Genomic DNA, 56283 nt, shown 5'->3' on the forward strand with positions numbered 1-56283 from the left:
GTGGCGGTGTGCTGACCAGCCTGCTGACGCTGTACGTCGTCGCCCGGATCTGGACGAAGGCATTCTGGCGGGCCCGCGCCGACGCACCCGAGGGCGACCTCGCCGACATCGGTCCGTCGGCCCTGATCGACGAATCCACCACCGACATCTCCTTCGAGGACCGCCCCGACGTCGGTCGGATGCCGGCCGCGATGCTCGTCCCCACGATCGGGCTCGTCGCGATCGGCGTGTCGTTGACGATCTTCGCCGGTCCGCTGCTCGACATCAGCAACCGTGCCGCCGAGAACCTGCGCGACCGCTCGGTGTACATCGAGGCCGTACTGGGGGGTGAGCAGGAATGATGAAACGCGCCAATGTCCTGCGGCTGTTCGTTCTGGGATGGACGACCCTGGTCTGGGTGCTGCTGTGGGGCACCTTCAGCATCGCCAACGTCCTCGGTGGCATGGTCGTCTCGCTCGTCGTCATGTTCGTGCTGCCGCTGCCGCGCGTGCCCGTCGAAGGTCGTGTGCACGTGGGGGCCGCCCTGCGCCTCGGTGCGGTGATCTTCGTGGAGACGATCCGCTCGACGATCAACGTGGCGTGGCTCGCGATCCGGCCCGCACCGCCGCCGGTCACCGGTGTGCTGCGCTGCCGGCTCATCATCAAGTCCGACCTCGTGCTGACCTTGTGGACGGACATCATGAACAACATCCCGGGCACCATGGTGCTCGAGATCGACCAGGTACGGCGGATCATGTACGTGCACGTCCTCGACGTGAGTACCGACAAGGCCGTGACCGACTTCTACCGTTCCGCCCGGTTGATCGAACACCTGCTCATCCGGACGTTCGAACGCGAGTCGGAGTGGCAGGCCAGCCCCTGGCGCAGCGGAACGGAGGAGCTGACATGACCGTGGCACTCGTGATCGCCGGGGCGCTGTTGTTCGTCTCCGCGCTCCTGATCACCTACCGCGTCATCGCAGGTCCCAACTCTCTCGACCGGCTCGTCGGCCTCGATGCGCTGCTCGCCCTGGGGATCTGCGGGATCGCGATCTGGGCGGTGTACACGCGTGACACCACGGTGCTGCCGGCGACGGTGGCGCTGTCGCTGGTCGGCTTCATCGGTTCGGTGTCCGTGGCTCGCTTCCGGGTGCGTGACGAACAATGACGACCGTCCTCGACACCTTCGCCCACATCCTGATCATCCTCGGCGCGGTGATCTCGCTGACCGCCGCGATCGGCGTGGTCCGTTTCCGCGACACCCTGTCGCGCATGCATCCGGCCACCAAGCCGCAGGTGGTGGGTCTGTTGTTCGTGCTGGGTGGCGCGATGATCATCCTGCGCAGTTCCGTCGACATCTGGATGATGGCGCTGGCGGGCATGTTCATGGTCCTCACGGCACCGGTGATCGCGCACCGCGTCGGTCGCGTCGCCTATCGGGAGCAGCTCGGTCGCGACGGCCTGCTCGACGAGGACGCTCCCGGCGGAGGCTGACGGCGATCGGCCGGTTCTCGACCGATCACTGCTCGAGTTCCTCCACGAGCGAGTCCACCACCGCGACGAGATCGCCGTCCGTCTGCTCCGCGATCCGCCGCTGACGCTGGTAGGACGCTCCCCGCACCGGGATGTCCGCGACCCGCGCGAGTTCGTCGGCGCATCCGAGCCGTACCGCGGTGGGCATGATCTGCTCGAGCAGATCGTTCAGGTCGTCGGTGACGAGCCGTTCGGTACACACCGGGTCGAGGATGACCTCGGCATCGAGTCCGTACCGTGCCGCACGCCACTTGTTCTCCTTGACGTGCCACGGTTGCAGTACAGGAAGTTCCTCACCCCGCTCGAGACGTTCGTCGAAGTAGACGACGAGTGAATGCACGAACGCGACGAGGGCGGCCAGTTCGGCGCGGTTGGTGATGCCGTCGAAGACCCGGACCTCGAGGGTGCCCCATTTCGGCGCGGGCCTGATGTCCCAGTGCATGCCTCCGGGATGGCTGATGACACCGGACTCGAGCTGGTCGGCGATGAATTCCGCGTACTGCGGCCAGTCGGCGAAGTGATAGGGCAGGCCGGCAGTCGGCAACTGCTGGAACATCAGCGCACGGTTGCTCGCGTAGCCGGTGTCGTAGCCCGCCCAGATCGGCGACGAGGCCGACAACGCGAGCATGTGGGGGTATTTCACGAGCATGGCGTTGAGGATCGGGATGATCTTCTCCGCGGAGGAGACTCCCACATGGACGTGTACTCCCCAGATGAGCATCTGCCGTCCCCACCAGCGGGTGCGGTTGATCATCTCCTCGTAGTCCGGGGAGGGTGTGACGGTCTGGTCGGTCCACTGCGCGAACGGATGGGTGCCGGCACACATCAGGTCCACTCCGAGCGGATCGGCGGCGCGGCGCAGCAACGACAGCGACTCGGACAGATCGTCGACGGCCTCGGCGACGGTGTCGTGTACACCGGTGACGAGTTCGACGGTGTTGCGCAGGAACTCCTTGGTCAGCCGCGGGGTTTCCCCGGCGATCTCCTCCACCCTGTCGAAGACGACCGCCGCGCTGTTCGAGAGATCCCGGGTGGTCTTGTCCACCAGAGCGATCTCCCATTCCACGCCGATCGTGGGACGAGGTGATCCCGGAAACGCGACTGCCACGTCTCGATCCAACCACAGGGCCCCGCCGACGGATGTCCGTCGCGGGGCCCTGTGTCAGGAATTACCCGGGTGCCGAGCTTCAGGGGATTCGAACCCTGCTCACCCGATGACGCCGCATGCGAGGCGGGCGCCGAGGTTGTCCTGGTGGACGACCACAGAGGCGCCGTCCTCACCTTCGAGGTCCTCGAGGCCGAAGGCCGAGGTGGTGACGGTGGCGGTGGCGGTACCGTCCTCGTGGACGACGAGCGAGACCAGGTCGCCGCTTTCGGGGACGGAGGTGTTGCCACCGGCCTGCAGGTGGGCACCGGCCGACAGGAAGGCGCCGGGCTCGCCGCCGTTCGGCGCGGTGGACTGGGGCTCGCACCGGCCGAACTCGTGGATGTGGACACCGTGGTAGCCGGGCTCGAGACCCTCGACCTCGATGGTCACCTCGACGTCGCCGCCGTTCTCGGCGAACGACACGGTGCCGGCCGATGCACCGTCGACCGTGGTCAGCTCAGCGGTGAGCGCAGCGGCGGAAGCTGCAGCAGCACCACCGGCCGGCGACTCGCTTCCGCCCTCGGTGCCCTGGTCGTCGCCGTGGGCCTCGGAAGCGGGCGCGGCGGATCCCGTCCACACCGGCGGAGTCGTCCCCGGCTCGGTGCTCGCCTCCTCGCTGTTCGAGCACGCAGTCAGGCCCACCGCGGCGATCGCGACGATCGGGGCCAGAGCACGCCAGGACATGCGACGGGTGGAACTGGAGACCATCAAACCGCTCCTTCGAAGTGCCGAAAAGTCACCCGATCATAACCGGGCGTCTCCGGCGCCCACCCGGTGGCGGACCGACACGGTTCCGGCGCTAACGCGAAGTGACGATGACGATCACTCCGGGAGCGGCGTCGCGGATGCCCTCGAAGCGCGGTTGCGCGGTGACACCGAGCGACTCGGCGACGGCTGTCGCGGTCTGCTGCTCTCCGGGAGACGACCCGTAGAACACCGAGGTCTGCGGGAGCAGGCCCTCGCTGTAGTTACCCGTTTCACTGATGGTGTATCCCTCGTCCTCGAGGTAGGCCGCGGTCTGCGCGGCGAGGCCCGCGACCTCCGAATTGTTGAACACGCGTATCGGAGCCGTCGCGGCCGGAGACGTGCCGGCGGCGAGCGAGGTTCCACTCGCCGCGGGCAGGGAGGAAACCGAGGACACGGCAGCAGAGGTGGTCGCGCCGGCCGGCGCGGAGGTGATCGCGCCGGCCGGCGCCGGGGCGGACGTAGCCCCGTTCCCGGCAGCAGGCGCGGAGGGCACCGCGGCCGCGCGCGGAGAGGGCGCGGCCGGTGCGGCAGTGGTCGTGGGTGCGGCCGTGGGAGCAGGCTCGTCGTCCGAATCACCCAGTGAAGCGAAACCCAGACCGGCGAACAGGATGCCCAGGGCGATCAGGACCATCGCGAACGCACGCAGAGGCGGTCCCGAGGGTGTGGGCGCGCGGCTGGGGATCTCGGGGGTTCTGCTCACGACCTCGACCATAGTTGCCCGAGCACACACAGCGCTGCCGACCGGCCGCGCGTGTCGACTTCGCCGTGTCCTCCTACGAGGTGCCCGGACTAACGGGTGTCGAAACCGAGACGGCGGGCCGCGCGGGCCTTCTGACGGCTCGCACGCAACCGCCGCAGCCGCTTGACCAGCATGGGATCGGCGGCGAGCGCCTCGGGACGATCCACCAGGGCGTTGAGCACCTGGTAGTAGCGGGTGGCGGAGAGACCGAAGAGTTCCTTGATGGCGTCCTCCTTGGCACCCGCGTACTTCCACCACTGCCGTTCGAACGCCAGGATGTCGAGATCGCGACGGCTCAGGCCGTTCGCCTCGTCGCCGGTGGGCTCCTGCGCGAGTGCGCCGTCGCCCTGCGGGGACACGAGATCGGACCGGTCGTTGCCGTGCGCTGCTGCGCCGTCCATTTCCCTCCTCGACTGACTGGATCACACCGTGACGAAGAGTCCTTGCGTCTCGGCGGAAGTCATTCAACCACGGGGTAGGGACACATACCGGTCCGAGAACGCCGTGAGTCCATCCCATTATCCTGTGTCACCATGGCCATTCTTCCGATCGTCATCGTCGGCGACCCCGTCCTGCACAATCCCACCCGGCCGGTGACCGAATCACCCGCCGAACTCGCCGAGCTGATCGCCGACATGTTCGAGACGATGGACGCGGCCAACGGCGTCGGACTCGCCGCCAACCAGGTCGGCGTCGGCAAGCGACTGTTCGTCTACGACTGCCCCGACCGCGACGGGTCCGGCTCGGTCGTCCGGCGACGCGGCGTCGTCGTCAACCCGGTCCTCGAGACCTCCGAGATCCCCGAGACCATGCCCGACCCCGAGGACGATCTCGAGGGCTGCCTGTCCGTGCCCGGCGAGAACTTCCCCACCGGACGCGCCGACTGGGCGAAGGTCACCGGCACCGACGAGAACGGTGAGCCCGTCGAGATCGAGGGTCACGGTTTCTTCGCCCGCATGCTGCAGCACGAGGTCGGGCATCTCGACGGTTTCCTGTACGTCGACGTGCTGATCGGGCGTAACGCCCGCGCCGCGAAGAAGACCATCAAGCGGGCCGGATGGGGTGTTCCGGGCCTGACCTGGCTGCCGGGCTCGGTGGAGGACCCGTTCGGCCACGACGAGGACGACTGACGAGACGACCGGCGAACCGTCGATGACGACCGACCGTCCGGCCGCACCCCTCCCCCTCGGCACCCGGGTGGTGCTGCGGTACCGCCTGCCCGCCGGCTACAGCCACCCGATGACCGACGTCATCGGCGAACTCGTCTCCGTCGAGCCGGTGGTCGCGGTGCGCAGCGCCGACGGTCGTGTCGTCCAGGTGTCCCCCGCCTCGGTCGTCGCTCTCAAACCGATCGCGGCGCGGCCGATCCGCGTCTCGGAGATCCGTGCGCTCGAACACGCCGCCGCGGCGGGGTGGCCCGGTCTGGAGTCGGACTGGGTGGACGGGTGGCTCGTGCGGGCCGGGCACGGCTTCACCCGGCGCGCCAACTCGGCGACGCCGCTGGGTGAACGCGGGACCGTGGCCGATCCCGCCGATCCGGCCGTGCGGGCCCGGCTGCGCGGATGGTTCGCGGCACGCGGACTGCCGCTGCGGCTGTCGGTGCCCGATCGGCTCGGCCGGATCCCCGAGGGCTGGCCGACCTCGGAGCCGGTGCTCGTGATGGGAGCCGACCTCGCGAACGTGCCGCTGCCCCCGGAGCCCACCCCGGTCACCATCACCGACCGGCCGGATGCCGACTGGATGTCGCTCCACCGGACCGGTGACGATCCGGTGGTCGCGCAGGACGTGCTCGGCGCGGTGGCCGCGGGCATCCTCGGGTTCGGCCGTATCGGGGCGCCCGGGCAGCCGCCCCTGGCGATCTGTCGCGCGGCGGTCACCGACGCCCCGGACGGACGCCGCTGGGTGGGTCTGTCGGCCGTGGAGGTCGCGCCCGAGCACCGGCGCCGCGGACTCGGCACGCTCGTGTGCGGCGCCGTCCTGCACTGGGCCCGCGAGCAGGGCGCGACCCACGCATACCTGCAGGTCGACGAGTCGAACACAGCGGCCCGCGCCCTGTACCGCGAACTCGGCTTCGTCGACCACCACCGCTACCGGTATGCCTCCGAACCCGTCGGATAGGTCACCTACAGTGGGCGTGTGCGCCTTGCTACCTGGAATGTGAACTCCGTCCGTGCCCGTACCGACCGCATCCTCGACTGGCTGCAGCGAACCGGCACGGATGTGCTCGCGATGCAGGAAACCAAGTGCAAGGACGAGCAGTTCCCCCACGAGCGTTTCGAGGAACTCGGCTACCGGGTGGCGCACGTCGGGCTGAGCCAGTGGAACGGTGTGGCCATCGCCTCGCGGGTGGGCCTCGACGACGTGCAGATCGGATTCGACGACCAGCCCGGTTTCTCCAAGGACCCGGAGGCCGAACCCGCACTCGAGGCGCGGGCGATCGGCGCGACGTGCGCGGGTGTGCGCGTGTGGAGCCTGTACGTCCCCAACGGCCGCGACCTGCACGACCCGCACTACACCTACAAGCTCGACTGGCTCGCCAAGCTGCGCGCCGACGCCCACGGCTGGGCAACTGCGGCTCCCGAGCAGCCCATCGCCCTGGTCGGCGACTGGAACGTCGCCCCCACCGACGACGACGTGTGGGATCCGGCCTTCTTCGAGGGCAAGACGCACACCTCGCAGCCCGAACGCGACGCCTTCCACGCGTTCGCCGAGGTCGGCTACACCGATGTGGTCCGTCCGTACGCCCCCGGCCCCGGGGTGTACACCTACTGGGATTACACCCAGCTGCGGTTCCCCAAGAAGCAGGGCATGCGGATCGATTTCGTCCTCGGGTCGCCGGCCTTCACGGCGCGCGTGACCGGCGCCGAGATCGACCGCAACGAGCGCAAGGGCAAGGGCGCGAGCGACCACGCCCCGGTGATCGTCGACCTCGAGGTCTGATCAGGCCTTGCGGGCGGGCACCTTACGCTGCCGATCGTTACGCTGCGGTTCCTTGCGATGCGGCTCGAGGGGCACGACGACGTCGCGGTAGTTCTCGTGCGAGGCGAGGAACCGCTGCACATAGGTGCACACCGGCCGCACCCGCCACCCTCGCCGGCGCGCGAGATCGAGCGACCCGCCGACGAGGACGGCCGCGAGACCACGATGACCGAAGTCTTCGACGATCACGGTGTGCATGAAGTCGACGACCGGCGGGTTCGGCGCCGGAGCGCGTTCGAAGTCGTAGTACCCCAGGATGCCGACGAGGTCACCGTTGAGGCGCAGTTCGAACCGGTTCTGGTCGGCATTGTCCACCACGTCGAGGTCCGGCGAACTCGTGTTCATGAGCGCCTCCAAAAGCGTCTTGCGTAATCGAACTGTGACCTGTGCCACTATAGAACACTGAGGGGTGAACCGCCGGTAACGCTGTCGTGTTTCGCAACGGGAGCCCGCCTCAGCGCCGCCCGGCCGTGATCGAACACACCCTCGGTAGGGTGTCTGCGTGGAACTTCTGCCCTTGTCGCCCCGAGGCGAGACCCCGGTTCGAGCCCTCACCATCGCCGGCACCGACTCCGGAGGTGGAGCCGGCATCCAGGCCGATTCGCGCACGATGGCGATGTGCGGTGTGCACGCATGCGTCGCGGTCGCGGCCGTCACGGTCCAGAACTCGGTCGGGGTCCGCGGGTTCCACGAGATCCCCGCCGAGATCGTCGCCGATCAGGTGCGCTGCGTGGTCGAGGACATCGGCGTGTCCGCGGCGAAGACGGGCATGCTCGCCTCCACGCAGATCATCGAGGCCGTCGCCCAGGTGTGCTGCGAGGTGGGCATCGGCCGCGACCAGGCGGTGCCGCTCGTCGTCGACCCGGTGTGCGCGTCCATGCACGGCGATCCCCTGCTGCACGCCGATGCGCTCGACGCGATCCGCAGTGTGCTCGTCCCCCTCGCCACCGTCGTCACCCCCAACCTCGACGAGGTACGGCTGATCACCAGCATCGACGTCGTCGACGACGCCTCGGCCCGCCGCGCCGCCGAAGCCCTGCACGCACTCGGCGCCCGGTGGGTGATCGTCAAGGGCGGCCATCTGCGCAGCTCGGCGATGAGCACCGATCTGCTGTTCGACGGCGACCGTTTCCTCGAGTTCAGCACGCCTCGCATCGACACCGGCAACGATCACGGCGGCGGCGATACGCTCGCGGCCGCGATCACCTCGGCCCTGGCCCACGGCCGGTCGGTGCCCGAAGCCGTCGAGTTCGCGAAGGAATGGATCACGAAGTGCCTCGAGTGGGCCTACGACCTCGGGCACGGCCACGGGCCGGTCAACCCCTTGTGGCGCCTGAACGAGCGCTGACGACGCCCACCCTCACTCGGTGAACTCGGCGCGCACCTGTGCTCGCCGGTCGCCGGTGGGGACCCCGTCGGGTCCGTCGACCGAGTTCGCGTAGACGGCCGTGCCGTAGGCGACTGCGGCGGCCGCTGCCGCGAACGCGTCGCGGTCGATGCCGGCCAGGGTGTCCTCGGGGGTGTGATAGTTCGGGTCGAAGGGCTGGTCGGCGGTGCCACCCCACAGCTCGGCCTGCTCGGGGGTCTTGACGTCGTCGGCACCGGTGAACACCCCGCCCGCGGGGATACCGGAGGCGACGAACGGACCGTAATCGGAACGACCGTCGAAATCCGTTCCTCCGACGTCGATTCCGCGTTCGTCGAAGAACTGCGCGAAGGTCCGTTCGATCCCCGCCGAGCCCTCCGGCCCGGGTCCCTCGCCGACGGCATCGGAGTCGTCGCCATCGAACACCAGATATCCGGCGTTGGGTGAGCCGAGCATGTCGAAGTTCAGGTACAGCGCGATGTCGAGTCGCTCCTCCTCGGACAGCGACTCGACGTACCTGGTGGAGCCCACCAGCCCGACCTCCTCGGCGCCCCAGAACGCGAACCGCACGGCGTTGGTCACTCCCGGTTCGCTGCCGAGCTGCAGCGCGGTTTCGAGGACGGCGGCGACGCCGGTGCCGTTGTCGTTGATCCCCGGCCCTTCGGGCACACTGTCGAGGTGCGCGCCGACGACGATCACGTCGTCGGTCGAGCCGGTGCGGGTCTGGGCGATCACATTGCGTGACTTCTGATCCTCGGTGCGGGTCTCGAGCGTCATCGTCACGGTGGTCGCGGCGGAGAGACGCTCCGCGTCGGCCCCGGCCACACCCCCGACCGGGATACGGGGGTTCGACTCCGCCCCGAGACCGGCGGCGTCGAGCGGGCCGTCCTCGTTGTTGGCGACGATCAGCGCGGCCGCTCCCCGGTCGGCGGCGACCTGCTCCTTCACGGCGAAGGTGCACACGCCGCGATCGACGATCACCACCGCGCCGGTCGCGTCGACCCCGTCGTAATCGGTGGGTTCGCACCCGGGGGTGCCGTCGGGGGCGATCCGCACGACGCGCGCGGTGAGTCCGTCCGGTCCCGTCGACGGCGACATGCCGAGTGCGCTCACCCCCGTCGGGTCCCCGTCGACGACGAGCTGCTCGTTCTCGACCGCGAACAGCGTCGAATCGAACTCCGGTGTCTGCACGTCGAATCCGGCGTCGCGCAGAGCTCCGGCGACATAATCGACGCTCGCGTCGTAACCGGCGGTACCGAGCGCACGGTTGCCGTCGTTCTCGCCGGCGATGCGTTCGAGCTCCGTCAGGTGCGTCGTGACGGCGTCGAGTTGCACGGCGTCGGCGAGTACCGCCGGATCCACGGGCGGCGCCTCCACCTCCCCTTCCGAACATCCCGCCGTCAGGAGTACTCCGGCGGCGAGCAGAGCCGCTCCCCGTATGCCGTATCTCGCCCGCGCCCGCGCCATCGTCCGAGCGTACAAAAAAGCACTGCGCCGCACGGGGAATCCGTGCGGCGCAGTGCGGCGGTGCGGGAGTATCAGGCGTCGCGGCGGTTGACCACCACGAGCGACAGCGCGAATACCAGGAATGCGAAGGCCGCGAAGTATACGAGCGATCCCCATGGACCCCAATGGAATTCGATTCCCTGACCGATACCCAGGAAGTTGTTCGCGTTGGCGAACGGCAGGAACGGCTGGATCTCGCGGCCCACGGAACCGAACAGCGCGAACAACGACTCGAGGAGCAGCGGCCACAGCATGAGCAGTGCGATCGTGCCCGCCGACTGCCGCAACAGGGTGCCCACGCCGACCGCGAGGAAGACGCAGAGGAAAGCGTAGATCGCGGTGCCGTAGACCGCACGCCACGCGGTGTCGCCGCTCAGGACGAGATCACGTCCCGCGTCGGGACCGGCCAGCACCTTCGCGAAGTAGAAGGCCCCGAACGAGACCGCGACCGTCAACAGTGCGCCCAGCACCCCGATGAGCAGGGCCTTCATCGTCAGGAGCAGAGTGCGGTTCGGGGTGGCCTGGAAGGTCGTGCGGATGACCCCGAAGCGGTACTCGCTCGTGACCGACAGCGCCGCGAGGATCATGAGTACCAGCACGCCGAAGCCGGTGACACCGCTGACCGCGACATCCACGGTCGGATAGAACTGCCCCATCTCGTCGTCCATCCCCACCGACGCGCGGGAGACCGAACCGAGGATCGCGGCGAGCCCCAGCCCGAGGGCGACGATGACGACGGTGCACCACAGCGGCGACTGCACCGACGTGAGCTTGATCCGTTCGGCCCGCAGTGTATCGAGCGCCGTACTCATCACAGTCCACCCTTCATGACGTCGTCGACTCCGGATCCGTGGTATTCGACCTCGCCACCGGTGAGTTTCATGAACGCTTCCTCGAGGGACGCGTGTCGTCCCGCGAGTTCGTGCAGCACGATCGACCGGGCCGCGGCGAGTTCGCCGATCTCCGCCGCCGGAGCTCCCGAGACGTGCAGGGCGCCGTCGTCCTCCCGGACGGTGTGCCCGCGTTCGGCGAGCGCGGTGCGCAGCTCGCCGAGCTGCGGGCTGCGCACCACCACGAACGAGTCGGACGCCCGGTCGACGAACTCCTTCACCGAGGTGTCGGCGATGAGCCGGCCACGGCCGATGACGATGAGATGTTCGGCGGTCTGCGCCATCTCGGAGAGAAGGTGGCTGGACACGAGCACCGTGCGGCCTTCTGCGGCGAGCGCCTGCATGAACCGCCGGATCCATACGATGCCCTCGGGGTCGAGGCCGTTGACCGGTTCGTCGAACAGCAGCACGCGCGGGTTGCCGAGCAGCGCGGCGGCGAGACCGAGGCGCTGCGACATCCCGAGCGAGAAACCACCGGCACGCTTGCCCGCGACCTCGGTCAGTCCCACCTGGCGCAACACCTCGTCGACGCGGGAGGCGGGCAGGCCGTTCGACGCGGCCAGCCAGGCGAGATGGGACCGCGCCGATCGGTTGGGATGCACCCACTTCGCGTCGAGCAGCGCCCCGACGGTCGTGAGCGGCCGCGTCAGCTCCTGGTACGGCTTCCCTTCGATCAGTGCGGTTCCCGAGGTCGGCCGGTCCAGTCCCAGGATCATGCGCATCGTGGTGGACTTCCCCGCCCCGTTGGGGCCGAGGAAGCCGGTGACGATGCCGGGACGGACCGTGAACGTCAGGTCGTCGACCGCGGTCGTGGACCCGAAGGTCTTGGTCAAGCCGGTCACTTCGATCATGCGCACCACCCTACGTGCGGGCCCGGCGGGCAGAGCAGGTCAGTCGCCCGCCGGGTCGACATGCTGTGCACCACGGTGAGATCGGGGAACACGTTGTTTCCGAGGTTCCGGGGTTCCGGGGTTCCGGGGTTCCGGGGCCGGGTCCGTCCCGGCTCCGGTGTCGGTCAGGGCTCCAGCGGTGACGATGCCTGGGCCCAGAAGCGTTTCGGGATGCGGCCGGCATGCCGCGCCCGGAATCCCGCTTCGACGGCGTGCCGCATCGCGGCGGCCATCAACGCGGGATCCTTCGCGCGGGTGACGGCGGTGGCGAGCAGGACTGCGTCGCACCCGAGTTCCATCGCGAGCGCGGCGTCGGAGGCGGTTCCGATGCCCGCGTCGAGGATCACCGGCACGCCCGCGGCCTCGACGATCATCTCGATGTGGTGCGGGTTCGAGATACCGAGGCCGGTGCCGATCGGCGAGCCGAGCGGCATCACCGCGGCGCATCCGACATCCTCGAGGCGCCGGGCGAGGACCGGGTCGTCGGTCGTGTACGGCAGGACGACGAACCCGTCGTCGACGAGTTGCTCGGCCGCCGAGACGAGTTCGATGGCGTCGGGCAGCAGTGTCCGTTCGTCGGCGATGACCTCGAGTTTCACCCAGTCGGTCTCCAATGCCTCCCGGCCGAGTTGCGCGGTCAGCACCGCTTCCTTCGCACCACGGCAACCGGCGGTGTTCGGCAGCGGTTCGATACCGAGGCGACGCAGCAGATCGAGGACACCCGTTCCGGAGGCCGCGTCGACGCGGCGCATCGCGACGGTGGTGAGCTCGGTGCCCGACGCGACGAGCGCCTCCTCGAGCACGGCCAGGTTCGCCGCACCACCGGTACCGGTGATCAGCCGCGAGCCGAAGGTGCGGCCGGCGATGGTCAGCTCCGGCAGATCTGCGCCGGGATCGCGTGTGTCAGCCACCTTGGACCGCCGTGAGGATCTCGATGCTCGCACCCCGGGGCACCGGCTCCGACCAGCGTCCTCGCGGGCACACGACACCGTCGACGGCGACCGCGATTCCCTTCTCGGGCAGACCGAGCTCGTTCAGCAGCTGCGCCACCGTCGGCGCCGCGTCGTAGTACTTGTCCTCACCGTTGACGGTGATGCCCACGGACACCTCGTTCGTCATCCCACACTCGCTTCCGTAATTCGTCGGGGACAGGCGTATTTCGCATCGGTCAGCGACCGCCCGCCGAGTTCGGCGAGCACCGCGTCGACGGTGAGGGGCGTGAGCAGCACACCGTTGCGACCGTGCCCGGTCGCGGCGACGACACGATCGGAGACCCGGCCGATCAGCGGCAGGTTGTCGGGCGTCATCGGGCGCAGGCCCGCGCTCGCCTCGAGCAGCTCGTACTCGCCGAGCGCCGGAAAGATGATCTCGGCATCGGCGATCAGATCGCGCACACCCGCCACCGTGACCTGCGTGTCGGACGCCTCGTACTGCGTCGCCCCCACCACGAGACCGTCGTGGCGCGGAACCAGGTAGGCGGGACGCCCGTGGACACTCGCGCGCACGGTGCGTTGCGGCGGCGGGGTCGCGCCCGGCCGCACCCGCAGGCGCAGGATCTCGCCCTTGACCGGGCGGACCGGAAGGTCCGGCCACAGACGTGCTGAGGCCACCCCGGCCGCGAGCACCACCTGGTCGTCCGGCAGGTCGGCCGGGTCGTGCACGGCGGCGTCCGAGAAACGCACTCCGGCGCCGGTCGCCGCGACGCGCAGGGCGTCGACGAGCGCACGGTTGTCGACCGACGACTCGGTGGGGGCGAGGAGTCCGAGACGGACCTTCGGACCGAGGGACGGCTCGAACTCCCGGATCTCGGCGCGGGAGAGCAGCCGCATCTCGTGCCCCTGCTCCCCCACCCATTCGGCGACGGTCCGCAGGTCGGCCGCATCGGCCGCATCGAGCGCGACGGTCAGGGACGCCTGGGCGGTGAACACATCGACGCCGGTCTCCGTGCGCAGCGCCTCCGCGAAGCCGGGCCAGCGGTCGAGGGAGGCCGCTCCCAGGGACAGGACGTGGTCTTCACCGGGCCAGCCCTCGGACAGCGGTGCCAGCATTCCTCCGGCCACCCACGAGGCTCCGCTACCAGGATTCGGGTCGTGCACGGTCACGATGTGTCCCGCGCGGGCCGCGCGCCATGCGATCGACAGCCCGATCACTCCGCCACCCACGACGGCCACAGTTGCCATTGGTCCACCTCACTCCCTGCGCCGGCATGATCCGGGTCAGGTCATAACGGTCGGGGCCGGCAGGCCCCCTCTCAGCCCCGCGATCCCCGGGACTCCCGTGTCGTCACTTTCGCTCTAGAGGCTACCGTCTTGTCCGTGACCACCTATCGCGGCAACCATCCCGACCCGCGCGGCCGACTCGCCACCGCCCGGCTGTACCTGTGCACCGACGCCCGCCGGGACACCGGCGACCTCGCACGGTTCGTCGAGGAGGCCCTCGCCGGTGGGGTCGACATCGTCCAGTTGCGCGACAAGGACTCGGCCGGTGAGAAGAAGTTCGGACGGCTCGAGGCACGCGACGAACTCGCGGCCCTCGAGATCATCGGCGAGGCGTGTGCACGCCACGGAGCACTCCTCGCCGTCAACGATCGCGCCGACATCGCGCTCGCAGCGGGCGCCGACATCCTGCATCTCGGTCAGGGCGACCTGCCGGTGCGGCACGCGCGGCAGATCCTCGGCGACGAGATCGTCATCGGCCGGTCGACGTCGAGCCGGGCGCAGGCCGCGCTCGCCGACATCGAGGAGGGCGTCGACTACTTGGCGTCCGGACCGGTGTGGGACACCCCGACCAAGCCGGGCCGTACCGCGGCGGGGCTGGAGGTGACGCGCGAGGTCGCGCAGTCGCAGCCGGCACGACCGTGGTTCGCGATCGGCGGCATCGACCTCGAACGGCTCCCCGAGGTGCTCGACGCCGGTGCCACGCGGGTCGCGGTGGTCCGGGCGATCACGAAGGCAGACGATCCGCGGGCCGCCGCGGCTGCACTGAAAGCAGCTCTGCCGGTCTGAGGGCCTTTACCTTAACCTATATCACTTAGATGTTTGTAGCTTCATCTAGGTACATGAAAGGTGGGAATTCGTCTTAGCAATGCCCACATTGACAACTACTGAGCAACTTCTGCTCAGCATTGCCCTGAGCAACGCCGCGAAAATTCGAGCGCTACCTACGCAATTAGGAAAGAATTTTGACTCCTCTAGGTTGATATCTCAAGTTATATCAGATCGACTCGAGCTCGCTGGATATCACCTTCGGATAGGAGATCGATTCTTCCAGGATGGAGAATACCGGACATCCATAAGCCGCCATTACTATGCTATGTACCACGCTGCTCGAGCAATAGCATTCGCCACCCATAAAGGTGACGATTTTCAGCAGCATTCCATCCTACCAAAGAACCTACCGACCAAATTACCACCATCGAACTCATCAGGCCCATGGCAGACCGAACTGACCCGAGCGCGACTTATTCGAAACCAGGCGGACTATGATTTATATCCAGTATCAATAAAAGACTGGGAAGGGGACGCTCGCGACATGGCAGCTATTGCACCCCTGTTTGTGGCAGCTTGCTCTGATTTCGCGCTGAACGAAGGACTGATATAACCATGCCGATGGACGCAGCCTCCGCAATTAAACCCACACTTGAACAGGCCGGCATTGCAGCTCTTGATATACAGCAACGGGAATTCCCTGGGGAATTTTGGGTCATCGTAACCGTAGATCCCGATTTGGTTGCAGTCGGTCAAAGCCTAGCCGGAGAGTTAGAGACGCGCGTAAAGGCACCTGACGGTTCAACGGTTACTGTACTTTTTCGAGGATCTCCTCCCACAACTGCCGAAGAACCAGTCTCGATAGCAAGCGGTCGTCTACATGACTCTTCGGTTGATCGACTCATTCAATTACTTGAAGCACGATCCAGAACGTCCGACGCGGTGCCCAGCTTGAGCTACATGGAAGATCCACGCGCGAGCTTGAATGCTATCGCGTCACCAAGACACCATTTGATCTATGGCCGTCGCGGAGTCGGAAAAACAGCACTCCTTCTAGAAGTAAAACGAATCGCGGAGCTAGAAGGACATGTTGCGGTATGGATAAATACTCACACCCTTCGGAGACTCAGCGCCGAAGCCGCCTTTTCTGTCGTCATTGACAGCGTACTTGAAAATCTAATTCTAAGAATTGGATCCAGCTCGTCAGGAATTATATCCACACTCGATGAACTACGCCATAAACTTGTCGACGACACGTCAGAAGACACTGCGGTCAAGTTAATTCCTGACTTAAACCGTACGTTGCGGCGCGTTCTCCGCCCCGGCCTCCTGAGACTGTACGTATTCCTTGATGACTTCTACCTCTTAGACTCCCAACACCAACCTCGACTACTTGATCATCTCGCCGGAGTATTGCGGGACTGTGATGGCTGGATCAAGGTGGCAAGCATCGAACGGTTAACCCGTCCATTCGAGGTCTCTACACGAGTCGGTATAGAGCCTCCCCATGATGCCCTCATCGTCAATCTAGATGTCACGCTGGAGGATCCCGAATCGACCCAGAAGTTTCTGGAATCCGTGCTGGAGTCCTATCTTTCCACAGCGGGAATTAGGTCAGCTCGGAGAATTGCAAAGGTCCCTGCCCTTGGACGCCTCGTCTTGGCTTCGGGCGGAGTTCCTCGAGATTACTTGAATCTATTCTCTGCATCGATTTTGGCTGCCCGAAAGCGGAGCTCCAAAGCGGCCGAAATTGGAAAAGAAGACGTTGCCGCCGCAGCTGGACTATATTCCCAAAGCAAGAAGCGCGATCTTGAGCAGGATGTTGCAGGTAGAAATTCAGCGGAACTTCTTTCTGCACTTGAAACACTTAAACATCAGATCAAAGATAACGGGTCGACCTACTTTAAAGTGGATCTCTCAATGGAGGGCCACCCCGGTTATGAGGTACTCGCAAATCTTGTCGATATGAGGTTCGCCCACCTGGTTCAATCGTCAATATCAGACCCGCATCGGCCAGGAGTCAAGCACGAAGCTTACGTACTCGCCCTTAGTGAGTACACTGATGTTCGCCTTCACCGCGGACTCGATATTCTTGATATTGAGGATGGTAATTGGCTATGGCAAAAGACGGGAAAAGCTGGAACGGCAAAGAATCTGACGAGAACCGAATTTCGTGGCAAACTAAGGCAGGCACCAATTCTAAACCTAGATAGGCTTGCGCTGCACTCCCAATAACTGAGCCTGGTCAGGGATGGTTTATCTTTCATCAAAAAGCATCGACTTATTCGGCTCCTGGTCGGATAACCACCCGAGTACCGTCGAAGGGGACACCGCGACGGCACTACTAGGCAGTCGGTTGCGCAGCCCTCGGTCGGCGGTGACCACGACTGTCACGTAGGGATCTATGGCAGTGACGGTCGCCGCGGCGAGCCGGGCCAGTTCGTCGTCGCCGCTGCCGTCCGCGGTGTGCACCGGGATCCGGACGTCGTCGATCGTCGCGGCGCGGGCGTGGCCTTCGAGGACCGCCTCGACGCGGGGCACCCAGCCGAACGACCCGTCGGGAAACTCGACGGTGCGGGGCAGCGCCGCGGCGAGGTCGGCGAGCAGGGCGGCGGTCGCACCGGGGCGGTCGCGCCACCACCCGGTGGGGCCACCGGCCCCCAGCACGTTCGCCGTGTCGAGCAGCATGCGCACCGGCGCGGTGCGCAGCGACGGCCATGCCTCGGCGAAGCCGCTGTGCAGCGGCATCGTCTCGACGTCCGGTTCCGGCACCCAGCGCAGTTCGGTGCTCTCCTGGTTGAGGCTGGTCACGAGCGTCTCGGCGGCATCGGCGACGACGGTGGTGTAGGTCCACCCACCGGCGAGACCGGAGGTGACGCGTTCGGCACGCACCGTCACCGCCTCGACGTCGATACCGGCCTCTTCGTGCGCTTCCCGCACGGCTGCGTCGACGGTGCTCTCGTGCGAGTCGCGGGCACCACCGGGAAGGGCCCAGGTCCCACCTTGGTGCGACCATGCCGCCCGATGCTGCAGGAGTACCGCGGGCCGACCGTCCGCCAGCGGAGCGCGCAGCAGCAGGCCTGCGGCGCCGTGCCGTCCCCAGCGCTTCCCGCCGTCCGGGCCGGCCGCCCAGCCGTCGCCGTCTCCACGCATAGCGTCCGCCTCTCCGATCCGCCTCGCCCGGGCCTGTGCCCGGTACCGGATCCCGCCGTCCGTGGACGGCAACAATACCGCCGGGCTGCTTATATGCTCCCCTCAGACCGCTCGACACGAGGAAGGGAGTGCCCGGTGGACGTGCGGATCACCCCTCCTTTCGCTCCCATCGGGAGCCACGTGCGCGAGACTGCCGGTACGGACGATCCGGACGCCCGTGTCGATCGCTTCCGCGCCCTGCTGCGATCGACCCCGGTCCGGTTGCTGATACTCGGGGCGGTGCTCACCGTGTTGCTCGTGGCCTCGGCCGTGGTGTCCGCGACCACCGTGTCCGGCCGGCAGGCCACCCACGACCGTCTCCTCATGTCCGTCGAACCGCTCGCGAGCGCGGCCCAGAATCTCTACAGCGCGCTCTCGGTGGCCGACGCGGCCGCCGTGACGGGGTTCATCTCGGGCGGGCTCGAACCGGAGGCGGTGCGAAGTCGCTATATCAGGGCCACCGACGAGGCGGCGGAGTATCTCGTCATCGCTGCGACGGGGCTGACGGACGCCGACCGCGAGACGGCGCACAACCTCACCGAGATCGGGCGCTTGTTGCCCGTCTACACCGGGCTGATCGAGACGGCCCGCACCAACAATCGCACCGGACATCCGGTCGGTTCCGCCTATCTGGGTGAGGCCTCGCATCTGATGCAGACCGAACTGCTCCCGGCCGCACAGGAACTGCACACGCGCGGTGTCGCTGCCGTCGAGGACACCCAGCGCGACGCGGTACGACCGCCCTGGCTCGCCATCGGACTGCTCCTCGTCACGGTCGCCGCGCTGTGCGCGGCGCACGTCGTAGTGAGCCGCCGCAGTCGTCGCACTTTGAATCCCGGGCTCATCGTCGCGATCGGCGCGACCGGGGCGCTGCTGGGCTGGCTGCTCGTCGCCGGTCTGGCGTCGTCGAGCGCCACCGAACGCGCCATCGAGCGGGGCGCGGCACCGCTCGCCGATCTCACCGAGGGACGGATCCTCGCCCAGCAGTCGCGCACCGCCGAAACCCTGCTGATCGCCCGGCGCGACACCACCGGCGCGTACGACGACACCTTCGGGACCAACATGTCGCGACTCGGCGACATCCTCGACGTGTACGGACGCGAGTCCGCCCTGGAGGCGGGCGCCGACGCGGTCACGGCGGCCCGGTCGGCGCACGAAGCCTGGATCAACTCGCACGCACGCATGGTCGACGCACTCGCGCGCGGTGACTACGCGGCTGCCTCGGTCCTCGCGGTCGGGGCGGGTCCCGGCGAATCCACCGCCCGGTTCGTCGCCCTCGACGAAGCCTTGACGGAAGCGATCGACGGCACCCGCACCGAACTGCGCGACAACGAGTTCCGCGCGTCGCGGACCCTCGCCGGCCTCACACCGATGTCGGTGATCCTGCTGACGGTGGCGCTCGTCGGAGTGTGGGTCGGTCTCCGGCCACGGTTGAAGGAGTACCAGTGAGACAGCGCGTTCTCGTCGCGGGCCTGTGCGTCGTCGCCGCACTCGCCGCCGGGTGCGCGACCGAGCCCCCACCGCGAGCGCCCGGTCTCCAGGGGTCGACGACGTCCGTCCCGCTTCCCGAGAACGCGCGGCTGCTCGAGTCCTCGGTGGCCACGCCGCCCGCTCCCGACTGCGGTGATCCCACCGCATCCCTGCCACCTGATCCGGGCGTGACCGGACCTGCGATCGATCGGATCCGGGCGCGCGGCCGACTGGTCGTCGGACTCGACACGGGCAGCAATCTCATGAGCTACCGCGATCCCGCGACGGGACGGATCACGGGCTTCGACGTCGACATCGCCCGCGAGATCGCCCGCGACCTCCTGGGCGACCCCGACCTCGTCGACTACCGCATCCTGAGCTCGGCAGAACGCGAGAAGGCGCTGCAGGATTCGACCGTCGACATCGTCGCGAAGACGATGAGCATCACGTGTGCCCGACGCGAGAAGGTGGATTTCTCGACGGAGTACTTCCGCGCGCAACAACGAGTACTCGTCGTCAAGGGTTCCGACATCCGCACCGCCGCCGATCTCGCCGGACGGCGCGTGTGCATCGTGGACGGCACCACCTCGCTGCTCCGGATGCGGGAGGTGCAGCCGTCGGCGTCGATCCTCACCGTGCCGTCGTGGGCGGACTGCCTCGTCGTCCTCCAGCAACAGCAGGTCGACGCCGTGAGCACCGACGACACCATCCTCGCCGGCCTCGCCTCGCAGGACCCCTATCTCGAACTCGTCGGTCCCTCCCTGGGATCCGAGCCGTACGGTATCGGGATCCGGCTGGGGAGCGACGATCTCGTACGGTTCGTCAACGCGACCCTCGAGCGGATCCGTTCCGACGGTACGTGGACGGCGCTGTACGAGAAGTACCTGCGGGTGCTCGGTCCGACACCGCCACCCCCGACACCGAACTACCGGGAGTGACGGCCATGTCCGACGAACCCGAACCGGCCGGCACCCCGTCGGCCGATTCCGGGCCCGCCACCGAACGGGCTGCGGACTCCGGACCGGCCACCGCACCGGCGACCGGGGATATCGGCCCCGCCACCGAACGCGGTCCCGCAGCCGAACGCAGCCTCGCCCCCGTGACGCGGTCCGACTCCACCCAGCGGTCCTCGATCTGGTCCGGTTCGTCCTCGCAACGCTCGTCGAGCCGTCGCGTGCGCCCGCGCGGAACCCAGCGTCGTCGCATCGCCGGCCTCGTCGACGTACCGGTCCCCACCGCGAAGGACCCCCTCGAGGCAGTGCTCCGCGACCCCCACGTGTCCGAGGGCAAACGGTTCTGCTCGAAGTGCGGACAGCCGGTGGGCCGCAGTACCCCTTCGGGCCCGGGGCCCACCGAGGGTGACTGCCCGAAGTGCGGCACCCATTTCGAGTTCACGCCGGCCCTGCACCACGGCGATCTCGTCGCAGGGCAGTACGAGGTCCAGGGCTGCCTCGCGCACGGCGGACTGGGGTGGATCTACCTGGCGATCGACCGCAACGTGAGCGACCGCTGGGTGGTCCTCAAGGGCCTGCTGCAGGGCGGCGACGCCGAAGCCCAGGCGGTCGCGGTGGCCGAACGTCAGTTCCTGGCCGAGGTCAGCCATCCGAGCATCGTGCAGATCTACAACTTCGTCGAGCATCCCTCGCCGGACGGCACCCCGATGGGATACATCGTCATGGAGTACCTGGGTGGTCACACCCTGCGTACCGTGCTCGACAACTATCCTCCACCGAACCGCATCCCCGTCGAGCAGGCCATCGCATACATGCTCGAAGTGCTTCCGGCACTGCAGTATCTGCACGACATCGGGCTGGTCTACAACGACCTCAAACCCGAGAACATCATGGTCACCGACGAGCAGATCGAACTCATCGACCTCGGCGCGGTCTCCGCGATCGAGGGATACGGCTATCTGTACGGGACGCCGGGATATCAGGCACCGGAGATCGTCCGGACCGGGCCGACGGTGGCGAGCGACATCTACACGGTCGGACGCACCCTCGCGGTGCTCACCCTCGAGATGCCGTCGGACAAGGGACGTTACCGCGACGGTCTCCCCACTCCCGAGCAGGCGCCCCTGCTCGCCGAGTTCGACTCCTTCCACCGACTGCTGCTGCGGGCCACGAATCCCGACCCCCGGCAGCGTTTCTCGTCGGCCGACGAACTGCAGGGACAGCTCACGGGCGTGCTGCGCGAGATCCTGTCGAAGAAGCTCGGCACCGAACACCCCGGCCTGTCCGGTGTGTTCAGTCCGCCCCGGACCACTTTCGGTACCGATGAGGCGCTCGTGCCCACCGATGTGTACGCCGACGGAATCGAACGCGACGCCAAACTGCAGGGCCAGGATGTCGCGGCCGCGCTGCCCGTCCCCCTGCTCGATCCGAACGATCCGAGTGCTGCACTCCTCGCCGCCGCGGTGCACAGCGAACCGCAGCAGACCCTCGACTCCCTCCGGCACGCGCGGGAGAACGGTGTCGGACGGGTTGTGGGAGCATCCGACGTGTCGTTCTCCAGGGAGATCACATTGGCCGAAGTCCGCGCGTATCTCGATCTCGGGCAGGTCGACAGCGCCGTCGAGATCCTCACCCGCCTCGAACGCGAATTCGGCGACGACTGGCGCATGGACTGGTACGCCGGCATCGCCGAACTGCTGCAGGACGACTACGAGGCAGCGTTCGCGCGGTTCGACAAGGTGTTGCAGGCCCTCCCGGGCGAGATCGCCCCGAAGATCGCGCTCGGGGCCACCGCCGAACTGACGCTCCAGCATTGGGAGAGCGACGATCCGGCCGCGTGGCGACGTTTCTGCGAGGAGTCCTATCGGGTGGTGTGGCGCACCGATCACGCCGTCGTCAGCGCCGCCTTCGGACTTGCACGCCAACTCACCGCCCGCGACGAGATCCGCGCCGCCGTGGACGTTCTCGACGAGGTTCCGATGACCTCCCGGCATCACAGCGCCGCGACGATGACCGCCGCACTGGTCCTGTTGCGGGGCGGTCGTGTCGAGGAGATCTCGGAGGCCGATCTGCGCGAGGCCGCGCACCGGATCGCGTCGCTGCCACCCGACGAGGGCCGCGCCCTGCAGATGCGCGCACTCGTGCTCGGGGCGGCGCTCGAATGGGTGCGCAGCGGGCGGGCGTCGAGTCGCGAATACGACCGCATCCTCGACGTGCCGTTCACCGAGAAGGGACTCCGCCTGGGCGCCGAGGCGGCGTTGCGGCAGTTGGCGCGCAACGCCCCCTCCCGCACGCACCGCTACACACTCGTCGATCTCGCGAATGCGATCCGGCCGCGTAGCTTGACCTGACCAGGATCAGCGTCGAGCGAACTGCACTGCGGCCCGGGCGATGGCGAGCTCCTCGTTCGTGGGGATCACGAGCACCTCCACGTGGGACGAGTCGGCCGAGATCCGGCGTTCCCCGTCCCCGTCGGCAGTGTTGCGGGCGTCGTCGACGACGATGCCGAGGCGGTCGAGACCGGCGAGACTGTCGCGCCGGACATCGACGTTGTTCTCCCCCACACCACCGGTGAAGACGATCGCGTCGACACCTCCCAGCTCGAAGGTGTAGGCACCCAGGTACTTCCGGATGCGGTGCACGTAGACGTCGTACGCGAGTCGCGCGTCCTCGTCGCCTTCGCCGACGAGCTTCAACAGGGCCCGGAAGTCGTTGACACCCGACAGTCCCTTCAGGCCCGAGTGCCGGTTGAGCAGGTCGTCGATGGCGTCGACCTTCAGTCCGGCCGCCCGGTTGAGGTGCATGACGACGCCCGGGTCGATGTCGCCGCTGCGCGTACCCATGACGAGACCTTCGAGCGGGGTCAGCCCCATCGAGGTGTCGATCGGGTTCCCGCCCGCGATCGCCGATGCCGACGCACCGTTGCCCAGGTGGAGCACGATCAGATTCAGCTTCGCGATGTCGCGTCCCAGGAACTCCGCGGCACGCCCCGACACGTATTCGTGCGACGTGCCGTGGAATCCGTACCGCCGGATGTCGTACTTGCGGGCGACGTCGCGGTCGATCGCGTAGGTCGACGCATGCGCCGGAAGACCGTGGAAGAAGGCGGTGTCGAAGACACCCACATGGGGCACCTCGGGAAGCTCCTCCCGGGCGACCTCCATCCCCACGACGTTCGCCGGATTGTGGAGGGGCGCGAGGACCGACAGTTCGTCGACGGCGCGCACCACGTCGTCGTCGATGAGGGTGGGTTCGTAGAAGACCTTGCCGCCGTGTACGAGCCGATGGCCGACCGCGACGATGCCCACCTCGTGCAGGGGCCGGCCGAGCCCTTCGAGCATCTCGAGCATCGCACGCAGTCCGGTCCGGTGATCCGGGATCGCGTCGTTACGTTCGTCCACACCCGTCGTGTGGTGGAAGACGATCCTGCCCTCCGGCTCTCCGATGCGCTCGATCAGTCCGTGTGCCGGTGAGTTCCCGCTCTCCGGCTCGATCAGCCGGAACTTGATCGACGAGGATCCCGAATTGAGGACCAGGACGGTCCCTGCGGTCGCGGGGTTCGGGCTGCTCACGCGTCTTCCTCCTGCGCCTGGATCGCGGTGATGGCGATGGTGTTGACGATGTCCTGGATCAGGGCGCCTCGGGACAGATCGTTGACCGGTTTGTTCAGGCCCTGCAGGACGGGCCCGACGGCGATGGCACCGGCACTGCGCTGCACGGCCTTGTAGGTGTTGTTGCCGGTGTTCAGGTCCGGGAAGATGAACACCGTGGCGCGACCGGCGACGTCGGAGCCGGGGAGTTTCGCGCTCGCGACCGTCGGTTCGATCGCCGCGTCGTACTGGATCGGTCCCTCGACGAGCAGGTCGGGTCGCCGCTCCCGCACGAATGCCGTGGCGGTGCGGACCTTGTCGACATCGGCACCCGAACCCGATTCGCCGGTGGAGTACGACAACATCGCGATCCGGGGATCGATCCCGAACCGGGCCGCGGTCGCGGCCGACGAGATCGCGATGTCGGCGAGCTGGTCGTCGGTCGGGTCGGGAACGACGGCGCAGTCGCCGTAGGCGAGCACACGGTCGGCGAGGCACATGAGGAAGATGCTCGACACCGTCGAGACGCCGGGTTCGGTCTTGATGATCTCGAGTGCGGGGCGGATCGTGTGGGCGGTGGTGTGCGCCGCACCCGACACCATGCCGTCGGCCAGACCCAGATGTACCATCATCGTGCCGAAATACGAGATGTCACGCATGATCTCGCGTGCGCGATCGACGGTCATCCCCTTGTGGGCACGCAACCGCGCGTACTCCTCAGCGAAACGGTCGGCGTGCTCGGAGGTGCGCGGATCGAGGATCTGCGCGTCCGACAGGTCCACGCCGAGTTCCGAGGCCCGCTGGCGCACGGCCGCCTCGTCGCCGAGGATCGTCAGCTTTGCGATGCCGCGCTGGAGCACACGTCCTGCCGCCCGGAGGACACGGTCGTCCTCGCCCTCGGGCAGCACGATGTGGCGCTGCTGCGTCCGCGCCCGGTCGATGAGCTGGTATTCGAACATCTGCGGGGTGGTCACGGACGGACGCGGCAGTCGCAGCCGGTCGAGCAGGGCGCGGGAATCGACGTGCCGTTCCATCAGCGCGAGCGCCGTGTCGATCTTGCGTTGCGCACCGAGTGCCATGCGACCGCGGGTGCGGTCGGCGGCCGAGGCGGTGTCGAAGGTGCCGAGGTCGGTGGTCAGGATCGGCAACGACGGTTTCAGCGCGGCGACGAGCTGCGCGATCATCGGGTGCGGCAGCAGACCACCGTTCATGATGATGCCTGCCAGCGTCGGAAATCCTTCGGCGGCATTGGCACTGACGAGTGCGAGAATGACGTCGGAGCGGTCGGCGGGTGCGATCACGACGATGCCGTCGGTGATCCGCTCGAGGATCCGCTCGGCGGTCATACCACCGACCATGATGCGCAGCGCTTCACGCTGCAGCAGGTCGGGGTCGCCGCTGTAGAGATCCCCGTCGATCGCGGCCTGCAGTTCCGCCATCGTCGGCGCGACCAGCGCGGGAACCTCCGGGAGCGTCCACACCGGTTCGGTGCGGTCGCCGAGCGCCTTCGCGATGTCGTCGAGAGCGTCGGGATCGCAGCGGTTGACCACGACCGCACCGAGATGCGCGTGCTGCCCGGCGAGTTCGTTCGCGCAGACCCCCGCGAGCTGGGCCACCTCGGCAGGCGTGCGCCGGGCGCCACGCAGGACGAGCAGCACCGGAGCGTCGAGGTTCGCCGCGATACGAGCGTTGTACGACAACTCGCTGGGATTGGCGATCTCGGTGTAGTCACTGCCGACGATGACGACGGCGTCACAGCGGTCGGCCACCGCGTGGTACTTGCCGACGATGTCGCTGAGCGCTGCGTCGGGGTCGTCGTGGACGTCGTCGTAGGTGACGCCGATACAGTCCTCGTAACCGAGGTCGACGGTGGTGTGTTCGAGCAGCAGTTCGAGGATGTAGTCGGTGTCGCTGTCGGAGCGCGCGATGGGCCGGAAGACACCGACGCGGGCGGTGGACGCGCACAGCGTCTGCAACACGCCCAGAGCGACGGTCGATTTCCCCGTGTCCCCTTCCGGAGCTGCGATGTAGATGCTCGAGACGGACCCTGCAGCAGCACTCATGGATCCCACCCTAACGGCAAACTTCGCTCCGTCCGATGTGCCCGAGTATGCCCACAGGACGCTCGTTGTCGGTCGAGACCGACATTGTGTGCGACATTCGAGCAGATACCGCACACCACCTCGGTCTCACCAGCTCAGGGATGTGCGCCCGCTCGGTGCAACACGCGTCGCACCCTGTCGACGACGACCTGCGGTCGTCGATACAGCAGCCCATGTCCGTGCGGACCACGAACCGCCCACCGTCGTACATCTCCATCTGCGTTTCCGGCACGGGTAGACCCGGCCGGACGATCAGCAGCCGAATGTGCGTCTCCGGTGGCGACGCGGCCCTCCGTCGAGTGCAGCTTTCCGGGTCGCACGATCTCCGCCGGCAACGACGGGTCGAGCCGACGGGTCCCGTGCACAGCGGCTGCGGACGGCCCGATCAACACTCCGGTTCCTCCGGCCCACAGCCGAACGGCCTTCGCACGTAACAGTGCGGTCGCGTCGACGTCGGAGCCACGTACACATTGCGGTGAAGCTTCACGACGTGATGCCGAAGTTGGTACCGCGTCACCAGTCCAGTCGCCAACGCATCAGTGGCAGCGAACGGTTCGTGGAAGTCGACCATGAGCGCGAGCGTGCCCGGTGACCGGCCTCTTCGGTACCCCGAATTCACCGCCTGTGGACAACTTCCGCGTTATCCCCGGACGCATCGGATCGAGACCGGTGTGGTTGTCGATTTCGAGTGGACCATCGACAACCAGACCGGTCTCGAAGAACACTCATCCTCGAGCGAGGGCAAGCACTTCCTCTTCCGTCGGAGGGCTCTTCGGGTGGAAGGTCAGACACAACGGTGTCCGGGTCTTCTGGAATTCCCTACCGTCGATCGCCGTGTAGAACTGTCCGGCGGGCAGCCGTCCTACATCCGGAACCCGACCGCCCTTCACACGGGCCATCTCCTTGGCCGCCTCGATCTGTGCGGGGCTGTTCAACAAACCGTAGAACTGAGTGGCCGCATTACCCGGGATACGGTTGTGAAGGCCCTTGGGCGCCTGGGTCGCGAAAACCAACCCCAGACCGTACTTGCGGGCCTGCGACGCCAGAGCGAGCGTGCTCTGGGTGCATGCCGTGTTCTGATCCGACGGCGCAAAGGTCTGGGCTTCGTCCATGACGAACAATCCCCCGAGTGGCCGATCGCCGGCCGGGTTCTTCTTGATCCATGCGAACAGAGCCATCTGGAGTTGGTTGACGAATGCCTGACGTTGCGAGTCCGACGGGAGACCCGACAGATTGACTACGGAAACGCGCGCTCGACAGCCGGGGCGGGGAGTCAGCAGAACACCGGGATCGACCGGAGTTCCCTCACCCCCGAACATAGGATCGGTGGCCATCGCCGCCTTCAGGTTCTCCGCGAGATCCGCAGCGATCTTCACCCCGTTCTTCATGCCGCTGATGTCCTCGGGAAAATCCTCCAACAAGCTCACGAACTCCGCCACGCCGCCCCGCATGCTCTGTCCGAAATACTCGAGCGCCTCCCGCAGAACGGCCTGGGAGTGTTTCGCCTTGGCAGTCCGGCCTTCCGCAAGAGCTCGCGGCACCAGCGCTGCGACCGCTGCGTCCACAGCGGCTTCGAATTCGTCCCGGTCGTCGCGCACGCTCGCGAAGTCCGGTAGTGGTTGGAAACTCAGCGGTCGTCCGGTGGAACGGCGAGGAGTCCAGACCACCACATCCGTCCGATCGAGATACTCGGCAGCCTTGCGGTCGTCACCGACGGGCCAGCTCCGAGCCCCCTCCGGCCATGCTGTCCCCAGCCGTGCAAGATCGTTGTTCGGATCGAGGACGATCGAGGAAACACCCTGCAGCGCGCACTCTTCCACGATCCTTCTGATCAGGACGGTCTTTCCGGAACCGGATCCGGCGAAGATCGCGGTGTGTTTCCGCAATGCTTCGAGACCGACGGACACCGGACGTTCTTCTTCCACCGACATCCCGAGTGGAATCCCGGTGACGGGGTCGTCGATACCGGAGACCGCCTCGTCCTTGTCGAGCGCCGGAGTCGGCGCGGGCACAGTGTCGGGCTCATTCGGCACCGGTACCGGATCGTCGACGCCGCCGAGAGCAGCTCGGAACACAGTGACGTCGTGTGCGGGCTTCCGAGTGAGGAGCCATTCGTCGAGATGCTCCGGGTGCTCGTCGAACAGTGCTCTCAGGGCAATCAGCGTTCGGACGTCACTTTCGGGCAGTGCCAGTGTGCAACCGCCGACAGCCTCGAATGCTGTGAGTACCTCGCGAGTCTTCGCCCCGTTCGACCACGGGCTGTTCCGAAGGACGAACAACGACCGGTGGGGCAATCCTCCGGAGATCCCCGCTGCTGTGGATGCCTTCTGAAGCCGATTGAGCGCAGCGGTTGCGTTCGTCGACCCCACAGCCCGGAAAGTCCAGTGAATCTCCGACTCGGTTCTCGGATCGAGGATACGACGCAAGCGGGCATGCAGTGCCGGTTTCGATCCGGGCAGCGGATCCCGTTGGAAGACTCCGTCGGGGGCACCTGTCTCACGGATCCACGCATCCAACCCTGCAGCAAGAAGGCGCGGTATCACCTCGTCTTCCGTCGCGGTCGCGAACGCCGAGTCGACTGTCGCAAGGGCTTTCGATTCTGCAAAGCGCTGATCGAGCGCGAAGTGGGCATCGACGCGCGGAGGAGCGGCATCCTTGCTCGTGTCCGGTGCTCCGCGCTGGTCGAGGATGGTCAGCTCCTCGACCGCCCCCAGCCGCACACAACGACGAAGGTGCGCATCGACCACTTGGAGCAGCTCACGCGGCGTGAAATACGGCGCCTCGGCGAGTGCTTCTTCGGTGACCGGCCAAGTGGGATAGGGCGGTTCGAAACCTGCAGCACGGTAACGAGGTAGAAAGCGCTTCGCGAGAATGGCACGTCCGATGTCCGCCGTCGGCAGCCCGTCGAGCGGAGCGCACACCCGGAACCGGTCGACCACGGTACTGATTGCGCATTCCTCGATGGTCACCCATGCACCGGGCGTACACGAGAGTACGGAGACAGTCCGGCTGAGTGTTTCGCGCAGTGCCATCAGTCCGTGCGCGATCTCCGCAATACCGGAGTCGTCGTCCAGTGCGCTTCCGTTGCCGAGCTTCGTTCGTGTAGCCGCGATCAGCGTATCGATCTGATCGACTGCGAACACGGAGGGCCCTGTCAGCGAAAGCAAGGACGAGATCTCCTGCACGATCTCCCGCGGAGAAGGCACCACAGCACCGAGACCCCATTCCGCCCGCTCACCGGGGGTCGCCTCGTCCGTCGACTGGAGATACGCTTCACCGACGTCCTGTAAGCCCATGTCCGTTGCCGCATACAGAACGAGTGCGATCAGTGTGCGTCGGCACCGTCTGACCTCGGCCGGGTGCCGCTTCGCCAACGCCCGGACGAAGGCGTCGATACTCTCGGGGTCGACGGGCGCGCCCCCGACGAGCGCTCGCCGGTGTGCCCTCGGCACGTGCGCGATCGTGGCGAGGCGCCACAACAAGCCCTCGAGCTGGGTGCCGTGTTCGGGCGAGGGGCGCCCCAGGTTCTCCAGCATCTGGACGAGCATGGAACGCCAGAAGTCAGAGAGTTCGGTGAGACCGACGAGAAAAAAGTAGCCGTCCTCCGCTTGTACGCGCTCGCGGACGTGGCCGAGAAGGTGTGTCTTGCCCGAACCCGCCTGTCCACGGACGACGACACCGAGCGGACTCGCGCCCGAACTCCGACGGGCATCGTCGAAGGCTTCCCACACTGTGTCGATCGCCGAATCGTGCAGCCCACGCACGTGAAGATCGTCTTGTGGTTCCCATACGTCCTGCGGGGTGGGTGCCCAGGTCAGACGAACCGACGAGAGCGCATGGCGCTCGACGTCGGTCATCCGGTTCTCGGTCGGCGTCATGGAGCCTCGATCGCGAGCGCGTGCTTGTCCTGATTGCCGATGACCACGGCTGCGGCGCGATCCCGGTCGGTGAGCATCTTCTGGTTCTCCTCGGGTACGAGATGAATGTCCGGAAGCTTGTACATACGCACGAGGGCACGATCGATCTCGTCCTTGGCAACGTCGGCCAGCGCCGAGCGGAGATCGGCAAGACCGATCCACGCTCCGGGGCGTGCCACGTGCCGCGCGTAGGCTGCGCGAATACGGTCTTCGAGATCCGATCCCTCGGATACGCTCCGGGCCGGTTCCGGCTCGGCCGGATCCTCGGATATCTCGGCGGTGAGGAACACGTCGGCGGGACGCAGATCATGGCGGTCGAAGTGCCTGCGTAGCGATCGGAGCATCGTGTAGAGGGTGCGGGCGGCGGGGTTCGACCGCGGTGGGACGTCGGCCGCCAATTCCTCATAGCAGCGAGCCCATCCGCCGTCGGCCAGCTCGTGCGTGAACGGCCTTGCCCGAGTGTCGGTCTCGACGAGCTTGAGACGATTCAGTTTCTTCCTGCTGTCGGCGCGCAACTCCGGTCCGAGAGCCTTCAGTTCGGTGTTGGTGACCGGACGTGACTCGGCCATGAGAGCGAGGAGCACCAGGATCTCGGAGGGGGTCAGATCATCTGCACTCACTGGGCCAGGCCTTTCGTTGTCGTCGCGAGGAGGGTGTTCTGCTCGCGACGTCGGTCGGTCAGAAACTGTTCGATGGCGACGAGGACCGTCGCCACGTCATCGAGGACTTGCTCGTTGGTGAACCGTAGGACGCCGAAACCGTCGAGCTGCAACTGCACATCCCGGGTGCGGTCGGCGGCGTACTTGTGGCGCAGGCGATGATCGTCACCGTCGACTTCGACGACACAGCGAGCATCCGGCCAGATCAGATCCATCCGAATCGGGGGACGGAGGGGCGACGTTCGGTACGGCATGTTCCATCGACGGCCGGTGGCCCACTCGCACGTTTCGAGAGCCCTTTCCAGCTTCTGTTCCGCGGCGCTGCCCGGGTGGGGCCGTCCCACCGGCGCCGGGTATCGCAGGCGGGTCCGGTCGGAAAGCAGGTCGTCGGTGGTGTGCGGGGCTTCCGGTCGAGGCAGGACGATCTCGGGGAATCGATCGATGTCGGGGATTGCCTCACCCGCTATCCAGACGGCTGCCGGGGTGTGGTCGGACAGCCACTCGCATGCCGAGGCGAGGATCCGTTGTCGGTTCGGATCGGCGTCCGTGGGGCCCACCACGAGAAGCGCTATGCCCGGACACGGGTAGCTCTCCGCAAGAATTCGCGTCAAGCCGGCCGCCCGCGTCTCCCGTGCGAAGCGACCCGCCGTCATCCGCTTCCCGAGCAACGCCGCGACGGCCAGGTCCGAAACGAACGGACCGAAATGCCTTGTAGTGGAAGATAACTTACGGGAAAGAACGCGCACTGCCCGAATGTCGAGGGCACTGCGCCCGGTCAGGACTTCCGCGCCCGGTAGCCACGCGGGAAACAGGCCCCGTGCTGCCGCCTCCAGTTCGTCGAGAACCGAGTCGACGATCTCGCCTACCGAGTTCCCTGCGACCTGACAGGTCGAGACGACAGGAGCAGACTCGGGTCGGGTATCGAGTGCTTCCAACAACGTCCGGGCAGCGCGGACCGACACCACTCGGTCGGTAGGCAGCATCGACCAGATGCCGCATTGCTCGGTTACCCCACCCATAAGGAGTGAATTGTACATTCCGGGCATCGGGGCTGTTCCGGCCCGGATCAGAAGCCGGGTCGAGACCGGTGTTGTCGTCGACATGGAGCTCCGGCATCGACAACGATGTCGGCTTCGACGAGACGTAGACTCGCCTCGGTGACCCCGCTCGAACTCTTCCTCGTCGCCCTTGCCGGTCTCGGAGCCGGAGCGATCAACTCTCTCGTCGGCTCCGGCACCCTCATCACGTTCCCGACGCTCGTCGCGTTCGGTGTGCCGCCGGTGACCGCGACGATGTCCAACGCGATCGGTCTGGTCGCCGGGGGCGTATCGGGCACCTGGGGCTATCGGCGCGAGCTGCGTGGGCAGTGGGAGCGGTTGCGGTGGCAGATCCCGGCGTCGTTCTGCGGGGCACTGGTCGGAGCATGGCTCCTGCTCCACCTACCGGAGAGCGTCTTCGAGACGGTCGTGCCGATCCTGCTCGTCCTGGCACTCACGCTCGTCGTGCTGCAACCGAAGATCCAGTCCTGGGTGGCTCGTAGAACGGGTGGCGACGCCGACGGCCGTCTCGGACCGATACGGATGACGCTGCTCGTCGTCGGCACCTTCGCCGTCGGTATCTACGGCGGCTACTTCACAGCAGCGCAGGGCATTCTGCTGATGGGTCTGTTCGGCGCGTTGCTGCACGATCACATCCAGCGGCAGAACGCCGCGAAGAACCTGCTCTCACTGGTCGTGAACGTCGTGGCCGCCTGTGCGTACATCCTGGTGGCGTTCGACCGGATCGATTGGACCGTGGCCGCACTGATCGCCGTGGGCTCCTTGATCGGCGGTTACCTCGGTTCCCACTACGGTCGGCGCCTGTCGCCGGTCGCGTTGCGGATCGTCATCGTCGTCGTCGGCCTGATCGGGCTGTACCGACTGTTGTTCTGACCCGGTCATTTCTTCCCGACGGTAACGAAATCGTCTCCTATCGCCCCAGGGGCAACACCCGTCACAGAAATACCAGATGGTTGGTATGGAGTCGATCACAACGGGTACCTGACGAAGGTCGGGAGCACGACCTTCGAGGGGAGCAATCGTATGAAGAAACAGACCAAAGGGGCCATCGCCGCAGGGGCCGGAGCCATCCTGCTCCTGGGCGGGCTGGGCAGTCTCGCGTTCTGGAACGATCAGACTGACGGTGACGCCGGTACCATCACATCCGGTCAGCTGACGCTCGGGGAGTGCGCCGGCGGCGGCACGTGGACCGATGTCGGCAATGGTGGAGCGACGATCGGCGACATTTCATCGTTCCGAATCGTCCCGGGCGACACGGTGCGCTACACCTGCGCCTCCACACTCACCGCTCAGGGCGACAATCTGGAAGCCACACTCACCGCGAATCTGGATGGCGTCACGGGAAATACCGACTTGCGAAACGCCCTGATCACCACCATCGACGGCGAGTACGCCGGCCAGTCGTTCACCGGTGGAGCCGACGGTGTTCAGGTCGTGGCAAACGGCGGTGCGCCTCAGGATATTTCGGTCGACATCACCATCACGTTCGATCCGGCCACATCGGGGACGACCGGACAGAACGAGACCGTCGATCTCGGCAATCTGAGCCTGAATCTGCAGCAGAACACGAACCCCGCTCCCGCGTGAGGACATGAAGCGGAGATGGGCCTGGATCGCCGCAGTCGCGTCGGTTCTGCTCGTGACCCTCTGGTCCACACAGCAGACCGGCGCACTGTGGCGCGACAGCACACAACTCAGGGGCGGCACGATCATCTCGGGGAGCCTGACCATCATGGCCCAGGGCTCCCAGGACTACACATGGACGAACTTCGGCGGTACCAACCTGGCGCAGGGATCCGTGGTGCAACAGCCGTTGACGGTCAGCATTCGGGGTGACGCCCACGCACGTTACCGATTGCAAGCGGTACGTCAGAGCTCGACCCGGCTGCCGATCGCGGTGACAGCGTGGATCGTCGGTTCCGCCGACGCATGCCCGACGTCATCCGGTGCAGCAGTGGCTACACCGACGTCGACGATCGGCGGTCCTTGGACGGCCTTTCCGGCTCCAGGGGAAGGACGGTCGGCCGCTCCGGGCACCACGGAGGTGTGGTGTCTCCGGGCGACCGTCGGAGCCGCGGCAGAACAAGGCAGGTCGACCACCCTTGCGCTCGAATTTCGAGTGGAGCAACAGATATGACCGAATCCCGGGAAGAAGACGACCGGACAGGGCCGCTCTGGTGGATGGGCTCGATGCTCACCTGGGCCCTGCTGTTCGCCATGCTCACCCTGCTGGCAGTCACCATCCTGATCCCGGCCGTGGCCGGCGGCGAACGCTTCACCGTGCTCACCGGATCGATGGACCCCACCTACCCACCCGGCACCCTCATCGTCGTCGAACCCGTCGAACCCGACGAACTCGCGATCGGAATGCCCGTGACGTACCAGTTGCGTTCGGGGGATCCCACTGTGGTGACGCATCGGATCATCGCGTCCGCCCAATCCGCGAAGGGGCAACGCACGTACATCACCCAGGGCGACGCCAACACTGTGCCCGACGAGAAACCGGTTCTCTACGAACAGATTCGGGGACGCGTCTGGTATTCGATCCCCTACCTGGGCTACGTGAACAACTGGCTGACGGGGCAACAGCGTTCGTGGACCGTCGGGATCATCGCGATCGCACTGTTCGGCTACGCCACCGTGCTGTTCACCAGCGGTATCCGGGATGGCAGACGTGAGCGGGACGCAGCACGAACCGGCGGAGGCAGCGATGCGCGGCGATGAAGTCCTCGATCACCTTCGCAAGTACCTACGAAAAGCGCCTTCATTCTTCACCGTCCGGGTGCGCGCACTACTGTCGCTCGGAACGGTCCTCGCACTCGGCGCGGTGGGAACCTTCGCCGCGTGGGCGAATTCGGCGGTAGCGACGGGGACGTTCAGCACCGGCACGGTCGATCTGCGAGCGAACGACGTGAAGTCCTATACGTTCTCCGACCTGACCTCGTCCTCCATGATGCCGGGCGAGAGTCGAGCGGCGAGTCTGCAGGTGCAGAACACACGCTCGACGATGGACGTCACGTACACGGTGAATGTCGCGACACCCGCCGGAAGTCCGGCCCTCGCGAACAACCTGCAACTCCGGGTCTTCAGCAACGGAACCCCGGCGAACCTCACTGCCGGCGGTCTCCGCAAGGGAACATGCACGGGAACACAGATCGGACAGACGAACCTGATCGCGGGAGGCGCTGCGCCGATCGTCACTTCTGCTCGCCCCTTGGCGGCCACGACCGGTAGGGAGACACTGTGCATGGTCGTCACGTTGCCCACGTCGACGCCGCTCCCCACACAGAACCAGAGCGTGTCCGCCCTCGTGTTCACCTTCACGGCGCAGACGACGGTGTGAGGCGACAATGACCGAACACGCACACCAGGCACGGCCCCCACGCAGAGGGCGGGACACCCTCCTGACGATCGGTGCAGTACTCGGCAGCCTGTGCATTCTCGTCGCGGCGGTATCGGCCCTGTTCGGCCTGACGCCGTTGATCTTCCGCTCGGGTTCCATGGCACCCGCGATTCCTTCGGGCTCCCTCGCGATAGCGCACACCGTCCCCGCAGCCGACCTTCGGTCCGGTGACGTGGTGAGTGTGATCAACGATCAAGGCAGTCGCATCACCCATCGGATCGTGGAAGTCCAGTCGTTCGCCGGAAACACGGCCCTCCTCCGGCTGCAAGGAGATGCGAATCCGGAACCCGATCCCCGCAGTTACGGAGTGAGCTCGGCCGAACGGGTGCTCTTCCATGTCGACGGCCTCGGCTACCTTGCCGCCTGGCTCCGGACCGTTCCCGGCCTCGTCGTGCTGGCGATACTCGCCGCCGCCCTCATCCGGATCGCGGTGCGTCCCGACGGATCGCCCCTCCGGAACGCCCAGGCCCCCGTGACTCCTCTGGCAGTCCTCGTCGTCGTGTCTGCGGTCGGCCTCTCACACACGCCGGGGACCGATGCGACCTTCGTCGACAACGCGACCGCGCGAAGCGGAGCGTTCGCCTCGAAGAGCGAGTACGTACCACGAATTGCAGGAACGGTCGGCTGCAACAGCAAACTCATTCTCGACCAACCCGATCCTGTCACGTTGAACTGGACGCATCTGGGGTCGCCGTATCAATACCGGATCATTCTGCGAGATATGGACGGTCGTGTCTGGCGGACCGTCGACATCACCGACATCACCGCCGCGACGGGCGGCACCATCTCGTACGACCTGTACGGCACAGGTCTTCCTCGCCGCAGCCTCATCTGGCAGTACAACGCGGAAATACACACGATGTTGCCGGGAGGCACGGTGTCGGCAGCATGGAGGGGCCGCCTCGTCTCCCAACCCGTGTCCTTGATCAGCCACAACCAGGACCTCAACTGCAGCCCGAGCGGGGAACGTGACGGGACCCCGGCGTATGTGGCACCCCCGGCTTCCGTCGCATGCTCCACGACCGGCACAGGAAGTGCCACCGCAGCGACATTGACGTGGCCCCACGTCGGCACGGGTGTGACTTACCAGGTCACCGTTCGCAATCCGTCGGACGGAAATTTCGCTTACGTCACCACGGTGACCACCACCCCGACGGCCGCGGGGCAACCGGTGACCGCCAGGATCGCCCGGACCAACCTCGACACCGCTCTCATCACCGCGAATACCGCTGACGCCGAGATCCGCTCGATCCAAGGAGATTCGTATTCCACAGGTTTCGTCGCGTACAGGCTCGACACGACGTCGACGACGGGCGTCACCTGCTCGGCACCAGCGACAGGAGCACGCTCACTGCCGCAATCCTCTGCTTCCACCACCACGACGTCGACGACGTCCTCCCCGACCGCAAGTCCGGGGACATCGACCTCCCTCGGTCCGACGACCACCGAGGGGAGTCCCAGCACGTCCGGGTCACCGTCTGCACCGACAGAAACGGAAATTGTCTCCGCGCTCCGCTCACCGTCCGGCCTGTACTCCGCTCGGCTCGTCCGATCCGAGGCCGGAACGTACGCCGTCATCACTGCTGCGACGGGCAGCGAGGAGTACCGCACCGGCGCCTCGGAGGGTGATGTACTGGCCTGGGCCGCCGAGACGGACGAGCTACGCATCACCGGAAGTTCGGGGGAATGGGTGATCAGTAGGGCTTCGGGTTCGTGGGTGAGGAGCGCGGTGGTCGATCCGCTCCCGGCTCCCCCGCCTGCTCCTGCTCCTGAACCTGCACCGACCGGCGAGCCTGCTCCTTCACCGGTCCCCGAGGAGACGCCGCCCGAACCTGCGCCGACCCCGAGCGACGATGCTCCTGTGGGCGAGCCGGCCGACGACGGATCGGAAGGCTGATGCTTCGAAATCAATTCCGCTTCAACGAAACAGGAATTCCTGCCACCACGAGAGTCGCTGCTTCACTGGCCTCCGCGACCCGCGCATTGAGCCGGCCCAGCATGTCGCGGAACAATCGGCCCGAAGAGGTCGCGGGCACCACTCCGCTACCGACCTCGTTGCTCACGGCGACCACCGGCACCGCACATTTCCGCCACGCCGCGATCAACTCGTCCACATCGGAGTGGACAGGGTCGAGGTCGCCACCATCCCAGACACCGTGGATATCGAGCCGTGCCGTCAACCACGTTCCGAGACAATCGATCAGCAGCGGTTCCGTAGCGGTGCACAGCACCTCGGCGACATCGACCGTCTCCACCGTCGACCATGAACCGGGACGTCTTTCCCTGTGCAGTGCAACACGTTCCGCCCACTCCGCGTCACCCTCTCGTGTCCCGCCGGTGGCGACGTAGGTGACGGACGGGCAGGACGCGAGCAACTCCTCGGCGTGCCGCGACTTGCCCGACCGCACTCCCCCGAGAACCAGCGTCCGATGCGGCACGACCGGAGTCCCTTCACCCACGTGGACCACCTCACCATCACGACCGGGACGAGCATCCACCTGCTGCAGACGTTTCCGAAGTATGTCGGCGGGTGGATTGTGGTGGCCCAGATGCACTGCGACCACATCGGTGTCCGGAGTGACGGCACCGGCACCGCGCAGGCCGTCCACCAGGGTGCCGAATTCCGGAAGGCCGAGGTGGCCCTCGGACAGTTCGGAGCGGTCGCCGAAGGTCTCCTCGAGAAACACCGCGTCGAACCGCGCGTCGCGCACGGCCTCGAACCACTCGGTAGGCCACATCCCGGTGTCGCATGCCCACAGCAGCCGCGACCCGCCGGGACCCGACAGGTCGTACAGCACTGCGTCACCGTCACGGAACACCGTGTGCCGCGCGGGGAGAACACGCACCGCGTACTCACCGACGGCAAGCGAATCCCCGGCCTCGACCGGCACGAAGCGCACCGGGTCGTCGGGGCCCACCCACGGTCTGCAGGTGTCGAGGGCGTCGGCGGGGCCGATCACGTCGAGCTCGTCGCCGCCCGCGACCCATGATCGGAACAGCAACGCCTGCGGCCCGAGATGATCGGCGTGCGCGTGTGTCAGGAGAATGTGCCGCACCGTCGCCAGCGACCTGCCGTGCCGCACCGCCGCACCGGGCGCCTCCGGACCGCAGTCGAGCAGCAGCACGTCGTCGACGAGCGCCGCGGTCTGCCCGCGTATCTCGCCGCGACGTGCGGCGTCCGCACAGGATTCACACGTGCAGAACGGATTCGGCCATCCGTCCGCCGCACCGGTCCCCAGGAGTACGACCTCCATCAGCAGTCCTTCGAGGTGTCGCGGAGCGGGAGAACGGCACGACCCGCCGGGCGGTCGAGGATCTCGACGCGGGCGCCGTAGACCTGCGCGATGCGTTCGGCGGTGAGCACGTCGTCGGGCACTCCGTCGGCGACGACGTGCCCGCGATCGAGCAGCACGAGCCGTTCCCCGTACTGGGCGGCGGAGGTCAGGTCGTGCATCGCGGCGATGACGGTGAGGTCGCCCTCGGTGCGCATCGAGTCGACGAGTTCGAGCACCTGCTGTTGGTGCCCGATGTCGAGGGCGCTGGTGGGTTCGTCGAGGAGCAGCACCCGGGGTTGCTGGGCGAGAGCGCGCGCGAGCACGACCCGCTGCAGCTCCCCACCGGACAGTTCGGTCGCGAGTCGCGGTGCGAACGCTTCGAGCTCGAGCCGTTCGACGACCCGGTCCACCACCTCGCGGTCGTGCGCGGTCTCGGATCCGAAGCGCGGGATGTGCGGGGTGCGGCCGAGGTGGATCAGTTCCCTGACGGTGACACCTTCCGGCACCACGGGGCGTTGCGGCATCAGCGCGACCGCGCGTGCCATGTCCCGGCGTCCGGCGCGCCCCGGCACGATGTCGGCGACCTGCAGGTGACCGGTGGCCGGCACGAGCCCGGCGAGGACGTGCAGCAGGGTGGTCTTGCCCGACCCGTTGGGTCCGACCAGCGATACCCAGGAGCCGGCGGTGACGTTCAGGTCGACGCGGTGAAGCACCTCGATGCCGCCGCGTTCGGCGCCGAGCTGCCGGCACGACACCGTCACGGTCCCGGTGGGGAGAACATCGCTCTTCATCGGACACCTCGGCTACGTCTGAGCACGACGAGGAAGAAGGGCGCCCCGATCGCCGCGGTCACGACACCGATCGGCAGTTCGGCGGGCGACATGACGGTACGGGCCAGGACGTCCGCGAGGACGAGGAAGGATGCGCCCACCAGTAGGGACAGCGGCAGCAGGAGTCGGTGGCCGGGTCCGGCGAGCAGCCGTACCGCGTGGGGCACGACGATGCCGACGAAGCCGATGAGACCGCTCGCCGAGACGACGGCCGCAGTTCCGAGCGTCGCGACGCACACGAGCAACAGCCGCACGCGCGCCGGGTCGATCCCGAGGCTCGCGGCTTCGACGTCGCCGACCGCCATGACATCGAGTGTGCGCCGGTGCAGCACGATGATCGCGACGGTGACCACGACGTACGGCAGGACCACGACGACATCGGACCATCCGTCGGTGGACAGGCGGCCGAGCATCCACGAGTACACCTGCCGCAGCGTGTCGTCGTGCAGCTGCATGAAGAACGTCTGGATCGCGTTGGCGAAGGCTGCGACGGCGACCCCGGCGAGGATGATGACGACTTCCGAGCGGCTTCCGCCGACGGTGCGGCCCAGCGAGTAGGTTGCGCCGACGGCGAGCAATCCACCCGCGAACGCTGCGACGGGGACCCCGGCGAACCCGGCCGCGCCGCCCACGACGATGGCGAGGGTTGCGCCGAGACCGGCGCCACTGGACACCCCGAGCAGGTAGGGATCGGCGAGCGGGTTGCGGAAGACACCCTGGTAGGCCGCGCCGGCGATGGCCAGCATCGCACCGACCAGCACGCCGAGCACCACACGCGGCATCCGGATGTTCCACAGAATGGCCTGCTGACGCGTGCTCAGTCCCGAATCGACGTCGACGAACGGCAGGCGGTCGGCGATGTCGAGCAGCACCCCTCCCGGGGTGAGACCGGCCGGTCCGACGAGGATCCCGACCAGCATCGCGGCGAACAGGACGAGCACCGCGCCGGTCAGCACGAGCACGGTGCGCGGCAGTACCCGCGCACCACCGGGTGGCAGGGTGCGGGTACTGCGGCGCGACAGAGAGATCAAGGCGTGGGCTGGGCCGCGGGGATGGCGCCGACGATCCGGGCGATCTCGCGCATCAGGTCCACGACGCGCGGACCCCAGCGACTCGCGATGTCCTCGTCGAGGACGTAGACGTGACCGTCACGGACGGCGCTGAGCTCGTTCCAACCCGCACGCTGTGCGACGACCTCGGGCGTGACGCCGCAGCACTGTCCGTCGGCCAGGAAGATCACGTCGGGGTTCTGTTCGAGGACGTACTCGGCGGACAGCTGCGGGTAACCGTTGCCGCCGGTCGCGATCGAGGTCAGACCCAGCATCGAGTAGATATCGCCGATATAGGTGTCGTCGGTGACGGTGTAGAAGGTGTTGTCGAGCTCGTGGTAGTAGGTCAGCGGGGTCTCACGCTCCGGGAGGCCCGCGAGAATCCCGTCGATGTCCGTCTTCATCTGCGCGACGAGCTCGGCGGCGTCACCGACGTGTCCGGTGGCGGCTCCCAGCTGCTCGATCTGGGCATAGGTGTCGTCCAGCTTCCCGGCGGCGGGAAGGATCAACGTCTCGACACCGGCCTGTTCGAGTCCCGCGACGAGATCGGCGGTGTCGGCGTTGGCGACGACCAGGTCGGGTTCGTAACCGAGGATCGCCTCGACGTTCGGGGTGTAGCCCGACAAGTCGGTGACGGGCGCGTCGGCCGGGTAGTCGGATCGGTCGTCGACCGCGACCACCTGGTCACCGGCACCGATGGCGTAGAGCATCTCGGTGCTGGTGGGGCTCAGGGAGACGATGGCCTGCGGAGCATCGGCGGAAGCGGTGCCGGTGTCACCGGCCGGCGACGAGTCGTCGCTGTTCGAGCACCCCGCGGCGAGGAGAGCGAAGGCGGTCAGTCCGGCGGCGAACAGCCGTCGGGAGTTGTCGAGGGGCACAGCCATCCTCCGTTGTTCGGAGGACGAAAACAGCACGGCTGCAACAGGCGGTTGCGGCACGCCACCGTCCTTCGTCCGAGGACCAGTACGTACGGACCCTCCGCGCCGGCCGACCTGGCTCACCCCGTATCGGGACTCACAGTTGCGGGACAGCGCCGGATTCTCACCGGCTTCACCGAAAACGCAGCGGGTGCCCTACCGGATCGGCAGGACACCCGCAGCGTAGCTCACGGCTTCGCAGGTCAGGACAGCGCCTGCTGGAGATCTTCGAGAAGATCCTCGGGATCCTCGAGGCCGACGGACAGTCGCACCACACCGTCGGACAGGCCGATCGCGGCCCGGCCCTCGGGTCCCATCGCCCGGTGGGTGGTGGTCGCCGGGTGGGTGACGAGCGACTTGGCGTCGCCGAGATTGTTCGAGATGTCGACGATGCGCAGTTTGTTCAGCAGCTCGAAGGCGCGTTTCTTGCCCTCGCCCTCCGGGGCGTCGAGTTCGAACGTGATGATCGTGCCGCCGCCGCTCATCTGCGACTTCGCGAGTTCGTACTGCGGGTGCGATTCGAGATAGGGGTACTTGACCCACCGCACTGCCTCCTGCGATTCGAGGAACTGCGCGATGCGCAGCGTCGAATCGACCGAGGCCCGCAACCGCACCGGCATGGTCTCGAGACCCTTGAGCAGCGTCCACGCGTTGAACGGGCTCAGCGACGGCCCGGTGTGGCGGATGAGCTTCTGCACCGGCCCGTCGATGTAGTCGGCGGGTCCGAGGATCGCACCGCCGAGCACACGGCCCTGGCCGTCGATGTGCTTGGTGCCGGAGTACACGACGACGTCGGCACCGAGATCGAGGCTGCGCTGCAGCAGCGGGGTGGCGAAGACGTTGTCCAGCACCACCTTCGCGCCCGCCGCATGCGCCATCTCGGAGACGCGACGCACGTCGACGAGGGTCTGCATGGGGTTCGAGGGGGTCTCGAAGAAGACCGCGGTGGTGGGCACCGACAGTGCCTTCTCCCACTGGTCGAGATCCTCGCCGTCGACGAACACCGTCTCGACGCCCCAGCGGGGCAGGATCTCGTTGCACACGACGAAGCACGAACCGAAGAGGCTGCGTGCCGCGACGAGGCGGTCGCCCTTGCCGAGCAACGCGGCGAGCGCGGTGAACACCGCGGACATGCCGGACGCGGTGGCGTACGCCCCCTCGGCACCGTCGAGCAGGCGCAGGCGCTCCTCGAACATCTTCACCGTGGGGTTGCCGTAGCGGGAGTAGACGAAATGGTCGACGTCGCCGGTGAAAGCGGCCTCGGCGGCCTCGGCCGACTCGTAGACGAACCCGGAGTTGAGGTAAAGGGCCTCGGAGGTCTCCTCGAAACCGGATCGGAGGGTGCCGCCGCGCACGCCGAGCGTGGCGGGACGAACGGTGTCGGGCAGCGATTTGCTGAACGCGCCGCCCTGGGGGATGGAACTCACGACTGCCTCCACGGCAGGCCCGCGGCCCGCCAGCCCTCGGCACCTCGATGGCCTTCGCCGTCGAGAGCGCCTTCGAATCCTTCGAGAACGTTGTAGGCGGGGGTCAGGCCCGCGGCGGTGGCGGCTTCGGCCGCACCGATCGAGCGCTGACCCGAGCGACACAGGAAGATCACCGGCCCGCCGCCGATACCCGCTGCCCGCAGATCCTCGACGAAGGTCGGATTCGGGGCGCCGTCGGGGTAACGAACCCACTCGACGAACACGGTCCGGCGACCGAGCGACGAGGTTTCGGGGACCCCGACGTATTTCCACTCGGCTTCGGTCCGCACATCGACGAGCACGGCATCCGGATCACCGTGCAGCAGGTCCCATGCCTGCCGCGGCGTTATATCACCTGCGTAGCTCACCCGGACATGTTTTCACAGTTCGCGCTGGGACGTACACGCGGGCATCGCTTCGTATACGCACGGGCACCGATTCAGAATCGGCAGATCCTCCACACGTCGTCGATGCGGACGACCTGCCACGTCTCGGTCTGCGTCTGCCCGTCGAGGCCGGTCCGGACGTCCACGGTGGCCCGATCGCCGTCCACGGAGATGTTCTGCGCGGCCTGCAGCTCGACACGCCCCTCGACGTCCGCGAGCGGCGCATCGTCGGGGGACAGTTCGCTGCACCGCAGCCGGTCGAGGATCGGTCCGTCGTTCTCGTTGTGAGCGGAGACGTAGTCGGTGACGGCGCGGCGCACCATCTCGTCCTCCGTGAGGTCGGCGCCCGGCGGGGAGAACATCTGGGCACCGAAGACGACGAGGACGAGCACCACCAGGACCGCGAGGGCTCCCAGGAAGGGCCCTGTGCTGCTACTGGTGGGACCGTCGGGATCCGGACCGGGATCGGGATCGGGTTCGGGGGCTCCGCGCTTGGCCATGCGCTCGATCCTAGTGGGAACGAGGTCGCCGCCTGTCACGACCACATTTGCCCTGAAAACCCTCTCGAGGTAGGAATTGGGGCATGGCCACCACGCAGCTCGTTCGACGCCTCGCCGTCGACCTGTGTCGTATGGGTGCCCACATGTGTTGTCGCTGAAGCGATTCGTTCGACGGCTCGATTCATCCTCTTTCGCCGTCATCCCCGCGCGACCTGCGCCCGGCCCACTGAGGGCAGCCTTAATTTAAGCTGGATATGTCCGTCCGCACACCGAAGAGGTAGTTGATCCCCTGATGACCGATCAGACTCGTCCCCTTCGCGTCGCGATCGTCGGTGCCGGTCCCGCCGGTATCTACGCCGCCGATGCGCTCATGAAGTCCGACACTGCGCAGGATCCCGGGGTCAGCATCGACCTGTTCGAGCGCATGCCGGCACCGTTCGGTCTGATCCGTTACGGTGTCGCTCCCGATCATCCGCGCATCAAGGGCATCATCACCGCCCTGCACAAAGTGCTCGACAAGCCGCAGATCCGGTTGCTCGGCAACCTCGACTACGGCACCGACTTCACCCTCGACGACCTCCAGCGTTTCTACGATGCGGTGATCTTCTCCACCGGCGCGAACGCGGACCGCGCGCTGAACATCCCCGGCATCGACCTCGACGGCAGCTACGGCGCCGCCGACTTCGTGTCCTGGTACGACGGTCACCCCGACGTGCCGCGCACCTGGCCGCTCGAGGCAGAGAAGGTCGCCGTCCTCGGTGTCGGCAACGTCGCTCTCGACGTCGCCCGCGTGCTCGCCAAGACCGGCGACGAGCTGCTGCCGACGGAGATCCCGCCGAACGTCTACGAGGGCCTGAAGAACAACAAGGCCGTCGAGGTGCACGTCTTCGGTCGCCGTGGCCCGGCACAGGCCAAGTTCACGCCGCTCGAGCTGCGCGAACTCGACCACTCCCCGACCATCGAGGTCATCGTCGACCCCGAGGACATCGACTACGACGAGGCCTCCGAACAGGCCCGCCGCAACTCCAAGCAGGTCGACATGGTCGCCAACACCCTGCAGGACTGGGCGATCCGCGACGTGGGCGACCGCCCGCACAAACTGTTCCTGCACTTCTTCGAGTCCCCGCACGAGATCCTCGGTGAGGACGGCAAGGTCGTCGGGCTGCGCACCGAGCGCACCGAACTCGACGGCACCGGCAACGTCCGCGGCACCGGAAAATTCCGCGATTGGGACGTCCAGGCCGTCTACCGCGCGGTCGGCTACCTGTCGCAGAACATCGCCAAGCTGCCCTTCGACGAGCAGGCCGGCACCGTGCCCAACGAGGCCGGTCGTGTGCTCGCCGACGAGGCGACCGAGGGCCCGGACCGGTTCCTGCCGTACACCTACGTCACCGGTTGGATCAAGCGCGGCCCCGTGGGCCTGATCGGCCACACCAAGGGCGACGCGAACGAGACCGTCGCGAACCTGCTCGAGGATCGTGCCGCCGGTCGTCTGAACGACCCGGAGGATCCGTCCGAGGACGCGATCGTGAAGTTCCTCGAGGACAAGCAGCTGCCGTACACCACCTGGCAGGGCTGGTACCGCCTCGACGCGCACGAGCGCAGCCTCGGTGAGGCCGAGGGTCGCGAGCGGGTCAAGGTCGTCGAGCGCGAGGACATGTTCCGCGCGAGCGAGCCGCACAAGTCGTGATCTGCGCCTGAGCCCGACGACCGAGGAGGGACCCGTCCGTGCGGACGGGTCCCTCCTCGCATTCCGGGCTCAGGTGAACAGGACCGCTCCCAGCCACACCGAGGCCGCGACGAGTCCGCCGAACAACTCGACGAGGATCGACAACGCGACGGCCTTGGTGGCCGCCACGGTCGAGACCCACGCGTCGCGATGAGTGCGGTGCCGCTGCACCTCCGACAGGTACATACCGAGCAGGAAGCCCAGGAACAGGCCGACGACGGGGACGACGAAGAACCCGACGATACCGAGCAGCCCGGCGAGGATCAGCGACCGGTTCGGCACGCCCGCCTGCTGCAGTCGCTTCCCGGGCCAGGTGTACTTCACGATGCCGGTGACCAGCATCGCCGCCGTCGCCACGCCGAGCACGACCCACGCGGTGGTGCCTCCCGTGACGAACGCCCACACTGCGATCGCCCCGAAGATCAGCAGGACGCCGGGCAGGATCGGCAGCACGATCCCGAGCAGGCCGACGAGGATCGCCAGCCCGACGAGCAGTTCGCCCCCGGCACTCACGGCGCCACCGGGTGGGCCGAGCGGGCGGAAGACAGCGGAGTACCGGGACGCGGTGGCAGCATGGTGGGACTATATGTGCCACCGGTCCACGCCCCCCGGGAGGACGCGATGAGCAGTACCAGGCCTCACAGCCCGAAGAGTGCATCGGACGCCGGCTCCGCCGCGATGCGCGGCGACGTCCGGTACTTCACGACCCCCGCTGTCGATCCCGCCGAGACGGTCGAGTGGCAGCGACGCGACGCGCGGATCGTGCACCACGGCACCGGGCGCGTCGTCTTCGAGCAGACGGATGTGGAGTTCCCTGCCTTCTGGTCGCAGAACGCCACCGATATCGTCACGCAGAAGTACTTCCGCGGGCAGCTCGGGCACCCCGATCGTGAACACTCGCTGCGCGACGTGATCGCGCGCATCGTCGACACGATCACCGCCTGGGGGCACACCGACGGCCATCTCGACGACCCGGAGGCGTTCGCCGCCGAACTGACCTGTCTGCTGATCCACCAGCGGGCCTCGTTCAACAGTCCCGTCTGGTTCAACATCGGGGTGCCGAACACTCCGCAGCAGGCCAGTGCGTGTTTCATCCTGTCGGTCGACGACAGTATCGATTCGATCCTCGAGTGGTACCGCCAGGAAGCGGTGATCTTCAAGGGCGGGTCGGGAGCCGGGGTGAACCTCTCCCGGATCCGCTCGTCGGCCGAACCGCTGACCGGCGGTGGAAGCGCATCCGGTCCGGTCAGCTTCATGCGCGGCGCCGACGCGTCGGCCGGCACGATCAAGTCCGGCGGCAAGACCCGGCGGGCCGCCAAGATGGTGATCCTCGACGTCGGCCATCCCGACGTCGAGGAGTTCGTCGACTGCAAGGCGGTCGAGGAACGCAAGGCGCGGGTGCTCGCCGAGGCCGGTTTCGACATGGACCTCGACGGCGCCGACACCCATTCGGTGCAGTACCAGAACGCGAACAATTCGGTGCGCGTGACCGACGAGTTCATGCACGCGGTGGTGGCCGACGCCGAGTGGCCCCTGCGCGCCGTGACGACCGGTGAAACCGTCCGGACGGTGCGCGCGCGAGAGTTGTTGGAACGCATAGCATCCGCCACCTGGGAATGCGCCGACCCCGGCATCCAGTACGACACGACGATCAATGCCTGGCACACCGCCTCCGCGACCGGACGGATCAACGCGTCGAATCCCTGCTCGGAGTACATGCATCTCGACGATTCGGCCTGCAATCTCGCGAGCCTGAATCTGCTCACCTTCCTCCGCGAGGACGGCACCTTCGACGTCGACGGTTTCCGTCACGCCGTGGCGGTGATGCTCACCGCGCAGGAGATCCTCGTCGGCCGCGCCGACTACCCCACCGAGCGCATCGGTGAGACGTCGCGTCGGTTCCGGCAGCTCGGACTCGGTTACGCCAATCTCGGTGCGCTGCTCATGGCTTCGGGCCTGCCCTACGACAGCGAGGGAGGCCGCGCGACCGCGGCGGCGATCACCGCGCTGATGACCGGGCACGCCTACGCCGTCTCGGCCGATCTGGCGCGGCGCCTCGGCCCGTTCGACGGGTTCGACGAGAACCGCGCGCCGATGCTCGACGTGCTGGGCAAGCATCGAGGGGCACTCGACGACATCGACGCCGATCTCGCCCCGGCCGACGTGCTCGAAGCCGCGCGGCAGGCGTGGGATCGCGCGGTGACCGACGGCACCGCCCACGGCGTGCGCAACAGCCAGGTCAGCGTTCTCGCCCCCACCGGCACCATCGGACTCGCGATGGACTGCGACACCACCGGTATCGAACCGGATCTGGCGTTGGTGAAGACCAAGAAACTCGTCGGGGGTGGTAGCCTCACGATCGTCAATCGCAGTGTGCCACGCGCATTGTCGCGTCTGGGTTACGGCCCGTCGGAGGTCGCCGACATCGTCGCGCATCTCGATCTGCATCACGATCTCGCCGGCGCGCCGCACGTTCGCGGCGAGCACGCACCGGTGTTCGCGACCTCCATGGGCGACAACGTCATCTCGCCGCGCGGCCACGTCGCGATGATGGCCGCGGTGCAGCCCTTCCTGTCGGGTGCGATCTCGAAGACGGTGAACCTGCCCGAGTCCGCGACCGTCGACGACATCGCCGACATGTATGTCGACGCGTGGCGGCTGGGCGTGAAGGCCCTCGCGATCTACCGCGACAACTGCAAACTGGGACAACCGTTGTCGACGTCGTCGCGCCCTGCTGTCGCAGAAGCGGCGGCTTCGTCCGCGGCGCCTCGCCGCGAGCGGCTCCCGCGCACCCGCACTTCGCGGACGTTCGAGTTCCGGGTGGCGGACTGCAAGGGCTTCGTCACGATCGGTGAGTACGACGACGGGCGTCCCGGCGAGATGTTCCTGCGCGTGTCCAAACAGGGCTCGACGCTCGCCGGCATCATGGACGCCTTCTCGATGTCGGTCAGTTACGGTCTGCAGTACGGGGTTCCGTTGCGCACCTTCGTCCGGGCCTTCACGAGTACGCGTTTCGAGCCGGCCGGGATCACCGACGATCCGGATCTGCGGATCGCCACGTCGATCCTCGACTACATCTTCCGGCGACTGGCGGTCGACTATCTCGAACCCGACGAGCGCGCCGAACTGGGCATCCTGACCGTCGCCGAGCGTTCGGTGCCCGACACCCCCACGCTCACGCCGTACACGAGCACGCCGCCGGTGCGTGAGCCCGATCCGCCGGCGACCGCACGGCGCAGCACGCATGCGGACTCCCCGGGTGGGTTCGCCGCGCCGTCACCGTCGAATCCGGACGCGCCGTACTGCATGCAGTGCGGGGTGAAGATGCAACGGGCCGGATCGTGCCACGCCTGCCCGTCCTGTGGGAACACCAGCGGCTGCAGCTGAGGTGCTGCGTCCATACTGGCGCGATGGTCCTGGGAGTCGACACCGAACTGACATTGACGGCCGCAGGTGCGGTCTTCCTCCTCGCGCTCGCTCTCGGCGTGTGGAAGTACCGGCAGATGGCGACGTCCGACGACCACCTCGCGCACCCGTACGTCGACATCGCCCACCGATCGGCCCTGATGTACTCCTTCGCGACGCTGCTGGTCGCGGTGTTCGTCGAGCTCAGCGCGTGGCCCACCGCAGTGAACCTCGCCGCGGCCGCGGTGATCGTGGTGTTCTTCGTCGGTGCGATCGCGAGCTATGTCGTGCACGGTGCGCTGCGCGACACCACGAATCAGTTCGCGCATCCGGTGCGCGGGACGGGTCCGGCGATGGCCGCGCTGATCGTCGGTGAGATGGGTGGCTTCGCGGTGCTGTTCGCCGGCTTCCTGTGGGGTGCCTTCGCAAGCTGAGGCCGCGTCAGGTGCGGTGTTCGAGCAACGACAGGACGTTGCCGTGCGGGTCGCGGAACCACGCGACCCGCATACCGTCGGGTGCGGTCCACGCGTCGTGGTCGTCCTGATCCATGCCGTTGTACCGGATGAACTCCACGCCGTGCTCGCGCAGTCGTTCGACGGTGCCGTCCAGATCGGATACCCGCCAGCCCAGCACGGTGTAGCCGGTCTCCTCGCGCGACTGCACGAGGGTCACCCGGACCGGTGCGCCGTCGCCTCCGTCGAGGACGAGCGCGAAGGGGTCGCGGGAGAGCTTCCGGAAGCGCAGGGTGTCGACGTAGAACATCTCCGAGACGTCGAGGTCGGTGCTCGGGACGAAGCTCACGAGTTGGCCGGTGATCGTCATACGTCCACTGTGCTCCGGAGCGCCCGAGTGCGACAGCGGATTCGGCGGATTCACGCCCCCACCTCGGCGATCCGGCGACTAGGCTCTCGATCATGAGTACCTCGGAGATCGCTACGGTCCTGGCCTGGCACGACGCTGTGAACAGCAACGACATCGACACGCTCGTGCAGTTGTCGAGCGACGACATCGTGCTCCCCACCCCCGACGACGATCCCGACCAAGGACTCGACGAACTGCGCGAGTGGGCGACGACGGCAGGGGTCACGCTGCAACCGGGCCGCCTGTTCGTCCACCACGGAATCGTGGTGGTCGAGGAGACGGCGACCTGGGCGTCCGATCCGGGGCCTCGTGAGGAGGCGATCGCCTTCCGGGTGGTCGACGACCAGGTGGTCACCGTCGTCCGCCACGCCGATCTCGGCGAGGCCTTCGAGGCGACCGGACTGAGCGAGGCCGACCTCTACGAGGAGTGAGCCACTCCCGACGACCGGAACCCCAGTGACCGGAACCATATTCTGAACGCTCGCTAAGGTACTCTCCGTTGCGACAGTCCCTACACATCGGAGCGAGGTTCGTCGAGTGTCCGCTGAAGCTGTTGAGAAGAAGGGTCCGCTCGCGGGTGTCCGCGTCGTCGAGTTCAAGGGGCTCGGTCCCGGCCCGCACGCCGCGACCCTGCTCGCCGATCTCGGCGCCGATGTCGTCATCGTGCAGCGCCCCGGTGAGATCCCGCCGGCGGGACAGCGCGACCCGATTCAGCGCAACCGTCGTGTCGTGGAGGCCGACCTCAAGGATCCCGCCGACATCGAGAAGGTCCTGGGTCTGCTCGAGCGCGCCGACGTCCTCATCGAGGGTTTCCGTCCCGGCGTCACCGAACGGCTCGGCCTCGGACCGGATGTGGTCCTCGAGCGCAACCCGCGCATCGTCTACGGCCGCATGACCGGTTGGGGCCAGGAGGGCCCGCTCGCGAACGCGGCCGGCCACGACATCAACTACATCTCGCTCACCGGTGTGCTGCACGCGATCGGCCGTAAGGGCGAGCGTCCGGTGCCGCCGCTGAACATGGTGGGCGACTTCGGCGGCGGTTCGATGTTCCTCGTCTTCGGCATCCTCTCCGCCCTCGTCGAGCGGCAGACCTCCGGCAAGGGCCAGGTCGTCGACGCGGCGATGGTCGACGGTGCCCTCGCGCTCTCGCACATGATGTGGGCGTTCCGCGGCCGCGGTGTGTGGTCGGACGAGCGCGGCGTCAACCTGCTCGACACCGGCGCACCGTTCTACGACGTCTACGAGACCAAGGACGGCAAGTACATGGCCGTCGGCTCCATCGAACCGCAGTTCTACGCACTGCTGCTGCAGGGCCTCGAGCTCGATCCGGCCGACCTGCCGCACCAGCTCGACACCTCCCGCTGGGCGGAGATGAAGAAGATCTTCACCGAGAAGTTCCTGTCGAAGACGCGCGACGAGTGGACCGAGATCTTCCTCGGCACCGATGCCTGCGTCTCCCCGGTCCTCACCTGGGCCGAGGCGGAGAAGAACGAGCATCTCGTCGCCCGCGGATCACTGATCGAGGTCGACGGCACCGTGCAGCACGCACCGGCGCCGCGCTTCTCCCGCACACCCGCCGGCGAGCCGGGGGCACCGGCGGCCGAGGCCACCGACATCGACACCCTCTGGGTCTGATCCGGCAGCCCGGGCCCGCCGACGCTCCGACGATCGTCCTGGCGCACAGGATCAGACGACGAGCCGCGCCTCGTCGGGCGTGCGTCCGGAGGCCACCTGGTCGTAGGCAGCGGCCATGGCCTCGACGGCGTCGTCGAGGACCTCCGCGTCCTGCGTATGCGGCAGGCGTACGAAGTGCTCGAACGCGCCCTGCACGCCGAAACGCGGGCCGGCCGAGAGCAGCACGCCGTGAGACGGTGCGGCCGCCGCCAGCGAGGTCGACACCGGCTCGGGCATCCGCGCCCACAGCGACATCCCGCCCTGGCCCGGTGTGTACTCCCAGTCGGGTAACCGCCGGTCCAGGGCGTCGCACAGCGCACGACGTCGCTCCCGCAAGCCGGCGCGTCGGCGTTCGAGCAGCTCGTCGACATCCGAGAGCAGATGTGCGGCCGCGAGCTGTTCCATCACCGGGGTGCCCAGGTCGACGGCAGTCCGGGCTCCGGCCAGCCGGACGATCGTGTCGCGGTCGGCGCGGATCCACCCCACCCGCAGGCCGCCCCACAGCGACTTCGCCGTCGAGCCCACCGTCACCACCGACGCTCCGGCGGGCATCGCCGCGACCGGCGGCGGCGGCGGGGCGTCGAGCCACAGATCGACCATCGACTCGTCGACGACGAGCGTGGTCCGCGTGTCGCGCATGATGCGGGCCAGTTCGGCACGGCCGTCCTCGTCGAGGCACAGGCCCGTGGGGTTGTGGAAGTCGGGGACGAGGAAGGCGGTGCGGGCGGCGGTCTGCCGGACGGCGCTGGCGATACCGTCGAGATCCCAACCGCCGTGCGGGCCGTTCTCCGGGCGCACCGGAACCGGCACCGGACGGGCACCGTATCGGCGGATCGCTTCGAGCGCATTGGGATAGGTGGGGTGGTCGACGACCACCCGGTCGCCGGGATCGTCGAACACACCGAGCAGCAGGCGCATCGCGTGCTGCGCCCCGGAGGTGACCATGATCTGATCGGGCGAGGTGGGCAGTCCACGCTCGCGGTAGCGACGGGCGATGACCTCGCGCAGCACCGACACCCCGATCGGTTCCATGCCGTGCGAGTCGAGATAGGTCGACATCGACCGCAGCGCCGCCGCATACGCCGCCTCGATCTCCGTTGCCGGCGCGGGTAGCGAGGCATTGCTCAGATCGATCGCCGGACCGACCGGCATCCGGGACCCCGTGTTCTCGGGTCCCCGGCGGGCGGGCACCGCGACGGTGCTGCGGGCACCCTGCCGACTGCGCAGATAACCCTCTTCCCGTAGCGCCGCGTAGGCGGACGCGACGGTGGTGCGGCTCAGCGACAGGGCTGCGGCGAGCTCCCGCTCGCTGGGCAGGGCGACCCCGAGCGGGACACGACCGTCGTGCACGAGCAGGCGGATGCTGTCCGCGAGCGCCCGGTAGGCAGGACGAGGATCGGGGCGAGAGGAGCGACGGGAATGCGACTGCCCCGAATCCTGCCAGTTGCCGAGGTCGCGGACGAGCGAACCGGCTCCGATCGCTCGAGTGATCATCGATCCAGTATGCCCCGCGCCGCGCGGGCGGGATCAGGCCGGTGGATCGAGCACCTGACGGAACAGGACCGTCCCTCGCGAGTCGAGCAACTCGACCCGCATCTGCCTCGTCCCTCCGTCGATGAACACCTCCCCGAAGTGCTGATATCCGTCCATCGGTGAGGTGTTCGCCGCCGGAGGCGCGTGCACGAAGACGGCCTCGGGCCCGAACGTCCCGTCCAGTTCGTCGGGTCCGAAAGCACCCGCGTTGAGCGGTCCCGAGACGAACTCCCAGAACTCGTCGAAGTCGGTGAACGATGCGCGTTCCGGCGAATAGTGATGCGCGGCCGTGTAGTGCACGTCGGCGGTCAACCACACGGTTCCGGTGATGCTGCGCGCCTTGACCGCCGACAGGATCTGCGCGATCTCCGATTCCCGGCCCGACGGAGTGCCGTTGTCCCCGTTCGCGATTCCTTCGAAGGCCGTGTCGCCGTCAGGCACGACCAGGCCGATCGGGAGGTCGGCGGCGATGATCTTCCAGGTGGCGGTCGAGCGGGTGAGTTCGTCGATGAGCCACTGCGTCTGCGCGCTGCCGAGTACCTGCCCTGCCGCGCCGACGTTGGTGCCGTTGGCGTCCTTGTAGGTCCGCATGTCGAGTACGAAGACGTCGAGCAGCGGTCCGTACCGCACGACCCGGTGGATACGCCCGTCGACGGCCTCCGCCGGGTCGAGCGGAAGCCACTCGTGGAACGCACGGAAAGCCCGCTTCGCCAGGATGTCCACGTTCTTCTCGGTGTACTGCTCGAGATCCAGGATCTCTCCCGCGTACCAGTTGTTGACGGTCTCGTGGTCGTCCCACTGCACGATCTGCGCGACGGAGGAGTTGAACCGCCGGTAGTTCTCGTCCATGAGGTTGTAGGCGTACTGGCCGCGGTACTCGTCGAGGGTCTGCGCCACGGCACTCTTGGCGTCGGTGACGATGTTGCGCCAGATCCGGCCGTCCGATAGTTCGACGGTCTCCTTCAGCGGATTGTCGGCATACACGACGTCACCGGAATGTACGAACAGGTGCGGGTCGCGACGGGCCATCGTGTCGAAGATCGTCATCCCGCCGAGGTCGGGATTGATGCCGAAGCCCTGACCGGCGGTGTCGCCGGACCACTGCAGCCTGATGTCGCCCGGGGCGGCCGGCGCGGTGCGGAACAGACCCGTCACCGGTTCGGACGTGGCACCGTCCTCACCTTCGAGGACGACACGGTAATGCACCTGTTCGCCCGCCGGCAGTCCCGTCAGCCGCAGCCGGCCGGTTCCGTCCGTCTCGGGGGTCAGCAGACCACCCACGTGCCGCACGGGGTCGGTGAAGGATTCGGTGGCTGCAGTCTCCACGACGAGCCGCGCAGGCCGATCCGAACGCGCCCACACGAGCGCCCCGTCGGCCCGCACGTCGCCGGTGGCCACACCGTGGGTGAGGATCGGCCGCTCACGGACCAGGCTCGGCGTCGCACCGGAATTTCCCGACGAGCATGCCACCGCCGGAGTCGCGAGGGCTCCGAGCGCGACGGTGCGCAACAGGGTTCGACGGGACACGTACATGCTTCTTCTCCAGGGTCCGACGGATTGTGCGGGACGAGCGTGCACAATCCGTACGAACCGTCGGTGAACGGCCAGTGAGGGCCGGGCGCCCGTCCGACGACGAAATCGGAACGGGCGTGAAGCTACCCCGTCAGCGGATGACGTCGCGCCGGACGATGGTCTCGTCGCGACCCGGCCCCACACCGATGCAGGAGATGTAGGCGCCGGAGAGCTCCTCGAGACGCAGCACGTAGTTCTGCGCGTTCTGCGGCAGCTCCTCGAAGGTGCGGGCATGGGAGATGTCCTCCCACCAGCCCGGCATCTCCTCGTAGATCGGCTTGGCGTGGTGCACGTCGGTCTGCGTCATCGGCATCTCGTCGATACGCACACCGTCGACCTCGTACCCGACGCAGATCGGCACGGTGTCGAGACCCGACAGCACGTCGAGCTTGGTGAGGAAGTAGTCGGTGATGCCGTTGACGCGGGTCGCGTAGCGGGCGATGACGGCGTCGAACCATCCCGTGCGGCGTGCGCGGCCGGTGGTGACACCGACCTCTCCGCCCTGCTTCGCGAGGTAGGCGCCGTGGTCGTCGAACAGTTCGGTCGGGAACGGGCCCGAACCGACGCGGGTGGTGTAGGCCTTGAGGATGCCCAGCACCGTCGTGATCCTGGCGGGGCCGATACCCGAACCGACTGCGGCGCCGCCGGCGGTGGGGTTGGACGACGTCACGTACGGATAGGTGCCGTGGTCGACGTCGAGGAGCGTGCCCTGCGAACCCTCGAGGAGGATCGTGTCGCCGCGATCGAGGGCCTTGTTCAGTTCGAGGCGGGTGTCGGTGATGCGGTGCGTGAAGCTCTCCGCCTGCGCGAGCACCTCGTCGACGACCTGCTGCGAGTCGAGTGCCTTGCGGTTGTAGATCTTGACGAGCACCTGGTTCTTGAATTCCAGTGCGGCCTCGACCTTCTGGGTGAGGATCTTCTCGTCGAGCACGTCGGCGACCCGCACGCCCACACGGGCGATCTTGTCCTGGTAGCAGGGGCCGATACCGCGGCCGGTGGTGCCGATCTTCTTCTTGCCGAGGAAGCGTTCGGTGACCTTGTCGATGGCCACGTGGTACGGCATGATCAGGTGCGCGTCGGCCGAGAGCAGCAGACGGCTGGTGTCCACGTCGCGCTTCTCGAGACCTTCGAGTTCGGTGAGCAGCACACCCGGATCCACCACGACACCGTTGCCGATGACGTTGTTGACGCCGGGCGTCAGGATGCCCGACGGGATCAGGTGCAGGGCGAACTTGTCGCCGTTGGGCAGCACCACCGTGTGACCGGCGTTGTTGCCGCCCTGGTAGCGCACGACCCACTGCAGACGTCCGCCGAGTAGATCGGTAGCTTTGCCCTTGCCCTCGTCGCCCCACTGGGCTCCGATCAGGACGATTGCCGGCATGTCGCGCTCTCCTCAGGCAGGTGTCTACGTGCGGGCGGTCTCGCCTGCAGGGTCCTGCCCAACCGGGCAGCAGCCGGGACCACAGTGTAGTCCACCCTCGGACGAGCGCGGATGACGGTCCGGCAGAACCGCCCGGAGCTGCGGCGCGCGGCGGCGGGTCGCCGACCCACCCGGCCACCGGCTTCCCATTACAGTGGACGCAGCCGAGAGCCCGACGAACCCGACCCCTCGAGGAGACCCGTTGACCCCGGTAGTGCTCAGATGCGGTGACGTGCCATTGCCGTTGGCGCTGACCCCCGTGACCGCACTTTCTGCGCCTGCCCTCCCCGAGAAGGACGACTTCGAGGACGTCTTCGCCCACCTCGAGTCGGTGGAGGACCCCCGTCTGGTCCTCGTGGGCGACGATGCGGCCTTCGCCGCGACCGTCACCCGCCTGATGCGCACCGAACGTCTCGACCTGGAGATCGCGTACGTCCCGGAGAAGCGCACCCCCGCCACCGAGGCGTACGGACTGCGGACGGGGTCCAAGGCCGCCACCGTCGCCCTCCAGGGCGTCGCGAAACCGCTGCCGCTCATCCGCGACGACGCCGGCATCGCCC

General features: G+C 67.3%; 55 protein-coding genes and 2 riboswitches (2 of these 57 running past the window's edge). Of the genes, 26 read left to right on the plus strand and 29 right to left on the minus strand.

Features of this window, described 5'->3' with window-relative positions:
* The 4 genes in view from A8G18_RS03095 to mnhG are tightly spaced (each overlapping or abutting the next) and all read left to right on the plus strand, a layout consistent with a single transcriptional unit that may run on beyond the window.
* Positions 1-341, plus strand: partial view of a Na+/H+ antiporter subunit D gene (locus A8G18_RS03095; protein WP_064062662.1) — the 3' end only. It extends 1249 nt beyond the left edge of the window; 341 of the gene's 1590 nt are visible here — the last part of the coding sequence; the start codon falls outside the window, past its left edge; the stop codon is at positions 339-341.
* Positions 341-889 (plus strand): Na+/H+ antiporter subunit E, encoded by a 549-nt coding sequence (locus A8G18_RS03100; RefSeq protein ID WP_064062782.1) that lies wholly within the window; start codon positions 341-343, stop codon positions 887-889. The genes A8G18_RS03095 and A8G18_RS03100 overlap by 1 nt, the downstream gene beginning before the upstream one ends.
* Positions 886-1146 (plus strand): monovalent cation/H+ antiporter complex subunit F, encoded by a 261-nt coding sequence (locus A8G18_RS03105; RefSeq protein ID WP_016932485.1) that lies wholly within the window; start codon positions 886-888, stop codon positions 1144-1146. The genes A8G18_RS03100 and A8G18_RS03105 overlap by 4 nt, the downstream gene beginning before the upstream one ends.
* Positions 1143-1472 (plus strand): monovalent cation/H(+) antiporter subunit G, encoded by a 330-nt coding sequence (gene mnhG / locus A8G18_RS03110; RefSeq protein WP_016932486.1) that lies wholly within the window; start codon positions 1143-1145, stop codon positions 1470-1472. The genes A8G18_RS03105 and mnhG overlap by 4 nt, the downstream gene beginning before the upstream one ends.
* Before the next feature lie 25 nt (positions 1473-1497).
* On the opposite strand, the gene A8G18_RS03115 is transcribed toward mnhG, so the two are convergent.
* From A8G18_RS03115 to napA, 4 genes are all read right to left on the minus strand, one after another.
* Positions 1498-2619 carry a glutamate--cysteine ligase gene (locus A8G18_RS03115; RefSeq protein WP_026002921.1) on the minus strand — a complete coding sequence of 374 codons (1122 nt, stop codon included), beginning with the start codon at positions 2617-2619 and terminating at the stop codon, positions 1498-1500.
* Positions 2620-2718: 99 nt separating this feature from the next.
* Entirely contained in the window at positions 2719-3366 is a 648-nt protein-coding gene (locus A8G18_RS03120; RefSeq protein ID WP_064062663.1) for a superoxide dismutase family protein, read from the minus strand.
* A gap of 91 nt (positions 3367-3457) precedes the next feature.
* On the minus strand, positions 3458-4117 hold the full coding sequence (locus tag A8G18_RS03125) for a LytR C-terminal domain-containing protein (protein WP_064062664.1): 660 nt from the start codon (positions 4115-4117) through the stop codon (positions 3458-3460).
* A 77-nt stretch (positions 4118-4194) separates the two neighbouring features.
* Positions 4195-4545 carry a nucleoid-associated protein NapA gene (napA, locus tag A8G18_RS03130; protein WP_016935504.1) on the minus strand — a complete coding sequence of 117 codons (351 nt, stop codon included), beginning with the start codon at positions 4543-4545 and terminating at the stop codon, positions 4195-4197.
* A 132-nt stretch (positions 4546-4677) separates the two neighbouring features.
* Between napA and A8G18_RS03135 the strand changes: the two genes are divergently transcribed.
* From A8G18_RS03135 to A8G18_RS03145, 3 genes are read left to right on the plus strand one after another with little or no spacing between them, the layout of a single operon-like run.
* A complete protein-coding gene (locus tag A8G18_RS03135) occupies positions 4678-5274 on the plus strand; it encodes a peptide deformylase (protein WP_064062665.1) in 597 nt (198 codons plus the stop codon).
* A gap of 22 nt (positions 5275-5296) precedes the next feature.
* The gene (locus tag A8G18_RS03140) at positions 5297-6262 is read left to right on the plus strand and encodes an N-acetylglutamate synthase, CG3035 family (RefSeq protein ID WP_064062666.1); all 966 of its coding nucleotides are present in this window, start codon (positions 5297-5299) and stop codon (positions 6260-6262) included.
* An 18-nt stretch (positions 6263-6280) separates the two neighbouring features.
* Positions 6281-7084 carry an exodeoxyribonuclease III gene (locus A8G18_RS03145; protein ID WP_064062667.1) on the plus strand — a complete coding sequence of 268 codons (804 nt, stop codon included), beginning with the start codon at positions 6281-6283 and terminating at the stop codon, positions 7082-7084.
* Here the strand turns inward: A8G18_RS03145 and A8G18_RS03150 are convergent, their stop codons facing one another.
* The gene (locus A8G18_RS03150) at positions 7085-7468 is read right to left on the minus strand and encodes a GNAT family N-acetyltransferase (RefSeq protein WP_064062668.1); all 384 of its coding nucleotides are present in this window, start codon (positions 7466-7468) and stop codon (positions 7085-7087) included.
* Positions 7469-7625: 157 nt separating this feature from the next.
* Here A8G18_RS03150 and thiD point away from each other — a divergent pair, with 157 nt between their 5' ends.
* A complete protein-coding gene (gene thiD / locus A8G18_RS03155) occupies positions 7626-8471 on the plus strand; it encodes a bifunctional hydroxymethylpyrimidine kinase/phosphomethylpyrimidine kinase (RefSeq protein ID WP_064062669.1) in 846 nt (281 codons plus the stop codon).
* Between the two features lie 12 nt (positions 8472-8483).
* On the opposite strand, the gene A8G18_RS03160 is transcribed toward thiD, so the two are convergent.
* The 6 genes from A8G18_RS03160 to thiO form a co-directional block, all read right to left on the minus strand.
* The gene (locus tag A8G18_RS03160; protein ID WP_209446992.1) at positions 8484-9956 is read right to left on the minus strand and encodes a M20/M25/M40 family metallo-hydrolase; all 1473 of its coding nucleotides are present in this window, start codon (positions 9954-9956) and stop codon (positions 8484-8486) included.
* Positions 9957-10027: 71 nt separating this feature from the next.
* Entirely contained in the window at positions 10028-10807 is a 780-nt protein-coding gene (locus A8G18_RS03165) for an ABC transporter permease (protein ID WP_064062671.1), read from the minus strand.
* A complete protein-coding gene (locus tag A8G18_RS03170) occupies positions 10807-11736 on the minus strand; it encodes an ABC transporter ATP-binding protein (protein ID WP_064062783.1) in 930 nt (309 codons plus the stop codon). The genes A8G18_RS03165 and A8G18_RS03170 overlap by 1 nt, the downstream gene beginning before the upstream one ends.
* A gap of 164 nt (positions 11737-11900) precedes the next feature.
* The gene (gene thiG, locus A8G18_RS03175) at positions 11901-12686 is read right to left on the minus strand and encodes a thiazole synthase (protein WP_064062672.1); all 786 of its coding nucleotides are present in this window, start codon (positions 12684-12686) and stop codon (positions 11901-11903) included.
* Positions 12679-12894: a sulfur carrier protein ThiS gene (thiS, locus tag A8G18_RS03180; protein WP_064062673.1), complete on the minus strand. Its 216-nt coding sequence runs from the start codon at positions 12892-12894 to the stop codon at positions 12679-12681. Before thiS ends, thiG begins: the two co-directional genes overlap by 8 nt.
* A complete protein-coding gene (thiO, locus tag A8G18_RS03185; protein ID WP_064062674.1) occupies positions 12891-13955 on the minus strand; it encodes a glycine oxidase ThiO in 1065 nt (354 codons plus the stop codon). Before thiO ends, thiS begins: the two co-directional genes overlap by 4 nt.
* Positions 13952-14064: riboswitch (TPP riboswitch) on the minus strand. (Overlaps the previous gene by 4 nt.)
* A gap of 26 nt (positions 14065-14090) precedes the next feature.
* Here thiO and thiE point away from each other — a divergent pair.
* From thiE to A8G18_RS22280, 3 genes are all read left to right on the plus strand, one after another.
* Positions 14091-14780, plus strand: a complete 690-nt coding sequence (gene thiE / locus A8G18_RS03190) for a thiamine phosphate synthase (RefSeq protein WP_064062675.1) — start codon at positions 14091-14093, stop codon at positions 14778-14780.
* A 79-nt stretch (positions 14781-14859) separates the two neighbouring features.
* Positions 14860-15375 carry a HEPN domain-containing protein gene (locus tag A8G18_RS23650; protein ID WP_084421398.1) on the plus strand — a complete coding sequence of 172 codons (516 nt, stop codon included), beginning with the start codon at positions 14860-14862 and terminating at the stop codon, positions 15373-15375.
* An 8-nt stretch (positions 15376-15383) separates the two neighbouring features.
* Complete coding sequence (locus tag A8G18_RS22280; RefSeq protein WP_167352069.1) at positions 15384-16997, plus strand: ATP-binding protein; 1614 nt, start codon at positions 15384-15386, stop codon at positions 16995-16997.
* A 21-nt stretch (positions 16998-17018) separates the two neighbouring features.
* Here the strand turns inward: A8G18_RS22280 and A8G18_RS03195 are convergent, their stop codons facing one another.
* A complete protein-coding gene (locus A8G18_RS03195) occupies positions 17019-17915 on the minus strand; it encodes an NUDIX hydrolase (RefSeq protein WP_064062676.1) in 897 nt (298 codons plus the stop codon).
* Positions 17916-18095: 180 nt separating this feature from the next.
* Here A8G18_RS03195 and A8G18_RS03200 point away from each other — a divergent pair, with 180 nt between their 5' ends.
* From A8G18_RS03200 to A8G18_RS03210, 3 genes are read left to right on the plus strand one after another with little or no spacing between them, the layout of a single operon-like run.
* Positions 18096-19403 carry a hypothetical protein gene (locus tag A8G18_RS03200; protein WP_245207764.1) on the plus strand — a complete coding sequence of 436 codons (1308 nt, stop codon included), beginning with the start codon at positions 18096-18098 and terminating at the stop codon, positions 19401-19403.
* Positions 19400-20362 (plus strand): glutamate ABC transporter substrate-binding protein, encoded by a 963-nt coding sequence (locus A8G18_RS03205; protein WP_084421404.1) that lies wholly within the window; start codon positions 19400-19402, stop codon positions 20360-20362. The genes A8G18_RS03200 and A8G18_RS03205 overlap by 4 nt, the downstream gene beginning before the upstream one ends.
* Positions 20359-22728 carry a serine/threonine-protein kinase gene (locus tag A8G18_RS03210; RefSeq protein WP_084421407.1) on the plus strand — a complete coding sequence of 790 codons (2370 nt, stop codon included), beginning with the start codon at positions 20359-20361 and terminating at the stop codon, positions 22726-22728. The genes A8G18_RS03205 and A8G18_RS03210 overlap by 4 nt, the downstream gene beginning before the upstream one ends.
* 6 nt (positions 22729-22734) lie before the next feature.
* Here the strand turns inward: A8G18_RS03210 and A8G18_RS03215 are convergent, their stop codons facing one another.
* The 5 genes from A8G18_RS03215 to A8G18_RS22965 form a co-directional block, all read right to left on the minus strand.
* Positions 22735-23949, minus strand: coding sequence for an acetate/propionate family kinase (locus A8G18_RS03215; RefSeq protein ID WP_064062679.1), 1215 nt, complete (start codon positions 23947-23949; stop codon positions 22735-22737).
* On the minus strand, positions 23946-26030 hold the full coding sequence (pta, locus tag A8G18_RS03220) for a phosphate acetyltransferase (protein ID WP_064062680.1): 2085 nt from the start codon (positions 26028-26030) through the stop codon (positions 23946-23948). Before pta ends, A8G18_RS03215 begins: the two co-directional genes overlap by 4 nt.
* A gap of 764 nt (positions 26031-26794) precedes the next feature.
* Positions 26795-29926: a helicase HerA domain-containing protein gene (locus tag A8G18_RS03225; RefSeq protein ID WP_064062785.1), complete on the minus strand. Its 3132-nt coding sequence runs from the start codon at positions 29924-29926 to the stop codon at positions 26795-26797.
* Between the two features lie 17 nt (positions 29927-29943).
* Entirely contained in the window at positions 29944-30606 is a 663-nt protein-coding gene (locus tag A8G18_RS03230; protein ID WP_245207765.1) for a hypothetical protein, read from the minus strand.
* Positions 30603-31205, minus strand: a complete 603-nt coding sequence (locus A8G18_RS22965; protein WP_167352071.1) for an endonuclease domain-containing protein — start codon at positions 31203-31205, stop codon at positions 30603-30605. Before A8G18_RS22965 ends, A8G18_RS03230 begins: the two co-directional genes overlap by 4 nt.
* 597 nt (positions 31206-31802) lie before the next feature.
* On the opposite strand from A8G18_RS22965, the gene A8G18_RS03240 reads away from it, so the two are divergent.
* From A8G18_RS03240 to A8G18_RS03265, 6 genes are all read left to right on the plus strand, one after another.
* On the plus strand, positions 31803-32576 hold the full coding sequence (locus A8G18_RS03240; RefSeq protein ID WP_064062682.1) for a sulfite exporter TauE/SafE family protein: 774 nt from the start codon (positions 31803-31805) through the stop codon (positions 32574-32576).
* Between the two features lie 150 nt (positions 32577-32726).
* Positions 32727-33290 carry an alternate-type signal peptide domain-containing protein gene (locus tag A8G18_RS03245; RefSeq protein WP_064062683.1) on the plus strand — a complete coding sequence of 188 codons (564 nt, stop codon included), beginning with the start codon at positions 32727-32729 and terminating at the stop codon, positions 33288-33290.
* A gap of 4 nt (positions 33291-33294) precedes the next feature.
* Positions 33295-33840: a hypothetical protein gene (locus A8G18_RS03250; RefSeq protein WP_064062684.1), complete on the plus strand. Its 546-nt coding sequence runs from the start codon at positions 33295-33297 to the stop codon at positions 33838-33840.
* The gene (locus tag A8G18_RS03255) at positions 33837-34427 is read left to right on the plus strand and encodes a signal peptidase I (protein WP_064062685.1); all 591 of its coding nucleotides are present in this window, start codon (positions 33837-33839) and stop codon (positions 34425-34427) included. The genes A8G18_RS03250 and A8G18_RS03255 overlap by 4 nt, the downstream gene beginning before the upstream one ends.
* Positions 34414-35046, plus strand: a complete 633-nt coding sequence (locus A8G18_RS03260; protein ID WP_084421413.1) for a SipW-dependent-type signal peptide-containing protein — start codon at positions 34414-34416, stop codon at positions 35044-35046. The genes A8G18_RS03255 and A8G18_RS03260 overlap by 14 nt, the downstream gene beginning before the upstream one ends.
* Positions 35047-35053: 7 nt before the next feature.
* Entirely contained in the window at positions 35054-37003 is a 1950-nt protein-coding gene (locus tag A8G18_RS03265; RefSeq protein WP_064062687.1) for a signal peptidase I, read from the plus strand.
* A gap of 10 nt (positions 37004-37013) precedes the next feature.
* Here the strand turns inward: A8G18_RS03265 and cobU are convergent, their stop codons facing one another.
* The 7 genes from cobU to A8G18_RS03300 all read right to left on the minus strand — a co-directional run bounded on the left by cobU (position 37014) and on the right by A8G18_RS03300 (position 43529).
* Positions 37014-38360, minus strand: a complete 1347-nt coding sequence (gene cobU / locus A8G18_RS03270; RefSeq protein WP_064062688.1) for a bifunctional adenosylcobinamide kinase/adenosylcobinamide-phosphate guanylyltransferase — start codon at positions 38358-38360, stop codon at positions 37014-37016.
* Positions 38360-39172 carry an ABC transporter ATP-binding protein gene (locus A8G18_RS03275; RefSeq protein ID WP_064062689.1) on the minus strand — a complete coding sequence of 271 codons (813 nt, stop codon included), beginning with the start codon at positions 39170-39172 and terminating at the stop codon, positions 38360-38362. Before A8G18_RS03275 ends, cobU begins: the two co-directional genes overlap by 1 nt.
* Positions 39169-40131 (minus strand): FecCD family ABC transporter permease, encoded by a 963-nt coding sequence (locus A8G18_RS03280; RefSeq protein ID WP_242496795.1) that lies wholly within the window; start codon positions 40129-40131, stop codon positions 39169-39171. The genes A8G18_RS03275 and A8G18_RS03280 overlap by 4 nt, the downstream gene beginning before the upstream one ends.
* Positions 40132-40238: 107 nt before the next feature.
* The gene (locus tag A8G18_RS03285) at positions 40239-41144 is read right to left on the minus strand and encodes an ABC transporter substrate-binding protein (protein WP_172506058.1); all 906 of its coding nucleotides are present in this window, start codon (positions 41142-41144) and stop codon (positions 40239-40241) included.
* Between the two features lie 84 nt (positions 41145-41228).
* A riboswitch (cobalamin riboswitch) is annotated at positions 41229-41356 on the minus strand.
* Between the two features lie 24 nt (positions 41357-41380).
* Entirely contained in the window at positions 41381-42604 is a 1224-nt protein-coding gene (locus tag A8G18_RS03290; protein WP_026003258.1) for an O-succinylhomoserine sulfhydrylase, read from the minus strand.
* Positions 42601-43011, minus strand: coding sequence for a rhodanese-like domain-containing protein (locus tag A8G18_RS03295; RefSeq protein ID WP_026003257.1), 411 nt, complete (start codon positions 43009-43011; stop codon positions 42601-42603). The genes A8G18_RS03290 and A8G18_RS03295 overlap by 4 nt, the downstream gene beginning before the upstream one ends.
* Before the next feature lie 71 nt (positions 43012-43082).
* Entirely contained in the window at positions 43083-43529 is a 447-nt protein-coding gene (locus A8G18_RS03300; protein ID WP_064062691.1) for an Rv0361 family membrane protein, read from the minus strand.
* Between the two features lie 292 nt (positions 43530-43821).
* On the opposite strand from A8G18_RS03300, the gene A8G18_RS03305 reads away from it, so the two are divergent.
* Entirely contained in the window at positions 43822-45219 is a 1398-nt protein-coding gene (locus tag A8G18_RS03305) for an FAD-dependent oxidoreductase (RefSeq protein WP_016935369.1), read from the plus strand.
* A 69-nt stretch (positions 45220-45288) separates the two neighbouring features.
* Here the strand turns inward: A8G18_RS03305 and A8G18_RS03310 are convergent, their stop codons facing one another.
* Complete coding sequence (locus tag A8G18_RS03310; protein ID WP_064062692.1) at positions 45289-45771, minus strand: DUF456 domain-containing protein; 483 nt, start codon at positions 45769-45771, stop codon at positions 45289-45291.
* 165 nt (positions 45772-45936) lie between these two features.
* On the opposite strand from A8G18_RS03310, the gene A8G18_RS03315 reads away from it, so the two are divergent.
* Positions 45937-48645 (plus strand): vitamin B12-dependent ribonucleotide reductase, encoded by a 2709-nt coding sequence (locus A8G18_RS03315; RefSeq protein ID WP_064062693.1) that lies wholly within the window; start codon positions 45937-45939, stop codon positions 48643-48645.
* 23 nt (positions 48646-48668) lie between these two features.
* Positions 48669-49097, plus strand: a complete 429-nt coding sequence (locus A8G18_RS03320; RefSeq protein ID WP_016933753.1) for a hypothetical protein — start codon at positions 48669-48671, stop codon at positions 49095-49097.
* Positions 49098-49104: 7 nt separating this feature from the next.
* On the opposite strand, the gene A8G18_RS03325 is transcribed toward A8G18_RS03320, so the two are convergent.
* The gene (locus A8G18_RS03325; RefSeq protein WP_026003201.1) at positions 49105-49485 is read right to left on the minus strand and encodes a VOC family protein; all 381 of its coding nucleotides are present in this window, start codon (positions 49483-49485) and stop codon (positions 49105-49107) included.
* 92 nt (positions 49486-49577) lie between these two features.
* On the opposite strand from A8G18_RS03325, the gene A8G18_RS03330 reads away from it, so the two are divergent.
* Both A8G18_RS03330 and A8G18_RS03335 read left to right on the plus strand, forming a co-directional pair.
* Positions 49578-49955, plus strand: coding sequence for a nuclear transport factor 2 family protein (locus tag A8G18_RS03330; RefSeq protein WP_016933751.1), 378 nt, complete (start codon positions 49578-49580; stop codon positions 49953-49955).
* A gap of 106 nt (positions 49956-50061) precedes the next feature.
* Complete coding sequence (locus A8G18_RS03335) at positions 50062-51159, plus strand: CaiB/BaiF CoA transferase family protein (protein ID WP_064062694.1); 1098 nt, start codon at positions 50062-50064, stop codon at positions 51157-51159.
* A 51-nt stretch (positions 51160-51210) separates the two neighbouring features.
* Here the strand turns inward: A8G18_RS03335 and yczR are convergent, their stop codons facing one another.
* The 3 genes from yczR to A8G18_RS03350 all read right to left on the minus strand — a co-directional run bounded on the left by yczR (position 51211) and on the right by A8G18_RS03350 (position 55684).
* Complete coding sequence (gene yczR, locus A8G18_RS03340) at positions 51211-52692, minus strand: MocR-like transcription factor YczR (RefSeq protein WP_064062695.1); 1482 nt, start codon at positions 52690-52692, stop codon at positions 51211-51213.
* 33 nt (positions 52693-52725) lie between these two features.
* The gene (locus A8G18_RS03345) at positions 52726-54264 is read right to left on the minus strand and encodes an alkaline phosphatase D family protein (RefSeq protein ID WP_064062696.1); all 1539 of its coding nucleotides are present in this window, start codon (positions 54262-54264) and stop codon (positions 52726-52728) included.
* Between the two features lie 130 nt (positions 54265-54394).
* Complete coding sequence (locus A8G18_RS03350; protein ID WP_064062697.1) at positions 54395-55684, minus strand: adenylosuccinate synthase; 1290 nt, start codon at positions 55682-55684, stop codon at positions 54395-54397.
* A gap of 253 nt (positions 55685-55937) precedes the next feature.
* Between A8G18_RS03350 and A8G18_RS03355 the strand changes: the two genes are divergently transcribed.
* Positions 55938-56283: the 5' portion of a hypothetical protein gene (locus A8G18_RS03355; protein WP_026003325.1), read on the plus strand. Its footprint extends 308 nt past the window's final position; 346 of the gene's 654 nt are visible here — the first part of the coding sequence; the start codon lies at positions 55938-55940; its stop codon lies beyond the right edge, outside the window.

It is taken from the genome of Rhodococcus gordoniae, assembly GCF_001646655.1.
Classification (GTDB): Bacteria; Actinomycetota; Actinomycetes; order Mycobacteriales; family Mycobacteriaceae; genus Rhodococcus; species Rhodococcus gordoniae.

Bases quoted from the DNA above. Each gene is read 5' to 3' on its own strand.
- A8G18_RS03100 (WP_064062782.1), top strand. From the start codon at position 341: ATGAAACGCGCCAATGTCCTGCGGCTGTTCGTTCTGGGATGGACGACC.
- A8G18_RS03105 (WP_016932485.1), top strand. From the start codon at position 886: ATGACCGTGGCACTCGTGATCGCCGGGGCGCTGTTGTTCGTCTCCGCG.
- mnhG (WP_016932486.1), top strand. From the start codon at position 1,143: ATGACGACCGTCCTCGACACCTTCGCCCACATCCTGATCATCCTCGGC.
- A8G18_RS03120 (WP_064062663.1), bottom strand. From the start codon at position 3,366: ATGGTCTCCAGTTCCACCCGTCGCATGTCCTGGCGTGCTCTGGCCCCG.
- A8G18_RS03125 (WP_064062664.1), bottom strand. From the start codon at position 4,117: ATGGTCGAGGTCGTGAGCAGAACCCCCGAGATCCCCAGCCGCGCGCCC.
- napA (WP_016935504.1), bottom strand. From the start codon at position 4,545: ATGGACGGCGCAGCAGCGCACGGCAACGACCGGTCCGATCTCGTGTCC.
- A8G18_RS03135 (WP_064062665.1), top strand. From the start codon at position 4,678: ATGGCCATTCTTCCGATCGTCATCGTCGGCGACCCCGTCCTGCACAAT.
- A8G18_RS03140 (WP_064062666.1), top strand. From the start codon at position 5,297: ATGACGACCGACCGTCCGGCCGCACCCCTCCCCCTCGGCACCCGGGTG.
- A8G18_RS03150 (WP_064062668.1), bottom strand. From the start codon at position 7,468: ATGAACACGAGTTCGCCGGACCTCGACGTGGTGGACAATGCCGACCAG.
- A8G18_RS03160 (WP_209446992.1), bottom strand. From the start codon at position 9,956: ATGGCGCGGGCGCGGGCGAGATACGGCATACGGGGAGCGGCTCTGCTC.
- A8G18_RS03165 (WP_064062671.1), bottom strand. From the start codon at position 10,807: ATGAGTACGGCGCTCGATACACTGCGGGCCGAACGGATCAAGCTCACG.
- A8G18_RS03170 (WP_064062783.1), bottom strand. From the start codon at position 11,736: ATGATCGAAGTGACCGGCTTGACCAAGACCTTCGGGTCCACGACCGCG.
- thiS (WP_064062673.1), bottom strand. From the start codon at position 12,894: ATGACGAACGAGGTGTCCGTGGGCATCACCGTCAACGGTGAGGACAAG.
- thiO (WP_064062674.1), bottom strand. From the start codon at position 13,955: ATGGCAACTGTGGCCGTCGTGGGTGGCGGAGTGATCGGGCTGTCGATC.
- A8G18_RS23650 (WP_084421398.1), top strand. From the start codon at position 14,860: ATGCCCACATTGACAACTACTGAGCAACTTCTGCTCAGCATTGCCCTG.
- A8G18_RS22280 (WP_167352069.1), top strand. From the start codon at position 15,384: ATGGACGCAGCCTCCGCAATTAAACCCACACTTGAACAGGCCGGCATT.
- A8G18_RS03195 (WP_064062676.1), bottom strand. From the start codon at position 17,915: ATGCGTGGAGACGGCGACGGCTGGGCGGCCGGCCCGGACGGCGGGAAG.
- pta (WP_064062680.1), bottom strand. From the start codon at position 26,030: ATGAGTGCTGCTGCAGGGTCCGTCTCGAGCATCTACATCGCAGCTCCG.
- A8G18_RS03225 (WP_064062785.1), bottom strand. From the start codon at position 29,926: ATGACCGACGTCGAGCGCCATGCGCTCTCGTCGGTTCGTCTGACCTGG.
- A8G18_RS03245 (WP_064062683.1), top strand. From the start codon at position 32,727: ATGAAGAAACAGACCAAAGGGGCCATCGCCGCAGGGGCCGGAGCCATC.
- A8G18_RS03250 (WP_064062684.1), top strand. From the start codon at position 33,295: ATGAAGCGGAGATGGGCCTGGATCGCCGCAGTCGCGTCGGTTCTGCTC.
- A8G18_RS03255 (WP_064062685.1), top strand. From the start codon at position 33,837: ATGACCGAATCCCGGGAAGAAGACGACCGGACAGGGCCGCTCTGGTGG.
- A8G18_RS03260 (WP_084421413.1), top strand. From the start codon at position 34,414: ATGCGCGGCGATGAAGTCCTCGATCACCTTCGCAAGTACCTACGAAAA.
- A8G18_RS03265 (WP_064062687.1), top strand. From the start codon at position 35,054: ATGACCGAACACGCACACCAGGCACGGCCCCCACGCAGAGGGCGGGAC.
- cobU (WP_064062688.1), bottom strand. From the start codon at position 38,360: ATGGAGGTCGTACTCCTGGGGACCGGTGCGGCGGACGGATGGCCGAAT.
- A8G18_RS03275 (WP_064062689.1), bottom strand. From the start codon at position 39,172: ATGAAGAGCGATGTTCTCCCCACCGGGACCGTGACGGTGTCGTGCCGG.
- A8G18_RS03280 (WP_242496795.1), bottom strand. From the start codon at position 40,131: ATGCTGGTCGGGATCCTCGTCGGACCGGCCGGTCTCACCCCGGGAGGG.
- A8G18_RS03285 (WP_172506058.1), bottom strand. From the start codon at position 41,144: ATGGCTGTGCCCCTCGACAACTCCCGACGGCTGTTCGCCGCCGGACTG.
- A8G18_RS03300 (WP_064062691.1), bottom strand. From the start codon at position 43,529: ATGGCCAAGCGCGGAGCCCCCGAACCCGATCCCGATCCCGGTCCGGAT.
- A8G18_RS03305 (WP_016935369.1), top strand. From the start codon at position 43,822: ATGACCGATCAGACTCGTCCCCTTCGCGTCGCGATCGTCGGTGCCGGT.
- A8G18_RS03315 (WP_064062693.1), top strand. From the start codon at position 45,937: ATGCGCGGCGACGTCCGGTACTTCACGACCCCCGCTGTCGATCCCGCC.
- A8G18_RS03320 (WP_016933753.1), top strand. From the start codon at position 48,669: ATGGTCCTGGGAGTCGACACCGAACTGACATTGACGGCCGCAGGTGCG.
- A8G18_RS03325 (WP_026003201.1), bottom strand. From the start codon at position 49,485: ATGACGATCACCGGCCAACTCGTGAGCTTCGTCCCGAGCACCGACCTC.
- A8G18_RS03330 (WP_016933751.1), top strand. From the start codon at position 49,578: ATGAGTACCTCGGAGATCGCTACGGTCCTGGCCTGGCACGACGCTGTG.
- yczR (WP_064062695.1), bottom strand. From the start codon at position 52,692: ATGATCACTCGAGCGATCGGAGCCGGTTCGCTCGTCCGCGACCTCGGC.
- A8G18_RS03345 (WP_064062696.1), bottom strand. From the start codon at position 54,264: ATGTACGTGTCCCGTCGAACCCTGTTGCGCACCGTCGCGCTCGGAGCC.
- A8G18_RS03350 (WP_064062697.1), bottom strand. From the start codon at position 55,684: ATGCCGGCAATCGTCCTGATCGGAGCCCAGTGGGGCGACGAGGGCAAG.